Source organism: Lysinibacillus sp. SGAir0095 (assembly GCF_005491425.1).
In the GTDB taxonomy this organism is placed as follows: domain Bacteria; phylum Bacillota; class Bacilli; order Bacillales_A; family Planococcaceae; genus Ureibacillus.
The window spans coordinates 2,429,459-2,487,129 of sequence record NZ_CP028083.1; the positions used below are offsets into that span (position 1 = coordinate 2,429,459).

Below are 57,671 nucleotides of genomic sequence, written 5' to 3' on the forward strand. Positions count from 1 at the left end.
GGTTTTTCTTTTTAACAGAGGAACCAACATTTTTAGCATCCTTCAATTCAATGAAAGTAAATCCATTTTCAGTCTTTCTTTTCAACAAATACACGCTCCTATTAGATTATTTCAATTAGTTCATACATTGGCAGTAAGATACTTAGATAGGCAGCAATAATACTTAAAGCAATGATGATAAAGAAAATCGGTTGTACAATCGAGACGCCTTTTTTAATAAAAAACTGTAACTTCTCTTCAATTAACTCGCTATAAATTAGTAGTTGTCTGCCTAGATAACCACTTTTTTCTCCATGCTTAATAAACTCATCAAATTTTGCTGAAAACCACCCTAAATTATGGACAGCAGTGGAAAGTGATTCTCCGAATATTACTTGGGTCTCAATTTTCTCTGACACGTAGGCGAGAATTTTATTTAGTTGTTGGTCTTGTAAAATAGTTAATGCCTGTTGTAGTGAGAATCCAACTATTAAAAGCTCTCCCAATGTTCTGGCCAGTTGATTTGTGATATTTAGTTTATAGAAATAATTGATAATCGGAATTTTTAACATGATTGATAATTGTTTTTGAACATGTTGTTTTTTGATATAAATAATAAAAGTGGTTAAGAGGAGTATTGTAGATACTAAAATCAGACAAAAGATATCTGGAAGATGAAGGAAAATTGATGATATAAATACCGTTGCATTATTGGTTGCATCAGTTCTAGTATTTAGAATTTGTGTAATATTGGGCAAAAAGTATGTGCGAAAAGCGAGAAAGATACTCACCAGAAAAATACTCAGGAATATAGGATAACTTAGCAAGTTAATTAGTTTTTTTCTCATTTTCTCGTTAAAGTCCATTTGTTTGGAAATTGTTTGTAAGCTTTGAGCAAGCTTCCCACTTTCCTCTGAAATCTTTATAGCAACCAAAAAATGCTTGGGAATTAAAAAGCACTCCAAAATTTCTGTTGAACCTTCTCCATTCTTTAATTTTTCTAAAATTATTTTACGCCATGCTGCTGGATCGTCGACATGGTAAGGTAATAGCATATCAATCGAATCAGAGAAAGTATACCCCTCATTTAACAATGTGCTTATTCGATTTAAGAAAGAGGGAAGCTGATGCACTTTCATACTTTTGTTAGCATAGAATGAGGAGTTTTTTATATTACGAAGTCGTTGGAGCATTTCTTTTTCTCACCTCAAAAGAAGCTTTCTGACTAGCTAATCTTTCTGAATGTGGCAAAACATATTGTTCTCCTCTCATGGTTGCCGCAATCGCATCTACTAAGTTTAAATCGCTCAGAATTTCGTATATGGCTTTTCTCTCCTCTGCTTCAACTTGTACTAGACATTGGGCAACAATTCCAATCAAGGCTTGTCTAATTTCCTCGAGTGAAATATTTAAATCTAATAGACGATAAATACAATTAACTGTGTCCTTTGCATGTATTGTTGAAAGTACTAAGTGACCTGTAAGAGCTGCCTCAATGGCAATTTCAGCCGTTTCTCGATCCCTGATTTCACCAATCATAATAACATCAGGGGAATGGCGCAGAATGGCCTTTAACCCTGCTGCATATGTGACACCTGCACGTTCGTTTACTTGAATTTGCAATAAATTAGTTTGGTTACTCTCCACGGGGTCCTCAAGTGAGATAACGTGACGAGCAAGCATTTCACTTGTGTAGTTAATTAGCGAATATAAAGAGGTTGTTTTCCCCGATCCAGTCGCACCACAAAAAAGTAGTAATCCTTGGCGGCTTGAAACCAGTTGAACTAATTTTTTTGCAGAGTTTGTATTTAAGCTGATGGATGAGATTGGAAGGCGAGCGTTTTGAAGAAGTATTCGAATGACCAGACTCTCTCTTTTGAAAATTGAGGGTAATGTAGACACGCGAAATGCGTATAATTGCTTTAAAATTTCCTGCTGGAAAGAACCGCTTTGGGGTTTTCTCTTTTCACTAATATCCAGAGAAGATAAAAATTTAAAATAAGAAATAATTCTATCCCCTAATTCATTTGGTAAATTACTCGTTGGAAATAGTTTTCCATATTTTCTAAAATGGATTGAATAACTATCTTGCCCGGGAACTATATGAATATCAGATGCGCCGAAGTGAAGTGCCTTTAATAATAATTGAACACTCTTATTCTCAACTACCGATTCTATCTCCAAGGTTGCACCTCCTTTTAAGGTATACTAGCTGACCGCATTTATTAATGCCAGTATAGCTTGAGACAATTAAATAGAAAACCCTTTTAGCCAAAATAAAATTTTAGGTTCCCAAAATTCAATGAAATAAAATTTTTCGCTTTTAATACATATAAAAAACAAAACAACCGAAATATTGAAATTTGCTGTATTTGTAATATTTGATTTACAAATAATCTATCTATTCTATATTAGAAAAGTTACAATTAAACTGTAAGAAAAGTAAAAAATTAGCAGAGAGGTGATTTCATGATTCATCCTTTAAAAATAACAAGTACTTTATCAGATGAAACACGATACCAGATCTATGAGTACATGCTTCAACAAAAAAAATCCTTTACAGTGCAAGCGATTGCAGAACAATTTAGTATACATCCAAATGTAGCCAGACTCCACTTAACGAAGCTTACAGAAATTAATTTAATCTCAGCTTATTTTGTCAAATCAGGTAAAGGTGGCAGACCGGGTCGTGAATACAAAGCTTCGGAAGATGGGATAGAATTAAGCTTCCCTAAAAGAGAGGCTAGTCGTTTGATTAAATGGACAATGCAACTAATAGAACAACTCGGACCTGAAGCTATAGAGACAGCAAAAAAGATTAGTTATGGCGATGGTTATAACCAAATGAAAGAAATGATTGCAAATGAAAAAGGCTTGTCACTAAACACATTTAATGAAAAAGTAATCCTTTTAACAAATGCCTCCGCATTGATTGGATACATACCTGAAATTATCGAGACCGCTGAAGGTAAAAAAATAATCTTTTCAATTTATAATTGTCCGTTTAAAAAACAATTATCTACAGATAATGAGATTGTATGTATTTTACATGAATCGTACTTAGCTGGCCAAATCGATGTTCTTTTTCCTCAGAATGAGTTTGTTCAGGTAGAGAGTATGATTCATGATTGTGAAAATTGTAAATACGAAATAGAGATACTAAAAAACGTTCTCTAGTATTTTCTACTCTATTGTCACAAACTAAATATAAGTTGGAGTTTACATTATAGTTTCAAATCATTTATAATAAAAGATGATATTATTGTGTCGTTTGGCAAAAGGAGGGATACTTCATGAGTAACATGTATAAAGTTATGGCTTTCTGGACTGGTGTTTTTGCCGTTATGTTCTACCTTGGTGATATGTACGAGGTTTCGCTATTATTCGTTGGTAATACAATTTTATTCTTATTATTAGGCTTCTTAAACCTAACAGAACGCATGTACATGTACATTTTCGGAGCTTATTTAACAATATTCTTCGCAGGGTTTACGTACTACACTACGTTTATCCATGTACCAGGTGCAGGCCACTAATAAATGACACCAACTGTTTATTCAGTTGGTGTTTTTTATTTATAAAATTAATAAAACGATTCAAACTAAGTTGAATCGTTCAGAAGATCTCTTTTAACATTGGTTACATGTCTAGCTCTTTAGCACAGGAAAACAAAACGAACTGCTAACGTTTTCCCTTGTACCTTTTGTAGACAATCTATGCCCTCTTTTATTTGAAGTTAAAATAAACCTAAAATCCGTTTAAAAAAGGATTTGTATCCATTTCTTGCGTCGGAGTCGTATAGCTGCCATGTCCAGGGTAAATAATTGTATCCTCAGGTAACACAAGCAATTTCTCATGAATTGACTTAAGCAGCACCTCGTGAGAGCCACCTATTAAATCAGTTCTTCCAACACTACCTTGGAATAATGTATCACCTACTATAGCAAAACCATCCTCTTCAAAAATGTAGGAAATACTCCCCGGAGAATGACCTGGTGTAAAAACGGCTTTAAAACTAACATTTAGTATATCAAATGATTGTTCCTTGCGAATGATATGCTCTTCTTCAGGTCTCTTAACAATATAATCAGGAAGCTCTGCATATTTTCCAGAACCATTCTTCATTGGATCACCAAGCCAAGCAACTTCCTTTTCATGGATATACAATGGAACATTAAACAACTCTCTTAGTTCATCTACAGCGCCAATATGATCGAAATGTGCATGCGTTAAGAAAATTGCGATTGGCTTTAACTGATTCGAACGAAGCACTTTAATTATTTTTGAAGATTCTTCTCCAGGGTCGAATAGTATGCAGTCTTTTTGCTTATTACTAACTATATAACAATTTGTTTGAATAGGTCCTAAACTATACGTTTTAACATTTAACATTGGAATCACCTCTCGATTATTATACATGGATTAGAAGAAAATTACATTCTGGAGCCAAGTAACTAGATTATTTCTTCTCGACAAACGGGATAAGGTGATTTACAATAAAGAAGGAATATTGTTTATCGACATGCATGTTTACATGTCGAAAGGAGTGTCTATTTTAATGAACTTATTAATGGTTATTTTCGCTTTAGTTGCAATTTTCGCAGTAGTAAACTTCTTCCAAGCAATTAAAGAAAAGAATGTTCTTTCTTTAGTTTTCAGCTTAGCTACTGCAGCAATTTTTGGTTGGTTTGTAGTAATGACAGTATTAAATCAAGGCTACCCACCACAACTACATCACTAAGATAAAAACGAGGTATCTAATAGATGCCTCGTTTTTTCTTTCCTTCCATTCAGCCTTTACAACTACAAAAAGAAAGGGTTATCTCTTAAGATGAGATAACCCTTTGCTTTATTCTTCTACTTCCAATGCATCTTGCAGTAAATTACCAGTTGTTTCATCATAAAAACGCAATAAGTCGCCATTAATGATTTCATCGGAGTATTCTAACTCAACTAAAGAACGATCAATATAAGGCTGACACGCTTCAATATCTGTTTGTTCACCTGTGTTTCGATCGTAACATAGATCACCAGCGTAAACTAGTTCGTCTGTAACAAATCGACCATCACGGAAAATAACGAAGTCCTCATGCTCTTCTGAGAAAAGATCTGCCCCTAACTGCATGTCATTCGACGTTTCAATCCCTAATAAATGCAACAATGTAGGACGTAGGTCAATTTGACCGGAAGCTTCATCAATTACTTCCCCATCACCTGAACCAGGAACGTGGATAAATAAAGGTACAGACTGAAGTAAAGCACTATCATAAGCAGTTATTTCTTCTTTTTCTAAATACATTGCCATTGCTTTATTGTGATTTTCAGAAATTCCATAATGATCGCCATACATCACGATAATGGAATTATCATAGAGACCTGATTTTTTTAGCTCATCAAAGAGTACTCTAATCGATTCGTCTAAATAACGAACTGTTTGGAAATAACGATTTAGCGTACCTGAATTTGAATTATATTCTGGAATCATAATATCTTCTTCATCTAAAGTGAAAGGATAGTGATTTGTTAATGTAATCATTTTTGAGTAGAATGGCTGTTCCATTTCATTCATTAAGCTGACCGATTGTTCCATGAATGGGATATCTTTTAGACCCCAGTTCACTGAATTCTCATCCGTTACATCATATGATTCAATGTCATAGTACTTATCGATATTAAATGCCTCATAGATTTCATTACGATTCCAAAACGATGAATTGTTCGAATGCATTACGTTTGTATAGTAGCCGTTTTCACCTAATTTTTCAGACATCGTATTGTACGTATTGCCACCATGGGTAAAGAATACCGCTCCACGTCCTAATCCAAATAGCGAATTCTCCACGATGAACTCAGAATCGCTTGTTTTACCTAACCCTGTTTGGTGATAGAAATCATTAAAATAATAGGTATCTTTATCATTTGTTAAGGAATTTAAAAACGGAGTTACCACTTGCCCGTTCATCTCATTATTAATAACAAAGTTCTGTAATGACTCTAATTGAACAATGATTAAGTTACGTCCTTTATACTTTCCGAACATTTCCGCATTGACAGTCGCTTGGTTCGCCTGCACATAGTTATCTACTTCCACCAATTCACTGCCATCTGCTAATGCACGCTGTGCACTGGATTTCGATTGTACATAGATATCATACAAATGGTAGTTGTAAGTACCGATATTTTTCACAAGTAACTCACGGTCGAAAGCACGTGTTAAAAGCTCTGGACGCTCTGTTTCGGCCAACCCTAAATTTAAGAAGACCATAGCCATCGAAAGAACAAAATAAGCACGTCGCAATTCGATTTTCACTGGTGTGATTCCTTCAACTTTTGGAATAAATTTAACGGCAATAAGTAAGACAATTACATCTGCAAAGTAAAGAATATCAGTTAGGCTGATAATATCCGCAACTGAATTCCCTAAATCTCCGAAATTACTAGTCTGGAACAATACAGCAAATGTAATAAAATCATTATAGAATCGATAGAAACCAACGTTTGCAAATAGAACGATTGCTAAAAATATACTAACAGTAACTAAATAGCGGTTTCGAACCTTGGCTGTTTTAAAAAATAATGAAATCCCATATGCAAATAAGATAAAGCTTAATGGATTAATAATTAAAATCAACTCTTGCATTGCATTTTCAATGTCGAGCTCGAAGCTTGTATGGTACACAATCACAGTTTTAAGCCAAGTCGCAAAAATAGCTATCGCTAATATCGAATGTTTAGGCCATTTAAAAGATTTCATTCCAAAACATCCTTTCCTACAAAATTTATATATTCATGAAATACATTTCTGGTGAAATGAAATTTACAATAAATCAACAAAGGATAATAATAAACAAACTTTATCTTAATCTTTTTAACTTTATTTAGCAATACTCAGTAACGAAAAACTGTTCGACAGAATGTTACATAAAACAACGAATTTGGTGACAAATATAATAATACTCTAAGAATAATTACGTTACATTTACAAAAAGGTTTCCAAATGAAAACAGTGGAATAAAATCCACTGTTGGTTCATTTCATTTACTTATCATCTACTTAACATTTATTAACAAATATAGCTTGTTTCAAACATAAAAATTAAAATTTTCCAATATATTCAATAGTTCACAAATGAACCTCGGGACTATTGGCTATTTTTTTCTTGTTTTTCTATTCTAGACGTTTCTTGCCTTAAGATTAACATTGCGCTCTGGAAATCTCTTGGCTCTAGTACTTTGGCTTTATATAGCTCACGAATTTCGTCCTCCATCAAAAGGACATCGCCCAAACGATCTCTTGTATAAATAAAGGTTCCGTATTGTTTTAATAAGTCATAAATATCTTTCATGGATTTCATACGTCAGACTCCTTTCGATTTTTCGAACAATCGATTCTTCCTGATTCAGTAATTATTACATCTACTGGTATATCAAAGCTTTCTTTTGGCACACTTTCCCTCAATTGAATATTGAAAGCGACGGAGATCAACATTCCATCAAATTGAGTCAAATACCGATCATAATAACCTCCGCCATACCCAATTCGATACCCTTTTTTATCAAAGACGATTCCTGGCACGATTATACTATCTATATTTTCACGAGGTACAAGCTGAGTACATTCTGGCTTCGGTTCCTGTAAATCCATATATACGTTTTCGAGTTGATTAAAATTCTTTATTTCATAGAATTCCATAGAACGATCTTTCGGATTGCACTTTGGTACTACTACCTTTTTCTTAAGGTCCCAAAGTGTTCTAATAATTTCTATAGTATCAACTTCCTGCTTATTGGATATCGTGATAGCAATCGTCTTCCCTTTTATAATAGAAGGCTCTCTAAATAAATTTTCCTTTATATGTAGAGATGAAAGTCCAAACTGCTGAGCGTCCATTACTTGTAAGGAGTATCTAACTTGATTTCTTATATCCTTTTTACTCAATTCAAATCATTCCTTAAAAAGATTGGTTAATTATTATAATTAAAAAGCCAAAACCACAAGTGGTTTTGGCAATAATGCTTACTTAGTTTCACGGTGAAGAGTGTATTTCTTCTCGCGAGAGCAATATTTTTTAAGTTCAAGACGCTCTGGATTGTTACGTTTGTTCTTTTTAGAAATGTAGTTACGTTCGCCACAATCTGTGCAAGCTAAAGTAATGTTTACGCGCATTATTAACCCTCCCACTCTATATCAAGACTTGTATTACATTTGAGCATGATTTATACGACTAAATCATTATAACATAAACTGAAAAAAAATCTAGCATGATTTATTATTAACTTTTCTTATGATAAAATAACGTAAAATGCCATTCAACGGAGGAAACAAAGTGGAATTCTCAACAATTTTAATGGTCATCGGTATTTTATGTATCGTTGTATCCCTTTTCCTAAAAGATACTTCAAAAAAGTTGGAGCAAGATTTCGAAGACTTTTCCATTAGTATCTATCAAGAAACAAATTCGTTAAAAAAGCGATTGAAAATTATAGAAGAAGAGTTACTTCTAGAACCAAATTTTAATGTAAAACCAAAAACTTCAAGTAAAAAAACAATTCAAGCTTATAAACAAGCAGCACAGGCCACACAATCAAAACAAGCAAGTTCAACTAATAACTCGCAGCAAATTAACGAAATACTAGTTAGTCAAGTAATCCAACTAAATAAGCAAGGCTATCCTGTTGAAGAAATCAGTAAAATGTCTACATTATCGAAAGAGCAGATTATTTCGATATTAAACAATGGTGGCCACCGATGAAAAAATCAGCTTTACGTGCTTTTGGGCTTGCTTGCTTCATAATTGGCTTGTTACTTACTTTCTCAGAAAAAATCAGCATTCCTTTTATTTCTTCAACAGATACAAAAACGGAAGAACAGTATAACACTAAGATTTATCAATTAGAACAACAGTTAAAAGCTGCAAATGAACAAATTGCATCCCTAGAACAAAAAGATCAACCGGAGCAGTCTTCAAATGAAGTTGTATCAGAGGACAAACCTTCTAACGCAGATACGAATAAATCAGAAGAAACAGTTACCGAACCAGTGACAACATATCAGGAAGTTTTGGACACTCTTTATATATACGCTGGTTTAACTCCCGCAGAGGTAGCCCAAAAATTAAAAGACATGAAGATTATTAATAACAGTGTTGAAATGGAGTTATTTTTAGCACAGCCCGAGTACGCTACTTCCATTCAAAAGGGACAATTCGAATTAAATTCCTCCATGTCTATAGAAGAAATCGCTAATATTATTACGGGAAAATCACAATAAGAATAATTTAAGGGAAGACTTATTTACACACAAAACAGTCTTCCCTTCTACTACAATCTAAGTAATGCACAATTGACTTTATTTCCGAAAATATTCATATATATATTCTTCAAGCAATTTTGTAGCCGCACTTTTAAAATGATTACTTATATATGCTAAACCGATTTCACGTTTACAATTGGCAGCATTCACTTTCAACAGTCGAATTTTATACTGTTCTAGCCCCTTGATATATGGAATCAACGATACTCCCAAGCCACTTTCGACCAAACCAGCAATTGTATGAACCTCTTCGCCCTCAAAGGCTACATTCAATAGATAACCTTCTTGTTTATACAAATCATCAACAGATTTACGCAATGTATTTCCCTTCTTTATAGAGATAAAGGGTTCTTTAGCGAAATCTTTTAGGTTCACTTGTTCTTTAAGGGCAAGATTGTGATTTTCTGGAACAATTAAAAAGAGCTCTTCTTCCCATAGTTTCACCCAGATCAAATCCTTATGCGTATCTAATGAAGATATCAAACATAAATCAAGTTCTCCAACTTCAAGCTTATGTAAGATGGTACTTGAATTACTTTGTGTGAGTTGAACTTTTAGTTGTGGATAGTCTTTTTGGACAGCAGCCATCAGCTGTGGAATCACTTCGAGTCCAAGTGTATGCATAAACCCTATAGATACAACACCTTGACCTGGTGAAACAAGATTTAACAGGTCCTCTCTCGCCATTTCATAGTCCTTCAGCATAGACTCTGCTCGCTCTAAAAAAAATCTGCCATAACGGTTTAATTTAATGGAGCGCCCGTTTCGGTCAAATAAAGTGACCCCTAAGTTTTCTTCCAATAGTGAAATGGATTTACTTAGAGCAGGTTGTGTTATATGTAACACCTCAGCAGCACGTGACATATTTTCATATTTTGCTACAAGGACAAAATATTGAAGCGAATTAAAATCCATTTTCCGGACTCCTTATTACTAAAATTTATAAGTCAGATAAAAACAATGAATTATCATTATATACCTTACTTCATTATAATAAATTAAAGTTCAAAAAACGTTAATTTTTGAAAAAGAGGCGTATCAGCATGAATTATTTACAAAAAGGGACGAAAGAATTTATAACAGCTATTCTGGCTTTATTTACAGCGGGCTTTATTACCTTTGCTAACCTTTATATTACTCAGCCATTATTTCCACAATTTACGAAAGAGTTTGGTGTTTCCCCAGCTACAGCGAGTCTTTCTCTCTCCCTTTCTACTGGTGTATTGTCTGTTACCTTAATATTGTTTGGGTCGTTATCAGAAGCCTGGGGACGCAAAAGGCTAATGACCATATCCATTTTCGCAGCTTCATTTCTAACAGTATTACTTGCCTTTGCCCCGACCTTCGAATCCCTATTACTTTTACGCATGCTTCAAGGGTTTGTTTTTGCGGGAGTTCCTGCAATAGCAATGGCCTATTTAGGGGAAGAAATGGACCCAAAAAGTCTCGGAGTGGCAATGGGACTTTATATTAGTGGAAATTCGATTGGCGGGTTATCCGGGAGAATAATTATGGGGACCATTTCCGATCATTTCAGCTGGCAAGCCGGTATGGTTTTCACAGGATTACTAAGTTTGCTAATATGTCTCTATTTCGTTTGGGCGCTACCAGCTTCAAAGCATTTTACTCCTAGAAGGCTTGAAGTTAAAGCATTAACAAAATCATTATATTATCATCTAAAAGACCCAGGTTTACTTTGTTTGTTTGGAATTTCTTTTACATTAATGGGCGGGTTCGTCACACTTTACAATTATATTAGCTATAAGTTACTCGACTCCCCGTATAATTTAAGTAGTACAGTAGTTGGATGGATTTTTCTCGTCTATTTAGTAGGAACATTCAGTTCAACTTGGTTCGGTAGTCTTTCCGATAAATTCGGTCGCTCAAAAGTACTGCTCACCGGCATTCTCATTATGTTTACCGGTGCAATACTGACCTTACCCGTGAATCTATTTGTCAAAATTGCAGGAATGATCATCTTTACATTCGGTTTTTTTGGATCACATTCCATTGCAAGTGGCTGGGTAAGTTATCGTGCGAAAAAGGATAAAGCACAAGCATCCTCTCTTTATCTGTTTGCCTATTATTTCGGATCAAGTATTGGTGGAACAGCCGGTGGATTCTTCTGGTCAAAGTGGGGATGGAGTGGTGTCATTGCATTTATCAGTGCTTGTTTAGTTACAACTTTTACTCTAGCTGTTACACTAGTAGTAGTGAATCGAAAAGTTGAAAGACTTGAGAATCACGCACATCTGCTCAGGAAAGAAGGATTACAATGAACATTTATGACTTTGATGTAAGAGATGAAAATGGGGAACCGTATTCACTAAAAAAATTCGAAGGTAAGGTCCTACTCATTGTAAACACCGCAACAAAATGCGGATTAGCTGGCCAATTTAACGAGTTGGAGGAACTTTATAAGAAGTATCATGATCAAGGTTTTGAAATACTTGGCTTCCCTTCTGATCAATTCAAACAAGAATTAAGTACGGGAAATGAAGCAGCTGAAGCTTGTCGACTTACATATGGTGTTTCTTTCCCAATGCACGAACTCGTTAAAGTAAATGGTGAGAATGCACATCCCCTCTTCAAACATCTAACGGAAGAAACAAAAGGAATTTTAGGTAAAAATGTAAAATGGAATTTTACCAAATTTTTAGTTGATCGTGATGGTAATGTCGTAAAACGCTTTGCCCCAACAGACAAACCTTCAAAATTTGAAACAGAAATCGCAAAATATTTATAATGATAAAAGGACGCTAAATTGCGTCCTTTTTGTTTACCATAAGGGTTCGTCCTTTTTTGAAAAACTAGTAGTAAAATTGATAATGTAAAAATTGAAAAATAATCCAACAAGTATGAACGAAAAAATCATAATCTGGAAAGGTATTCCTAAAAACCCTAAACCATAATGACTAACAAGTGGTAGCCAAATAAAGACAATAGATTTCTTTTTTGAATGTTGACTCTGGTAGATATTCTCATTACATTGAATACATTTCAAACTGTAAGGTGCCCATGTCATTTTAAAAAGCTCTTTTCGTGAAAATTGATGTCTACAGTGCGGACAAGAAGCTCGATCTAATCCTCGAATTATCCATAATGAAACCAGGCAATTAAGCATCATTACAAAAAACACCGTTAAATATTTTATAATAGTTAATGATGAATAAAAAATGCCCATTCCAATTACAATGCAAATTAATCCCTGGATTATTAAATTGCGCGGTAAAGTAGTTAAGTATTTAGTCATAATTCTAGTTAAAAGAACCGCTTCCCAACGTTTTGTATTCTTAATGACTCTAAAAAACAAAAGAACCGTGACTATCTCTAGTATAATTGCACCAAGCATCCAATAATTCTTTTCAGTAAAGATAAGCTCTCTTAACCCAAACTCGTTATTTATTTGCTGATTAGAAGTTACCATTAAACCAAATGGGACATTTTGAATAGAAATTAGGAGCAAAAATGCAACTCCTACTACAAAAGAGGTTAACACCATTGGATAAATCCATTTTCCCCTTGTTGTACGTTCACCCTCCTGGGATATCACCTTTTCAATTAGCTCCGTTTTCATATCCTTACTCAGATATATACCTGAATCTATTTCACTTTTCCATGCCTCTTTAAATAGTCTCTCCATTTTCATCGACTAGCACCTCCCATTCATAATCTTGAAGCTTGTCTCTTAACTCACTTCTAGCTTTTTGTAGCCTGGATTTTATAGTTGATTGGGGAATATTTAATACTTCTGCAATTTCCTTTATTGTATGCTCAGAGTAGTAATACAAAAAAATAACTTCTCGAAGCTTTACTTTTAATGAAAGAACAGCACGCGTAATTTCTAATTTCTCTTCCTGTTCAATGATACGCTTCTCTACACTCTTCGTTTTTCCTTTTGTAAAGATTCTATCTAATACAAGGTCACCTTTGTTTTTCCAGCTCCTTAAGTAATCATAACTACGATGGATGGTGATTTTCGTTAAGTACGTTTTGAGGGATGCCTCTCCTCTAAACTGCTCTTGCTTTCTGTAATATGTAAAAATTACATCTTGGATTATTTCTTGTGCAATTCGTTCATCCTTTACATATGTATAAGCAATACGGAGTAAGTAATCACCATATTGGTCAACTACTTCTTTTATATGTTTTTGCAAGGTGTTCACTCCTCTCTATTATTTAGACGCAAGTTTCCCTCAATTGGACGAAAAAAAGCACACATATTTTTAAAATGTGTGCTCTAATCTATTTTAGATAAAATCACTTAAAACAGAATTTGCTTTTTCATCAAGCTTTACTAGCTTTTCTTCTTCGTTGGGCGATTGAGCAATCCTTTGTAATACATCCTCTAAAGCAATTTTCACGAAAAAAGGGAGCCCTGGTACAAGATAATCTAGACTCCATTCCTTCATTGCAATTTCAGAGTCGGATTCAAACAACTCGAAAATAAATGGTGTTATCTCATTTGGAAACCTAAGCAAACGAGTTGCCAATGCTGGAGTTTTCATTATCTTATTTTCTTTTACTAATTGAAATAATGCTGGAAGTTCAATTATTAGTTGTTCATCAGCAAGTTCCAGAAAATAAACTACTGTTTTTTCCACAATTCTGCCCCTTTTCTAGTCAAGTCAATTAAACCTCGATAGAATCTAGCTGTTCTAAGAAGGATTCAATGATTCTTGAACCTAACACTGTTCCGATTGACTCTGGATGAAACTGTAAGCCATATACCGGAAAGTTTTTATGTTGGATTGCCATGATTTCTCGATCATCGCGAGATTTCGCTATAACCTCTAAATCCTTTGGCAAACTATTAGGATCTATAATCAACGAGTGGTAGCGCATGACTTCAACATTACCATCCAGCGATTCAAACAAACCCTTTTTTTCATAGGCAAGCGTAGATAGTTTTCCATGCATAATGTTCGCAGCACGTAGAATTTTACCACCAAAGGCTTCTCCTATTGATTGATGGCCAAGACAAATTCCTAAAATGGGGAATTCCTTATATAATTCTCTTACAACATCTACCGTAATGCCAGCTTCTGAAGGAGTTCCTGGTCCTGGTGATAATACAATTGCTTCTGGGTTTATCTTTCTAATATCCTCTATTGTTAAGGAATCATTCCGTACTACTTCCACCGCCTTACCAAGTTCAGAAATTTGTTGATATAGGTTGTACGTAAATGAATCGTAATTATCGATTAATAATATCATCTGTGCACCTCCAGAAGAGCTTTAGCTTTATTTATCGTCTCTTCATACTCGGATTCAGGAATGGAATCATACACAATTCCTGCGCCAGCCTGTACATAAGCTCTGTCATCCTTCACAATCATTGTTCGAATCGCAAGTGCTAAATCCATATTTCCACTACATGAAATATAGCCAATTGCTCCTGCATACACGCCTCGTTTTAATTGCTCTAATTCATTAATGATTTGCATAGCCCTAATTTTAGGTGCACCAGAGACGGTTCCTGCAGGTAAACAAGAAGTTAAAACATCTAATATATGTGTATCTTCATTTAATTCACCTGTTACTTCAGAAACAATATGCATGACATGCTTATACCGCTCAATATTCATATATTTCGTTACTTGAACCGTTCCAATTTTGCTTACACGACCGAGATCATTCCGCCCTAGATCCACTAGCATACGGTGTTCTGCAATTTCTTTCTCATCATTCATAAGTAAATGTTCAAGGGCAAGGTCCTCTTCCTTCGTCTTCCCTCTTGGTTTCGTACCTGCAATCGGGTTGGTCGTGATGTTTCGATTCACCACTTTTACTAAGCTTTCTGGTGAGGTTCCTAAGATTGTATACTCGTCAAATTCGAGATAGAACATATAGGGAGATGGATTGGAAGTACGTAACTTACGATACAGAGAAAAAGGCTTACCAGAAAAATTCGTCTTAAACCTCTGTGACAGGACAACTTGAAAAATATCTCCACGTTCTATATGACTTTTTGCTTTTTCCACCATTTTAATAAATTCGTATTTCTCCATAGTAGGTTCAAATTTTACAGAGAGAGCTAATTCTTCTGTGAATGTATACCCTTGTTTGATTTCCTCTATAATGCTTTTCACACAGTCTTCCATTTCGGATTCTGTTCGTCCACTTTGAAATAAATCAATCGTTACAATTGCAACCTTTTGTGATAAATGATCAAAAACAATAAAAGTATCGTAAAAACAAACATGAATATCTGGCATTGTTAACTCATCTTTAAGTGTCTCTCCAATTTCTTCACTATAAAATGCTATATCATAGCCAAAATATCCAATCGCTCCACCAAAAAAGGAATAGGGGTATGCTTTATTTTGAATTGGAAGCATGGTACGTAACTTATCTAGTACAGCCCCCTCTTCAATCTGTGCTTCTTCTTTACCAAATTGGTATGTGTAACTTTCTTTGTTTCCTTTTAATTCTGCTATTGGATTTAACGCGATAAAAGAATAACGTCCACTCTCTTCATGTTTTGCAGACGATTCAAATAAAACCTTCCTACTGCCTGTTAAACTCTCATAAATGGAGATCGGTGTCATCATATCGCCTTGTATTTCTTTTAATACATACTCTTTCACTTCAACAGTCATCTCATCTCTTCCTTTCTGTTCTCATCTCAGCTCTTCTTTGCACTTAACGTTGTAACCACAAGTAAAATGTAGTTGAACAATATAAAAAGGCCCTTCCATCACAAAAGGACGGAAGAGCCGTGGTGCCACCTTCATTGACTAAAGATAAGTTAGTATCATTACTTTAGTCCACTTAACTGTTTTTAACGTAACATTACGCTAGTACCTACTATCTGTTCAATACTAGAAGCTAGAAAGCCCATTCGTATTATGTTATGCTCTAGCTTTCACCAACCGCTAGCTCTCTGTACCACGTCATAATACTACTCTTTTTCATCATCGCTTGAATTATTTACTTACCAATATTTTATTATAAACTTTCATTCAATTCAAACAATTTCGTAGAATTTTTTCCCTCTATGCTTAACTAACTACTTCAGTAGAACATGATCAATCATATTATTGTTGAATAAATTTACTCCCTCTATTTTGTGCAAGCCCATTGATATGGTCCAATCTCACTTATTTGATTTCCATATACTAAAGTAAAGGGAGGTGAGAAAGTGAATAAAAATAAGTATAGCTCTTTAAGTAGAGATGAAGCAAAAATAGGATCGGCACACAGAGATTGTATCGACCGTGCCTATCGAATTCCCATATTTTTAAGTACGACAACTCATTTAAATGACAGGCAACAACAGTTTTTAAATCGTCTAATTTTAGAGATTGAAAATGCTTTACTATTTCCACGCACATTACCTTTAAGTGAAAGTTATCCGGAATCTATATTAACCGATATTCGACGTTTAGTTTCATCAAGCTATGGAATGATGGCAGTAAACCTTCGTCGTTTTAAAATTCAGACAGTTGAACTTAATGAACAAACCACTCCGCCAACCAATCTACCAACTTATCCTATGTGGGAAGGATCAGTTTATTCACAAGTGGAACCTTCAATGGCTTTTCAATTTGGTCTTCCCTTATTATTAGTAAGAGAAGAAGATACTGACGCAAATAATGGCATTTGGGCAGGAGGAATTGCCCCACTCAACCTATTTATCGTTTGGCACTCTGATACTCAAACTGTTGATCAATTCTTCAGAACTCCTGAATGGAGATCAGCCTTTGCGAATTGGTGTGCACAAGTAAGAAATGCTTTTTATATACAGACAGAGCCTAAGTTCAAGTACAGATGTGACTGATAAACTACCACTTTAGCATCGAGTCGAAAATATATAAGACATTGTCAACATTTATATATTTTCGACTTTTATTATCCATATATTAAGAACAATGAATTGTTCTTTAAAACTTTCATAGCATGTAATTCTCCCTTATTTATGGTAGACCTTCTCACAAATCCCCACATCACTCGATGTTGCGATTTAATCACCGAGCTATGATAAAGACCAGCTCACCTTGCTTATCCCATCGCCAACACAGTATTCTAATCTATTTCTCTATATAAAGAAAAATGGAACTTCATAGCGATAATGAAGTTCCATTTCTTTATTGATTTAAGTCGTATCGTTGACCTTTTTTTAAGTATAGCAAATATTCTGCGATGTTCGTTGCGTGGTCGGCACAGCGTTCAATATATCGACAAATGAACGATAAATACGTAATTTGTGAGATATTTTCTGGTACAACGGAACTTAAACGCATAAGATGTGTGATAATATTTCCGTACATTTCATCAATCTGATCATCATACTCTGCTATTTCCTTCGCCTTACTCATATTCTCTTCCAGGTAGGCATCAATTACTTGGCGCAGCATCTGTGTTGTTTTATAACACATATCCTCAAGCAATTCTACTGATGTTATAAACCGCTCTTTACCAATACGCAATGATTCCTTTGCAATATTTACGGCATAATCACCCACCCGTTCCATATCAGCTGCAGCCTTTAGCAAAACAACTAAACGGCGCAAATCCTTTGCTACAGGCTGTTGACGCGTCATTACCAGAATTACTCGGTCATTGATAGCCTCTTCTAAACGATTAATAATCGCATCCTGTTCAATTACTTCTTTTGCTTTTTCAAGATCTTTTTCGATAAATGCATTAAATGAAATTTCTAAAGCCTGAATACTAAGATTACTTAGCTTTAATAAATCTGATTGAATGGCCTCAATTTCATGATCAAAACGCTCTCTAGCTGACATGAATAAACCCATCCTTTCTTCTTATCCGAAACGACCTGAAATATAATCTTCTGTACGTTGATCTTTAGGAGTAGAGAAGATTTTATCTGTATGATCAAATTCAACTACTTCCCCATTAAGGAAGAATGCCGTTCTATCAGAGATACGTGCTGCTTGTTGCATATTGTGCGTCACGATAATAATTGAATAATTATCCTTTAACTCCTGAACAAGCTCCTCGACTTTTAATGTCGAGATTGGGTCAAGAGCTGATGTAGGTTCATCCATTAAAATGACATCTGGTTCGATTGCTAAACAACGTGCGATACAAATACGTTGTTGCTGACCACCTGAAAGGCCATATGCATTTTGATTTAAACGATCCTTTACTTCATCCCAAATTGCGGCACCACGTAAAGACTTCTCTACAATTTCATCTAGGATTTTCTTATTTTTTATTCCGTGAATTCGTGGTCCATACGCGATATTGTCATAGATAGATTTTGGGAATGGATTTGGCTTTTGGAATACCATCCCTACACGCGTACGTAATTCTTCTACTTCATATGATGAATCTAAAATATTGCGCCCACGGTAATTGATTTCACCTTCTGTTTTAACAATAGGTACTAGTTCTACCATACGATTTAATGCTTTAATATATGTGGATTTACCGCAACCGGATGGTCCGATAATAGCAGTTACATCATTTTCTTTAATATCTAAATTGATATCTTTTAAAGCATGGTGATCCCCATACCAAAGGTTAAAATTTTTCGTATTGAACACTGAATTTTTATCAACCAATTGAATTGGTTCACTGACTGATTGTGACGGATTTTTTATTTTAACCGTTTCTTTATTATTTGTTTTATTCATAAGCTCTACCACTTTTACACATCCTTAATATCGTTTTTGGAACTTATTACGAATAAATATCGCAATAGAGTTCATAATCACAAGGAGAATCATTAACACAATAATACCTGCGGAAGCAACAAACTGAAATTCTTCCTGAGGACGTTTTGCCCAGTCATAAATTTGCATCGGTAATGCAGTAAATTGACTTAACAAACCATCAGGCAAGAATTGTAGTATTACTGGAATCCCTAAAACTACTAGTGGTGCTGTTTCACCCACAGCTCGTGAAAGGGCTAAAATCGTTCCAGTTAAGATACCAGGTATTGCAGCCGGTAAGACTACACGAGTAATCGTTTGCCATTTTGTTGCACCCATACCATAAGAAGCTTCACGCTGTTCTTTCGGTACTGCACGAATCGCCTCTTGAGAAGCAACAATGATAACTGGCAATATTAATAAACTCATTGTAAATCCTGCTGCGAGTAAACTTTTCCCAAGCATTAACATACGAACAAATATTGTTAATCCAAGTAATCCAAAAACAATCGACGGAACTCCAGCTAGGTTTGAGATGTTCATTTGAATAAAATCCGTAATTTTGTTTTTCTTTGCATATTCCTCTAAGTAAATCGCAGTTCCCACACCCAAAAACATAGATACAGGTGCAATAATCAGCATTAAATAAATCGAACCAATTAAGGCTGCTTTTACCCCTGCTTTTTCAGGGAAACGTGAACCAAAATTATTGAAGAAATCCAAATTCAAATATCCAGTTCCTTGTGTCACGATACGCACAAGTAATATAACCAAAGTAAGTAACGCTAATAATGTAGCTATCAAGAAAATCGTTTTCCAAATCTTGTTATATGTTAAACGCGATTTCATACGCTTCATAACAACAGTATCATTGATATATTTCATGCTAATACTCCTCCCTGAAGCGTTTAGAAATGTATTGTGCGAGTAAATTCATGATTAAAGTAAATACAAATAATGTGAACCCAACAGCATAAATAGAATAATAAATTGTTGTACCGTATCCTGCATCACCAGAAGAAACTTGAACGATATAAGCCGTCATCGTTTGAATCGAACCTGTTACGTTAAAATCAAAGGTTGGTGTAGCTCCTCCAGCAAGCGATACGATCATTGTTTCTCCAATAGCACGAGAAACAGCTAATACAACTGAAGCAATTATTCCAGATAATGCAGCTGGTAATACAACTTTTAGTGAAACTTCTAATTTCGTGGCACCTAAGGCCAAAGCACCTTCTCTAATCGAATTTGGCACCGAGCTCATCGCATCTTCTGATAATGATGCGATCATTGGCAAGATCATTATCCCAACAACAATCCCCGGACTAAGTGCATTGAATATTTTCAGCGACGGTATCAATTCTTGAAGTACAGGTGTGACGAATGTTAAAGCGAAAAAGCCATAAACAATTGTCGGTACACCAGCTAATACTTCCAAGATTGGTTTGATTGTACGACGCGTTTTGTCTGATGCGTATTCACTTAAATAAATTGCAGCAGCAATCCCTAGAGGTACCGCTACACATGCTGCGATCACCGATACTTTTAATGTCCCTAGTACTAAAGGTAATATCCCATATAATGGTTCACTACCTGAGAATGGCAGCCACTCTTTACCGAATAAGTAGTCGGTAATTGATACCCTCTGAAAAAATTCAAACGTTTCGAAAATAAGTGTAAAAACGATTCCAATTGTAGTAAGTACTGAAATAAGTGCAGTGATTAACAAGATAATAGGCATTAATCTTTCAATAAACTTTTTACCTTTTTTGTTGCGGGAATTCGCAATCAATTCTTGAACTGAATGCTCTCTCCCTAAGCCTTGAGAAGCCATAATACAAACTCCCTTTCTATACGTGAGAAAAATGTGTGAGATGCCCTGCTTAGTGGCGTGGCTCCCACACATCTTATTTACTTTGTAATTCTAATTATTTTAAACCTTCAAGTGTTTTTAAACCTTCATCATACTTCTCTTGTGGTAATGTTACATAACCAACAGCTTCTGCCATTTCACCAGCATTTTCTAGTGAGAATTTCATGAAGTCATAGAATGCTTCATTTTCTTGTAATGCAGTGTTTTTTGCATAAACGAATAGCGGACGAGATAGTGGAGTGTATTCTCCAGTTTCGATTGTTTCATTATTTGGTTCAACACCGTCGATTTTTACTGCAGTTAATTTATCTTGGTTTTCTAAGTAATAAGCATAACCGAAGAATCCGATTGCGTTTTTATCGCCAGCTACACCCTGTACTAATACATTATCATCTTCAGATAATGTTGCAGCTTTTGCTAAATCAGCACCTTCTAAAATTACTTCATCAAAGTAATCATAAGTACCAGAGTCAGTACCTGGTGAGTAGAATACGATTTCTTCTGCTGGCCAAGATGGGTCGATATCAGACCATTTTTTAGTTGTGCCATCTTCAATCCAAAGTTGTTTTAATTGATCTACTGTTAAATCTGTAGCCCAATCATTTTCTGGGTTAATAACTACAGTTAAACCATCATAAGCAATTTGGAATTCTGTATAATCAATACCAGCTGCTTCTAATTCAGCTGCTTCTTCTTCTTTGATTGGACGGGATGCGTTAGAGAAGTCAGTTTCTCCAGCGATAAATTTCTCAAAACCACCACCTGTACCTGATACACCAGCAGAAACTTGTACATCTGGTTGAACCCCAGCATATTCTTCAATAAGTCCTTCTGTAATTGGTGCAACAGTTGACGAACCATCACCTGATACTGTACCTGTTAATTGAGCATCACTAGATTCTGCTGAATCAGTAGTTTCGCTACCAGTTGTAGCTTCTTCTGTTGTATCTGCTTCCTCTGAGCCACATGCTCCTAATGCCAAGCTAGCGCCTAGTGCGGCTGTCATTGTTAAGTACTTCCACTTTTTCATCTCTTATTTCCTCCATCAAATTCATAGTAAGTTTGTCTTACAGGTATTACTATAAAGCTAGTTTGTTGATGCCATATAAACGCTTTGTAAAGAAATTGTAAATGGGTATCGAAATTTGTAAATTCACACATACTTTTTTAATAGTATTGGACAAGTTCAATACTTAGCGAATTGACTTTACTTCGAAGGGTGCATAACTTACTTCTATAAAATTCATTAAAACAAAAACAATCCCTTAGAATGTTACTTCCTAAGGGATTGTCTATCATTTATTCATTTACTGTTTCTTCTTCCGTATCTTCATCTATCTTTTCACCATTTGGAGCTGGTAAGATTTCTTGTTTTACGGAGCTTGATGTGCGGCCTTCTTCGGCATATTTCTTTTTCAACTCAAAATACACATCTACAATCTCTCTAGCTGTTTGGCTCGCATGAGGTAACGAAATATTGTAGTTCGTTGTTGCCCAAGGGAAGATAACTGCATAGGCAACTTCAGGGTTTTCATAGGGTGCAAAACCAACATGGGCAATATTAATCGTCTCTGTTGCCCATTTTTCTCGTAAAGGACCATAGTAAACTACCTCGGCCGTACCTGTTTTCCCAGCCGCTGTATATGGAGCGTCTCCAAAATATGAACGAGCCGATCCTTTAGCACCAACATAAACCTTTCTTAACCCTTCTTTTACATTATCAATTTCATAAGTCGAATTAGAAATTCGGTTCAAGATTTTTGGTGTTACTTCTTGCACAACTGGTCCCAGTACTTCTCCATCCTCAGAAGGTTCACGTACTTCTTTTAACATACGAGGCTGAATACGATAACCGCCATTTGCAATGGTAGAAATGTATTGCACCATTTGTAATGGTGTATACGTATCAAATTGCCCGATTGCAAGGTTTAAAATTTTTCCGTTATCCGTTAACTCACCAGCGAATCCAGCAAATTCGTTTGGCAAATCAATGCCTGTATCCACCCCAAGTCCAAATTGAGCATAACCATTACGCATTGTTTGAAGGGTACCTTCTTTGATTCTAAATGGCATATTATAGCTATAACTTGAACCTGCAATTCGAATGGCTGTTTGGAACATATAGGAGTTTGAAGAACGCTCTAGTGCAGTTTGATCGTTTAAAGCAATACGACCACTACGGTTAAAGATCGAACTCTTCACATTCGTTCCAGCAAGCTTAATAGGCTGGTCAATCATTGTCTCTCCAGGTTTGATAGCACCCTCTGAGTACCCCATTAATAAAGTGGCTGCTTTTACAGTAGACCCTACTTCATAAGCAGTTGTAAAAGAACCATATGAATAATCTACAATATAACGTTTCCCGGTTTCTTTATCTGTTTCAAGTTTTTTCCCAACAATTGATAACAATTCACCCGTATTTGGATCCATCATCACAAAGAATGCTCTATCAAGCAATTGTGATTGACTCATTGATTTTAGTTCCAATAGTTTTTCTTCTACAATACGTTCTGCTTCAGCTTGGAGTTCAATATCTATTGTTGTAACTAAATCACTTCCTGGTTCTCCTTCATACGTTGTAACAGTATCAATTACTTGCCCTTGTTTATTGGTAATATTTTTCACAACAGATTTTTGGCCCTGAAGAAGTTCTTCGTAGCTCGCTTCGAAATAACTTTCTCCGACACGGTCATTCCGGGAATAGTCTCTTGCTAAATAATAGTTTAGCATTGACTTTGGGATCCCTTTGCTTGGTATTGTCGTTCTCCCAAGAATTGCTAGTGAAGAAAGTTTTACACGTTTCCAGTCAGTTGTCGTATTCACTCCAGGTAGATCAGACAACCTTTCTGATACGCGAGCAAATTCTTCGTCTGTCACATTCTCACTTTTAATAATTTGTGGGGATAAATTATATCCGGAAGACATTTCTCGATAAATAGCTAAAACTTCTAAATCAAAAGGTGTGAGCTGAGCTAGATCTTCCTCCGTAATACGCTCGCGGACTAATTTGTCAATTTCCGCCTGGACTTCTTTTTCTTCAAGCTCTTCATTTTCATTTAATTTTTGCTCTTCTTCATCTGTTACTTTCTCATACGCAATGTCTTTATTTTTCATGATCCAGAAATCTTGTTTATCACGCAGAGTTATTCGATCAATCGGCTGTTCCATTAACATGGCTAATTGCTCTGCAATTTCCAGCATTTCTGTTGTTTTAGTCGTTTGCATTTTCGTATATGTAATGGCATTTTCAGGTTCATTATCTACCAATATTCTACCGTAGCGATCATAAATTCTTCCTCGAGGTACACTCGTATTTACCGCAACCTCCTCAGTTCTTTCGAGAGCTCTTACATAATCTTCACCTTTTACAATTTGTAAATATCCAAGTCTAAAAATAAGCATGGAAAATAATAGGAAGATAGAAAAGAAAAGGACGTTCATACGAAATGACAAACTAGCACGGTATTTTGCTTTCACACTAGATGCACGTTGAGCTTTTATTTTTTTTCGCAATTGAAATGACTCCCCCTTTCTTAATATTGACTTTACAAGGATAAAAACATACATTTTAGTATAGCATTTGACAGGATGATTAAAAAGGATAGAAGGTCTCAATCTTCATGTTTTGTGACGGAAAAAATAGAAAATGGTTCCTTATTTTTAAGACTTATTACAATTGACAAGTAAAAAGGATGGAAAACTTCCATCCTTCAGAGAGTAGACAAGTCGGCGATCGACTTTGTCTACTCGTATTTTTAGATAATTCCTGAAAAGTAGCATTCATCCAGACTGTCTTGAAAACGCTTGACAGCCAAGGCACGCAGCCGAGCGAAGACGCGAATAGAAGTCCGCTTCATGAGCGGACGAGCGAGACAAGTAACGCAGGATGAAAGCGTTTGTCAACAGTCTGAAGGATGGAAATCTTCCATCCTCCTAAGGCTATTGTTGTCTTCTCTCCATTACATTAATCCCTACCCCCATTAGTACAACTGACATGAATAGTAATACTCCAAAGGGTAGAAGTAAATCATCTATCGGGCTATTATAGATTGTCACACCATTTAATAACTCCAATCCATAAGTAATCGGTGAAATATAAGAAAGTGCCAATATTACTTCCGAAGTTACCACTTCCAGAGGCCAATAAGCACCACCTAGCATTGCAAATGGAACAGCAATCACCGAAATAATGGCGTTGAATTTTCCTGGCGTATTTGCAATTGATGCGATAAAAATAATTAAGGAGACGATACAAAGTAAATATGGAATCATCAGGAGAACACTTTTATAAAAGCCTCCATAAAAATCAACACCCACCACAAAATGAAAAATAGATAGCACGAGTACTACTTGTAAATAGCCTATTAAGAAACTATATAGGATATTAGCAATATAAATTTCAGTTTTTCCAATAGCAGACACTGTGAGACGGTTCCATATATGATTTTTTCTTTCGAGTATAATGGGATAAACGCCATTTGCAACCGTATAAATTACCATAAATAAACTAAATCCAAACAGACTATGAAGCCTTGAATCCCAAATAAATGCCCCATCATTGGAAAAGCTTGAATAGTTGATATGAAAACTCGGGTGAGCAGCCGCTTCTTCTATAATATGTCCTACATTTTCTTGTTCATTAATGGGCGTTGCACTAATTATGGCTTCCTTTTGCTTAAGTTTACTATAAATAGTTGTCAGCTCATGATTGATAAGTGGTGCATCTTTAAAGTCCGGTGAAATAACTAGTTCAAAACCATCCTCCATTAAATGCACCGCTACTTCATATTCCCCATCCTCTACAAGTGTAATTGCTTCGTCTGATTTATATAAAGTAAATGCAGTTTCGGGTATGTTATGAAGCTCATTCATATAAGTGCTTGTTTGCTGTTCATTTAGTTCTGAAAAAACTGCTATCTGAAGTTTAGATTGCGAGCCTTGCCCTAAGACATATGCAAATGCACAAATAATCACGGTAATAATTATAAAACTAGCTGGTTGGCGTATTAACAATTTAAATTTTGTTTTTATTATATCAATCATGCAATACCACCTCTTTTCGGAAACAGAAGAAAAGCAAAAAATATAAACAAAATACTGAAGATCGATAAAATCGTAATATTTGGCAGTATATCAATTAAACTACCATTTTGTGCTACCGTTAGATACGCATCTAAAGCAGCCCCATTTGGTGTTAACATGCCTACTTTAGCCAAAAATGGTGATAAGGTACTGATATTAAAGTAACTCCCTCCAAAAAATGCTAAAATCGCGACTATTGTTGTTGAGAATAAATTCGATGCTCCTGCAGAATTCGAACGATAGTTAATGGATGATAGAAGTGCAGCAATAGCTCCGACGACAAGTGAAAAAACAATAGTGACGAATAAATAGAGCCCCCATCCTGCAAAACTTATCTTAAATACAATATAGGAAAATAAAAATATAACCACGGATTGCAGAAAAGTAAATATAATAGAAGAAACAATAATACTTGTTAAATAGATACTGGGATGAATTCGAGCAATGAGAATTCGATCAAATATATGCGTATACTTCTCTAGGAACGATTGACTAGCCAGTGTGCCAGCAACAAATAAAAGAAACATTACCATCATACTAAATGTATAATAGACACTAGAGGATACTTCTTCTAAAGAATCGACTGAACGGACTGTTGAACGTATTTCATGAGAAGGGAGTGTATTGTCATCTATTATAAAATTATTTTTTCTTAATTCTGAGAAGAGCGTGTATTGTTGCTGATAAAAATCTAATATATGTTTAACAATCGTTGACGTGATTTGTTCACTTTCATTTAAATAAACATTAAAGATTGGCTCTTCTTTACCAAATAAACTGGCGTCCAAATAATCTTTTGTAAAGTTAGCCGGTATTTCTAAAATAACATCATACTCCCCGTTTTTCTTCGCCTCGGCAAAGCTTTCCTCTTTTAATTGTGTAACATGGATTAACTCTTGCATCTCTTTACTTAATGTAAGTTCTTCCAGCAATAATGAAACTGGTAACGCGTTCTCCATATATTCAATTGCTTGTTGATCTAATTGAAAGTTCGGCGGTAGATCTTTTATTACTTTATGAAACTCCTCTTTTTCATCTTCAACTTGGACAACGGCGAGCTCGATAGTCGTCCCCACCGAATCCCCTTCCATTAGAGACCCTAAAGCAAAGCTTAGAATACATATTAGAACAATGGGCATTACAAATAAGGTTACAAGCTCAGAAGGACTACGTAATAATATCTTTATTTGCTTTTTTAGAAGTGCTGTAAACATGATTACCCTCCCACCTAATTTCGCAATGCTCTGCCTGTTAAATGTAAAAACACATCTTCAAGCGTCGGTTCTTCAACTTGAAAACTTTTTAAAATGACATTATTTTTTTCACAAAGCGTAAGCAAAATCGGTAAAAAGTTCATCCCTTTGGCAACGGTAAACGTAACCTCTGCTTCTTTTGCATTTATATTCGATAACATTGGCTGAATTATTAAATCATTCACAAAACCTTTAGAATGTCTCTCAAGCTTCACATGCACGGTATTTTCTGAGGCGAGTACTGATTTTATTTCTTCCTTGGTACCAGATGCAATGATACTTCCTTTATCCATGATGTATATACGGTCACATAAATAATCGACTTCTTCCATGTAATGACTTGTATAAATGATTGCGACATTTGATTGTTCATTTAATTTTTTTACTGTTTTTAAAATATGGTTTCTTGATTGTGGATCAATTCCGACAGTCGGTTCATCCATAATTAAATATTTTGGCTCATGAAGCATCGCTACTCCGATATTTAGACGTCTTTTCATTCCACCTGAATAGTGTTTTACCAACTTTTTCGGTTCATCCTGTAAGCCAATTTGTTCAAGAACAATATCAATGCGTTCTGCTAATAGTCTTTTGGGCATCTTTTGAATACTACCAAAAAACTCAAGGTTTTCTTTTGCTGTTAATTCGCCATAAAGTGCAATTTCCTGTGGAACGACTCCCAATTTGTTTCGAAGCTGCGAAGGATTTTTAATGATGCTACTTTGATTAAGCAACACATCTCCTTCAGTGGGAGAAATTAATGTAGATAGCATCGCAATGGTTGTTGACTTACCTGCACCATTGGGTCCTAGTAACCCAACAATTTCTCCTTCTTCAATATAAAAATTCACTTGATCCACTGCTGTTACCTTTTTAAATTTTTTTGATAAATTAACCACTTCAATCATGTTCTAGCCACCCTTCCTATGTATACTTTAACAATTTTCAAAGGCGCTTCTAAGTAGCTTACGTCACTTCTCCATATGACTTGAGTCATTTTTCTTGGAAAATATAGGCATTACCATACTTTTAAAAATAAAAAAAGCGGTGTATAAAACCCGCTAGACTAAACCATTTTTCACTGCGTAAATGGCCAATTGTGTCCGATCACGCAAATCAAGTTCCTGTAAGATATGGGTGATATGATTTTTTACTGTTCCTACAGATAAAAATAAACGATTTGCTATCTCTTTATTTGATTTTCCTTCTCCCACTAATTGAACAATCGATAATTCTCGTTCGGTCAATGGAATTTGTACTTCTTTGCTTTTTGGTCCTTGATTCTGTTGCAGTAGCTTTGGCATAAGTTTAGCAGCAATATCTTCCTGCAAAACTAGGCCACCATTTAAAACACTATAAATTGAAGAAAGTAACTTTTCAGGTTCTGAAGATTTAAGCAGAAAACCATTCGCTCCGTCTTTTAACGTTTGGTATGCATATTCTTCATCTTCAAATGTAGTAAGAATAATTACTTTTAAATCTGGGTATTGAGTTTTAATGTGTTTTGTAGCTTCAATCCCATTCATCTCTGGCATACGGACATCCATCAGTACAAGGTCAATATTAATTTTTTTAAGTTGGCTTAGTGCTTCAAGTCCGTTACTTGCTTCTGCTCTAACTTGGAATGTGTCATCTTGTTCCAAAATCATTTTCAACCCATTGCGCACGATTGATTGGTCCTCAACCAAAAGTATTCGAATCGTCAAAAACTATCTCTCCTTCCTAACTAGTCTCTAGTAAATTATCAATCCGTTAATTGGAATAGAGCCTGTTAGTATAAATTGTTGTTCCGTTCTTAAAACTTTTAATTCTCCACCAATTTCCTTCAGCCTTTCCTCCATGTTAGTTAATCCAAATCCTTGAACTACTGGTCTATCTGACAGTAATTTGTTTGTCACTTCAAAATGCAAATTATGTAATGAATTTATGCCCAGAATGACTTCCACTTCTTTTGAGTGACTATGTTTCATCGCATTCGTTAAACTTTCTTGTAAAACTCTGTATAGGACAATGCTTTCGGTATTTGAAATCGGCAAAGAAAGCACGCCATTTTTAAGGGTAAAATGAATATGTAAACGACTTTCCATCTCAAGTTTTCGAATTAGTTGAATAACTGATTGAATGCCGGTTGTTTCTGCAGATTTTAATTGCCTTACCGCATAACGAGTCTCCTCCAGACTTTCTCTTGCCAGATCCTTTGCCACTTCTAGACTATCCGTCTTATTTTGAATCGAGATGATTTCAAGTTGCATAAGTAAAGAAGTCATTTTATGGCCGACCGAATCATGGAAATCTCTAGCTATTTTTGTTCGTTCTTCTGCTCGCACAAGTAGTTCTTGTTCGACCGATTTTCTTTTTAGCAGTCTATATTCCATTATCAATTGCTCATAGATTGCTCCTTTTGAAAGAGAATTTTCCACATATAGAAAAAGTAAATAAGAAACAACAAAAATAGTTGCCATCAATAGAAGAACGTAAATTTGTATATTGTGAAATATACCGAAGAAAATACAGGCCGCAATTGAAAAAGCATAGAAGAAGTAATACTGTTTTCCTTTTAATTGAAAGGTTGCCTCTACTACAAAAAATCCGATCAATGGCAACCAGTACAAATGAGAGCTAGTTGTGAAGTTGCTCAGTATAATTAAAAAAAGTATCATAATATAGTTAATTAACGGTTTATGAATGATAGGCATTAAAAAATAGAAGAAGAGTATTCCTGTTACTAAAAATAATGTACTTGTAATGGCTACTCCTTCATGTATTGTATGTATAAATAACGTCCCATAAATTAACACGCTACAAATTAATCGACATATAAATAACTTCAATACCCCCACCCTACCCCCATAGAAAATAATTACATACTTTCCTTTTATTATAACTCTCGTTTAGAGTTTTTTATAAGTTAGAAATAAAATAAAATTCCCTTTATCTCACACTTACCATGGTTTATTAAGCATTGCCTAATAGAAAAAAGGAAGCATTCAACTTAAGCTCCCTCTCATAAAAATCTATTTACTATATTTTTTTAGCATCTCTCCAACAGCCTGATAATCATCAAATTTTATAGCGACTTTTTGATAAGGCTTCTTGATCCCCATTACCAATGTTGCTTCTTTTGGTCTCTTTAGCTTTAAGATGACATTTGGGAACACTTCCTCAAAGTCCTTTGCAACAAAATCGATTGTGTCCTTCGATAATTTCTGCTTTAATAACTCTTTATCTGTAATTACTTCTTCAATTTCATCCCAACGTATTTCCATTCGTTTCGATAATCCAAGTGAAATATAGAGTTTATTTTCATCTACGTAAACTGGACTTAATCGCACTGCTTGAATGTCTGCCAATAGAAAAATAACTGAATAGACATTTAGGAATAGTAATACTAAGGAAAGAATTGTCGATTTATCATGTAGCCACCAATGAATGCCTAAGGTTTCAATTACAATTGCATGGATTAACATTATTTGCAAAGCAATATAGCTTGATTTTTTGTGTAAAGTTAAAGTTTGTTCAGATTCATTTATTTTTTTTCTCCAGCTCATCAAAGCGTAGTAGAACATTAACATTTCCGAACATACGATATGAATTATTGGGTGTTTTTTCACATAATGATCAACAGCAGCTGGAAAAGCAAAAATGGTTGGTAATGTGCTTTCTTTCGTTGCTTTCATAATTTTTGGTAAATACATAAATAAAGTCACAATAAGAATAAATTCTAATAACACTAAACCTGCTTCTACTGCAAAACCAACCCATGTAATGCCTACATAGGGATGAAGAAAGTTCATGGGTATTACAAATCTTGCAATAATAAGTCCGGTTGCCATTAGAAATAGTAACTGTTTGAAGCTTTTTTGCTTTTTATATGATAAAAACAATAGAGGTGCAACAATAACCAAATCAATCAATGACCCGATTACTACCCCATTACTTGCCCCTACTAATACGCTATTTCCTAATTGCGTATGATATAAAACTATGTTACTTCCAAGAACCAAAAATAGTAGTAATAACCAAACATTTTGCCACCTTCTCTGTAAAACGGCCATTTCTTCCCCTCCAATACTATATTGAAGCTACTTTATTTAATTATAGAAAAGGACTGTCGGATATACAATTTACAAAATTTTGAATTTTATACATAAAAAAAACTTGAACCCACTAGAAATGCAGGATCAAGTGTCAATGAATTATCCCCAAACTTCCTCGGCAATTTGCTTAATTAGTGTGAGTTTTTGCCACTGGTTTTCTTCTTCTAGAATGTTGCCATCTTCTGTGGAAGAGAATCCACATTGCGGACTTAAGCAAAGTTGATCTAACGAAACGTATTTAGCAGCTTGAAGGATGCGGGCTTTAATCTCATCTTTGTCCTCTAATTCACCAAATTTTGATGTGACTAACCCTAATACAACCTTAAGGTCTTTACGCTTCACATACTGAAGTGGTTCAAAGCTTCCAGAACGTTCATCATCAAATTCCAAGAATAATCCATCTACATTTAATCCACCGAAAATTACCTCAGCAGCAAAATTATAGCCACCGCTTGAATGGAATGTAGATTTATAATTTCCACGGCATATATGCATTGTAATTGTCATATCACTAGGTTTATTTTTGATGGACTCATTAATTACATATTGGAGTGTATCCATGAATTGTTGCGGATTTTTTCCTTCTTCCATTAATTTTGCGCGTGTTTCTTCAGAAAATAAGCTAGCCCAAGAAGTATCATCCAGCTGTAAATAACGGCAGCCTGCATCATAGAATGCTTGGATTGCTTTTTGATAAGCTAAAATTGTATCTTCAATGAGTTCTTGATCATCAGGATAGATATCTAAATTACGATCCGCTCGAGCATGTAACATGTTTGGACTTGGAATCGTAAATTTCACAGTTGAAGTGCCTGCGTGTTCTTTAATAAATTTAAAATGATCTATGAACGGATGATTCCCAAAATCAATTTTACCTACTACTCGAACCCCTTCTTTACGTGTCTCTAAGTTATGGAAATTTAACCCTTGCTCTTTTTCATAATAGTCCATTCCTTCAAGGCCACCTAGGAAATCAAAGTGCCACCAGCTACGACGAAATTCGCCATCCGTAATTGCCAAGACACCAAGTTCTTTTTGTTTTTCGATTAAACGGATAATTGCTTGATCTTCCACTTTTTTTAATTCATCATATGGTATCTCATTATTTTGGAATTTTGAACGCGCTATCTTTAACTCTTTTGGTCTTAAAAAGCTTCCTACATGATCATAACGAAATGGTGCGATTAATTGTGTCATTTTTTACTCCTTTTCATTAAAAGCAATGCAAATGGCCAAATGATTTATAAAAATAATATAACTTGTTTGTCCAATTCTTTTAGCTTAAATTATTATATCTTAATATAACATAAAAGTGTCAGATAAGACTAAGTATTCCGATAATAATTATTGGTCATTTATTACATATATCTCTCATTTCGATAAGGTAAATAGATTAGTTCTGATTATTTCAATACTATTTTTCTCTAATAAATAAAATAGCTAACATTGTTGTGTACAATGCCAGCTATTTATAGAGATTAATCTTTCGGCTTGGTTTGTTTCTCTTTTTCAGTTTCTGTTTCCGTTTCAGACTCATTTTCGTTTAGATCTGAATACCTTGCAATCGTATTAATGCGTTCTAACATCGGGGGATGTGTATAACGGAATATTTTAACAAGAAATGGTGGATTTACTTCACTTAGCCCTGCTTTCGCAAGATTTTGGAATGTGCTTACTGCAGCCTCTGCATTTCCAGTAAGCTCCATTGCGTATTCATCTGCCCTTGTCTCTTGAACCCTTGAAATATAATTAGATAGCGGGTTGGAAAGAAACAGTAAAAAGGAAACTAATACGAAAAACAAGGGAAGCGAACGAATATCACTTATTTTCTCAATTTTCAACACATTACCAAACCTCGAAATAATCCACGGCATTATTCTTGCGATTAACCATAATCCCACCAAAATAGATACTAGATAGGAAGCAATTCCAATATAAATATGCTTTTCAACATAATGACCCATTTCATGAGCCATAATAAAAAGAATTTCTTCATCTGTTAAACTATTTAGTGTTGTATCCCATAAAACAATTCTAGAATTATCCCCTATCCCTGTAACATATGCATTTAACGCATTTGTTTTTTCAGACATATCCACTTCAAAAACATGCTCGGATGGGATGTTGGCTTGATCTGCCAAGCTTAAGATTTTCTCTTCCAGTTCTTTGTCTTTAAGTGGATAAAACTCGTTATATAGCGGATCAATGACAACAGGCTGGATATACATCATAAAAATTGCAAATGGTATGGTTAGTAACCAGGCATAAAACCACCATTTTTTTGCACTCTTTTGAATTAACCAGTAAAGGACTAATACAACTAGTAAAGTCGTACCGAAATTTACCCAAAAATCGATAACGAAATCCCTCATCCATGAAGAAAATTCCTGGGTAGAGATGCCATAATCTTTGCTTAATGTATAGCGATAGTAATCAATAGGGTAAAAGATAATTGTTGTAAACAAATATAAAAGGAATAAATAAGCGCCATTTTTTATTAACTTCCACTTTGTATCTACCCATTTTTCAAATGCTCTCGACAATCCCGTAAACAAAATTAAGAAATAAACAAGCCACTCAAATGGTGTAATGATAAAGAAAAGGAAATTTCGAATTTTAGAAAAATCATCACTTAGTAACAGCTCTCGTTCCGTCATGAAGGTTTCCGGGTCCGCAACTGTCCCCTTTAAAGTTGCTGGGACACCTCCTGAAGCTCCATGAAATATGTAAAAATACATCCCAATAGCGTAGACTACGTACAGTATAATCGCAGCTATGCTCCACTTCTTCGACAAACTTTCCACCTCAATTCTTCTTCTTACTTTAGTGTAAGAAAAAATGGACAAGATAGAACCAATTTTTTAATCTTTTTATGAACCCTTTCGATTATGACATTTAATGGTTTGAAAATACAAATATAAAATAAGCTTTACCAGTCAAAAGTAAAGGCGGCTGTCCTGTTAAATTGACAACCGCCTTTTTATCTATAGTATTGATACTTTTAAAAATTAACTATAACAGGATCTGCCCGTTTTGAATTCATGAGTTTAATTTGAGTAGGGCTAACTTTTAGAATAACCATTGTTGGATCATCTGGGCCAGTAAACCAACCTTTTAAGACTTTATTCCAAACTTTTTCACGCATTGAGTGATCTGATGAAATTTCAACTTTACCTTCGATTTCTAAAAACTCGTCTCCTAATCCCTTACCATCGTACCCAATGAGAATATGAGTGTATGGATTCTTAGATAATTCCTCTACTTTATGTGTATTACCTTTAGTTACTGTATATAATGTGAAATTATCATTAAAAAATGTCATATAACGAGAATGGGGTTTGTCTCCTTCGATGGTTGCCATTGTTCCTACCATATTATCTTCCAAAATTTTTGCTGCAATTTTCTCTGGTGTGTTAGACATTTCTCTTCGCTCCCTTTAATATCTCTCAAGTAGTATGTGAAATGACGAAGAATCTATCCCACTCATTTTAAGAGGGTCTCCATGTTTGTAAGAATTTTGAAGTTCGTTTTCGGCCTATTTCAATTAGAGTTTCCTTCGTATCTTCATCCAAGTCAAATTGTGTTGCACTATACTTTTCTACAGGAATGAAAACAATATTACGTTCGTGCCTCCTTGAAATATAACGTTCATCATGTGCATTCTTCATAGTTGAAAAAAGTGCCTCAAATAAATTTAATCCATTATTTATTTTTTGCTGAGGCATATCCTCTCGTGGGTTACTTAACTTCAATCCAAGTGTAGGACGTTGTTTATTGCCATTTTCGAAAATCCAAAATGGAAAATTACTGAGAATGCCCCCATCCACAAATAGACATTCACCTTTACTATTGTTTAATTTTATTGGTTCAAAGAAAAATGGTATTCCGCAGCTCATACGAAGTGCTTTGGCTACAGAAAAAGTACGCCAATCAATGCCATAGGAAGCTAAATCATCCGGAATGACAATCATTCTTCCATTTGTTAGATCAGACGCTACCAGCTTTAATGAACCTTGTGGTAAATCATTAAACGTTAAAATACCTTTAGCCGCTAATTTTTTATAAAACCATTTTTCTAATGCTTTCCCTTTATAAAGTCCCATTCGAAAATATAAATTCAACCACCTTAGGAAGGGAAGATTACGCGTAGCCTTTGGAGGATCAAGAAGTGATTTTAAATGTAGTTCATCAAAAATATTTTCAATTTCTTTCGACGTATATCCAGCAGCAATAAAGCATGCCATAATCGCGCCCGCACTCGTTCCTGCAACACGTTTAAAGCGATAATTTTTTTCTTCCAAAACTTGCATTGCCCCTATATATGCAAATCCCTTTATTCCACCACCCGAGAACACCCCATCAATTAGCATGTACACTCCCCTTTACTTGTTCTCGTTACACTTTAAGAAAAAAGGAGAGATTTTAGAACTTATGTCGAGAAAAACTTCGACATAGAATATATATTACGAATGCAAAAGACATATAGAGCAAAAAAGGCAATGCACTGCGCCTTCACTTTTGCGGATATCCTTGAAAGTTACCGCCATATTTTTATCCATAAAAAAAGTATTTGGCATCAAACTGAGTTGTTTTGAAACCAAATACTTGCATTATTATAGATTTAATCTTGATGGGTTATGTTTATTATCCGGCTTATCTTTATTTTCATTTTGATTGTGTTTTTTTGCTTCATCATTTTGTCCAATTACATCAAAATCATCAGGACTTAAATCATATCCATGTCCATACTCTTCACGATCTAAAGAATTCTTTTTATTTTTGCTCAACTTCTTCACCTCCACAAAGCATAATTTGACCCTTTTTGTTAGGAATTATGCTTTAAACAAATGAAAAAGCATGAAGCAGTGAACTTCATGCAAATTGAATCAATGATTATGATGATGCTGTTCAGTTTCTTCTCCATCAGTTGACACAGCCATTAAATCCATATAAGTTGTAACACTTAAGAATAAAATAACACAAGCAAAACTAAATTTTACCTTTGACGGAATACCTCTGAAGAAATGTTGGTAGCTTTGTCTATTCCAAAGTCCTGCTGACAATACACAACTAAGCAAATATAAAATAGTAAAAAAAACAATACTAAATAGCTGATTGTTAGTTGTCATGATACTAAGCATTGCTCCCATCATTGCACCCATAATAAGTGCACTCAAACATTCTAGGATAATCTTTATTGAGAGCTGATGGGTCATAATACTTACTAATAAAAAACTAATCAACAATGCAATAACAGTAGCAAATACTATATCAGAAATCCAAATTCCAACCAGGATGCCAACTAATGTACTTTTCGTCATTGTCACAAACATTGCTAAGCAACTCGATAGATGATCATCCTTTAATTGTTTTCTGAAAACCGTACCTAGAACAAAAGTAAGTAATACTATACTAATAGAACTCACTATTGCAACCAATGATTCACTCCATTCATTATGCAATATGTGCACAATTAAGCTGTAACGAAATTCAATAATAATGTCATGTCTAATTTATTCTAATCCGAATTTATTTATGCTTATTAACTGCAAGGCCACTTTTCTAAAACAAAAAGACGCTGCCTCACTAAAGCTTTGTGAGACAACGCCTTGATTTTAATTTGTCTGAATTTTACAAGTGCTTATTTTGCAGCTTGGTATTTAGATTCTACAACGTCCCAGTTTACTACATTCCAGAATGCAGAGATGTAGTCCGGACGACGATTTTGGTAGTTTAAGTAGTAAGCATGTTCCCAAACGTCTAAGCCTAGGATAGGAGTTTTACCTTCCATTACAGGAGAGTCTTGGTTTGGTGTAGAAGTGATTGCGATTTCGCCACCATCAACTACTAACCAAGCCCATCCTGAACCGAAACGGCCAGCAGCAGCTGTAGCAAACTCTTGTTTGAAAGCGTCAAAGCTACCAAATTTAGCTTCGATAGCAGATGCTAATTCACCAGTTGGAGCTGTTGCACCACCTGGAGCTAAGATTTCCCAGAATAATGTATGGTTAGCATGTCCACCACCATGGTTACGTACAGCTGTTTGTTTGTCAGCTGGAAGAGCATCGATGTTTGAGATAAGGTCTAAAAGATCTTTACCTGCAAATTCTGTTCCTTCAACTGCAGCGTTTAAGCTTGTTACATAAGTGTTGTGATGTTTAGTATGGTGGATTTCCATAGTTTTCGCATCAATGTTTGGTTCTAACGCATCATAAGCATAAGTTAATTGTGGTAATTCATAAGCCATTTTGTATTTCCTCCCTCAATTTAAAAGTAATCTCGATTACTTTTCTAGGTTATCAAAATTATTGTCACGATTCAATCAATAAACACTCAAGTTTTACAATTCAGCCTTTTGACGGAAAGACTGGTTTTATTTACCTTTTAAAGTTACTTCTTAGATCGCAATGATAAAAATAATAATCATAATTATTTGAATTGCACCTTTTGTAACGACAGATGTTAAAAACCCTACCAAAGATCCTACCCCAGCCTTTAAAGCTTGTTTATAGTCTGTTTTAGTCACAATAAGCTCTCCAACAACAGCACCTATAAATGGTCCAACTAAAATACCCACTACAGGGATTATAAATGGTCCTACTAGTAAACCGATTGTACTCCCCCACATACCTGCTTTTGTGCCACCAAATTTTTTTACCCCGATTAAGTTAGCTAATGAATCTGCAACAAATAAAAGGATGATAAATAAAATTTCGATGGTCCAGAATAACCACCCTAAATCGGCAAATGAATAAAACAAACCATATACGATAAAGCCTAGTACAATAAAGAGTACGGAAGGAATGATTGGGTATATCAGACCTATAAATGCAATGACAAAACACGTGATTATTAGCACCCATGCAATTATATCCAAAAAAACAACTCCTATTCTTTAATATTAAAATATACGAGAGGCCATCTTCAAAAGTTTCAAATGTAGCTATATTTTTGATTCTATTAAATTTATTGCTTCAGAACTTTATAGAACAATAAAATTCATGTTAAACTCTCTGTTGGAGGAGAAAAAATGGTTAAACACTCACAAATTTTTATTGATAGTCTAATTCATCCAAAAAAATTAGCAGCTTATAGATTATTAACTATTGGAAAAACGATTCAATATGTATTTCTATTAATCGCTGTAGTCACAATCTATTCATTTGTTCAATTTTTAACTGGTGTTTCAGAGACTTCATACAACATTCAAGGATTAACAGAATATGTGAAGGATATACAATGGCTACTATATCCTTTTGCCTTTGTACTATTAACACTTACTTCCACAATCCTCATTTATATTAGAATTAGTATCTATGCTTTTGTTGGACTAGTTCTATTAAAAATGATGAACCGTCGAGGAGAATATCGACATATGTGGCGTACTGCTGCACTAGCAATTACATGGCCAACACTGTTAACTGTTCTATTTTCAATACTAAAAATGGCTAGTATTGTCTCTAGTATACTTGGCATACTGATAACGATCATTATATTAATCTTAGCTTCAACAAAATATCCAAAATTACCAAAAAAATAATAGTCATGAATCCTCCTTCTCTTCATATAGTGAGAGAAAGGAGGGATTTTTATGAGATTTCTTATTTTTACAGTTGTGTTTTTCATTATAGCAGCTGTGATTAAAATAGATTTAACTGAAGGTACTGTTCCACTGGCGGCATTCGACAAAGAACAAGTAAATCAAGCATGTGAGCAACAAATAGCCATTAAAACCCTTTCTGTAGTGACTACCGCTGGCGATACTGTTCAAAGTTTACTAGCAGCTTATCCATCAGAGGTTGAAATATCATTCCCAGAAAAAATGGCGCAATTCTACAAATTGAATCCACATTTACAAAAACAGTCCATGGTAACCGGAGAACTTATCAAAATACCAATCTATGATAAAATAGAAAATAATTGCAGATAATTAAAAAGTAACGTTTCTTCCTTGTCCATCTTTCACTACACTGATAAAATAATAGAAGTGTGGTACGCGAAAAGTTAAGATACGTACCTCAAAAAGGAGAGAATCTTCATGAGTGAACTCATTCACCGTTCAAAAACACGTCCTGTACGTGTAGGTAATTTAACGATTGGTGGTAGTAATGAACTATTCATCCAAAGTATGTGTACAACAAAAACACATGACGTGGAAGCAACAGTTGCAGAAATTCTACGTTTAGAAGAAGCGGGTTGTCAGATTGTACGTGTAGCTGTTCCAGATGAGCGTGCTGCCAATGCGATTGCTGATATAAAAAAACGTATTCATATTCCGTTAGTAGCGGATATTCATTTTGATTATAAGTTGGCTCTTAAGGCGATTGAAAATGGAATTGATAAAGTACGTATCAACCCTGGTAATATTGGTCGTCGCGAGAAAGTTGAAGCTGTAGTGAATGCAGCAAAAGCAAAAGGTATTCCAATCCGTATTGGTGTAAACGCTGGCTCATTAGAGAGACATATATTGGAAAAGTACGGATACCCTACAGCTGATGGTATGGTTGAATCGGCATTACATCATATTAAAATTTTGGAAGACTTGGATTTCCACGATATTATCGTTTCGATGAAAGCTTCTGATGTAAACCTTGCTATTGAAGCCTATGAAAAAGCAGCAAAAGCTTTCGACTACCCATTACACTTAGGGATTACAGAATCGGGTACTTTATTTGCTGGTACTGTTAAATCAGCGGCTGGTCTTGGAGCGATTCTATCAAAAGGTATTGGGAATACATTGCGTATTTCTTTATCGGCTGATCCAGTTGAAGAGATTAAGGTTGCACGTGAATTACTAAAATCCTTTGGCCTAGCTTCTAATATGGCTACGCTAATCTCTTGCCCTACTTGTGGTCGAATTGAAATCGATCTTATCTCAATTGCAAATGAGGTAGAAGAATACATTTCTAAGCTAAAGGTTCCTTTAAAAGTAGCTGTACTTGGCTGTGCAGTAAATGGTCCTGGCGAAGCACGTGAGGCAGATATCGGAATTGCTGGGGCACGCGGAGAAGGATTGTTATTTATGAAAGGAAAAACAGTTCGTAAAGTGCCTGAAGCAACAATGGTGGAAGAACTGAAAAAAGAAATCGATAAATTAGCAGCTGAAATGGCTGAAGAACGAGACAAGAAGGAAGCTCAAGTGTAAGCTGAGGCTGGGAGGTTTTATATGACGTCCAAGCAAAGACCGCGTTTTGGTATTGATATTGATGGAACCGTGACTACACCAGATACACTCATTCCCCATATCAATGAACGCTATAAAACAAACATCGTTTTAGATGATGTCATTGAATATGATTTTTTAAGTGCTTTTCCTCACCCCGTTGACCGCAATGAATTTGCAAAATGGTTTAAGGAAAATGAAGCCTTTATGTATTCTGTAAGTAGCCTTGCACAGGATGCACAATCCATTTTAGAAAAATGGCAGCATTCGTATGAACTTATTTATATCTCTGCACGTGATACAAGTGTATTTGATATTACTCATAAATGGTTTGAGGAAAATAAGGTCCCCTTCCATCGTATCGAGTTAATTGGAAGCCACAATAAGCTTTCTGTGGCAAAAAAGCACAAAGTAGACGTCTTCTTTGAGGACAAACACGATAATGCAGTGATGCTAGCAGAAGAATTAAACATCCCAGTATTACTATTTGATACACCATATAATCGTAAATCGATTCCAACAAATGTGGTACGAATTAATAACTGGAATGAAGCAAATCATTGGATCTTAAAACACTTCTAGTAAAGCAGGCAACATGTAAACTTACTGTTGCCTGTTCTTATATTTCTAAAATACCCCTCTCCCACCTTTCAACAAAGGTTTCAAAATGAATACCATAGCGATTATAAATATCATGATACACAAAATAGACCCCTAATTTCTCTAACATAATATCATCAATTTTCATCCATACTTCCCTTCCCATTTTTTTGGACAATATAATCTTCACACTAAAATTTTTCTCTTTAATTGTGAACAATCTCACATTTGAAATATTGAATATTCGATAAAATAGGCTGTAGTAAAAAATGTTGATAGGACGTTAAAGATTTATTTGAAACTATTTTACGTAAATTGTGGTAGGAATATGAACAATTAGATTATTTACATAAATTTACCCACTTTTGTTACTAGAAAACTTGACTTATCAACAAGTTTTTACCCTACTTGTCTAAATTACAATGAAAAAGGTAGAGGAGATGTTTACCCAATTTATTTAACCTGCAAAACAAGTTTTTATTCAAAAAAATCACTTTTTAAAGATAATTGAAATGATAAAGATTTAAAATAACAATATATGCAATTTTTGAAACTATTTGAAAATAACACTGCTATATTCTTCATCAATTTGTTATACTTTTTTTAAACAAACAATTGTATCGGGGGAACAAGCATGTATAATACGAAAATGCCCCTCACAAAGGATGAGTTATTTCCATTTCTTTGTAATATTAGTGAGCAATTTCATATTGGTATCGCCATCATAAACTTAGAAAAAAATGATTTTCCTTTTGTCTATGTAAACCAGGCATTTACTACATTAACTGGTTACTCACAAAATGAATTAATCGGAAAGAATTTTGACTCATTGACAGGAATAAAAACAAATTTAGAGCAAAATGGGGATCTGCTTTATCATTTAGAAAAGAAAAACCCCTTTGAAAAAAATATTATCCATTACCAAAAAGACGGGACTGCCTTTTGGAATCACGTGACCTGCCAGCCCATAAAAGATCGTGACGGCATATCCACTTACGCATTAATACATTGCAAAGAAATAACAGAGCAAATGTTAAGTAAAATGCTTTCGAAGCTAGAGCACGAGGTATATATTGAGTTAGAGGAAAATGGTGATTTAGGATCCATTTTACAATTGATAACAGAAAAAGTTGAAAAATACTACTTGCGGGATATTTTCTGTGCCATCCATGTCGTAAATCAACAAAAGAAATTAAGTCCAATCGCTAGTGGTTCCCTACCTCTTTCGCTGATTAAAGCCATGAATCATCTTGAAATCGGTGGTTCAACTACTGGATATAATGAGAGTGTCATATATATTAATGACTTGTCTATTAAAAATTACCAATCAAACAAGATGATAAAGAAATATAATTTATCATCTTGCTGGTCAAAACCAATCTTTACAAAAGAAAAAGCATTACTTGGCTATTTCTCAATATACATAAAAGGAGAAATGCAGTTAAGACAGGTAGATATTGATTTCCTAAAAAAACTTTCTCCGATTGTCGCACTCTCAATGAAATATGTAAAACAAAGACAGGAACTTAAAAAATTAGCATTTTTTGATATGAGCACAGGTATTCCAAATTATAATAACTTTTACACTAGTTTAGGCATGTGGGTTAAAGATCAGATAAAGGGCTCTCTTCTGCTTATTCAACCAAATGAATATTCTAGTATAGTTGATTTATATGGACGAAAATTTGGAGATGAATTAATTGGTCAAGTCGTAAATCGTCTCCTTTCCACAAAAGATTTAAATGAAGAGATTATTTACGGAAGATTTTCAACGACCACCTTTATTATCGCTGTAAAACAATCGAATGGAGAAACTTTAAAGCATTTTATAAACCAAATATTACAAATAACAGCTGTCCCATTTACAATTGCCAATAGAGAAATCTTTATCACATTAAGAATGGGTGTATCTCATTTTAATGACTTATTAACAATAGATGAAAGTATCCGTCGGGCGGATACAGCTTTAACAAAATCACGTCTACAAAATACAGCTGTATCCTATTTTGAAATGGGAACAGATAAAATGATTCAAAGAGAGCTCAACATTTTAAATCAGTTGCAATTTGGCATAAAAAATGAGGAATTTACAGTTCACTTACAGCCAAAAATCAATTTAAATACTGATGAGATTGAAGGATTTGAAGCATTAGCAAGATGGTTTTCACCTGTCTTAGGCAATGTATCTCCTGCGGAATTTATTCCAATAGCTGAAAAAAGCGGAAAGATAAATGAAGTTGATATATTAATTTTAAGGAAAGTGCTCAAGTTCCAAAATCTACGTCTCACAGAAGGCTTGCAAATTTATCCTATCGCTGTCAATATTTCACCAGTTCATTTTTATAGTGAAACCTTTGTGAATGATTTCCTTACCTTAGTTGAGGAATATCAAATACCGCCTGATTATATAAAAATAGAAGTAACAGAGAGTGTTGAATTATTTGATTTTGTTAAAGCTAAACAAATCCTGTTGGAACTAAAAAAATTGGGCTATGAGAGCTCCATTGATGATTTTGGAGTAGGTTTTTCAAGTTTAAGTTATTTACAGCAGCTACCTTTTTCTGAAATAAAAATCGACCGCAGTTTTATTAACGATATCAGTAATAGTGATATGTATGCAGTTGTACAAACAATTGTTCAGCTCGCTGAAAAATTAAGAATGCATGTAGTAGCTGAGGGAATTGAAACACTCGAGCAATATACAATACTACAGAAAATTGGGTGTAAATCCGGACAAGGATTTTACTTCCATAAACCAATGCCACTTGAAGAAGCACAAAAGCTACTTGATTCTATTAAATAAACGTCTTAACGCCTACACAGAGTTTCTGTATAGGCGTTTTAATATTAATGGTTCTATAATATTTGTTGGGGTTTTACTACAATTTGAAATAAAAAAAAGCACGTAATCACCGATTTCGATATACTTGAATTGTCGAGAAACAAGCAATGAAAGGTGATACGTGCATTATGAATTTTAACAGAAATATCCCAGGATTAAAAGGTGTAACTGTTCATAAGATTGAAGAGATCGGGGAGCGTATCGCTCTTTACGTTTCAATTCCGAAGAAAGAACATCAGTGTCCAGACTGTAATAAAATGACCTCTAAAATACATGATTATCGAATTCAAAAAATTAAACATTTAAAATGGTTTGAACGATTAACCATCCTTTTCTATAAACGTCGACGTTATGTATGTGAGTGCGGAAAACGCTTCTCGGAAAAATCTCCTTTCGTGGATAAGTATCAACGTTACTCAAAAGAATGGAATCAAGTTGTTGGAATCCGTTCAGTAAAGGCAAAGACATTTAAAGAAGCAGCAGAAGTCCTTGGAACATCCAGTTCGACGGTAATTCGTCGCTTTAAAAAGGTGGTAAAAGAGCAGCTAAATGAAGGGGTCCATTTACCAAAATGTATTGCGATTGATGAATATAAAGGAGATACAGATGCGGGGACCTATCAACTAATCATTGCCAACGCTGAAACGCACGAACCAATTGATATTTTACCGAATCGTAGAAAAGAAACGATTAAGGATTATCTAATGACATATGGATCAGATGTAGAAGTCGTCGTAATGGATATGAATCCAAGCTTTAAAGCAGCTGTTAAAAAAGCCTTAAATCGTCCTATCATTATTGCCGATCGATTCCATTATTGTCGTTATATTTATTGGGCTCTAGACGAGGTGCGTCGTAAAGTGCAGAAGGATTGGCATCCATACGATCGAAAAAAGTGCAAAAAAATGCGTCATGTCTTATATAAACGCTTTGATAAGTTAACGGAAAAGAATCGATGGTATTTAAATCGCTACACGGGAATGTCAAAGGAATTAAAGCAAGCATATGAACTAAAAGAAGCCTATTGTAAATGGTTTGATTGGGCAAAAACGACGAATGATATTGCAGAAGTGAAGAATAGATTAGAAGCTTATTACCGTAAGGTAGAAGAAGCAAATATCCCAGCATTTATAAAAGCCATTCAAACCTTTAAGAATTGGCAAGTAGAGATCTTAAATAGTTTTAGTTTTGGCTATTCAAATGGTTTTTTAGAAGGAATTAATAATAAATCGAAGGTAATGAAACGTAATGCTTATGGTTTTAGGAGCTTTAAGCATTTTAAAGCAAAGATTTTATTGAATGATTTATATAAAGAATTCGGTGTTCATTTAGGTTAATAGGGTGACGTGCAAAAACACATCACCCCAACATTTGACATAGAACCATATTAATTAACTGTATCTGCTAAATTGCCAGCTATAAATGTTACCAAATCCTTTAAATTTTGTGGCGTAACACCATGACCATCTGGATAGGTTTTATACGTCACTTGTACACCAATCTCTTCAAAATAGTTTTTACTATTTTCGCCCCATTGAATCGGGAAGTCATAATCATATTCACCATGGGAAATAAAAATTTCCGTCTTATCTAACGGGGCTTTTTTATATTCATTTATTACGAATTCTGGTAAATAACCACTTAATGCCACTGTCCCCTTAATAAGATTTCCTAATGTTAAAGTGAGTGTTTCTACAATAGCAGCGCCTTGATTAAATCCAATCAAAAAGATCTTCTGGATATTCAACTGGTATTCTTCAATGGCTTCTAAAATAAAGCTTTGACTGAAGGTAATTACTTTATCAAATACTTCCCTAGTTGGTTTGCCCTCTTCCTCAAATGTGTAAAAAGCAAATCCTGGAGAGTGCTTGATCGGTCCTCTCAAACTAAAGATATGACATTGACCTTTAAATTCTTCAACTAATTGCAATAAATCCTCTTCATTACTTCCTAGGCCATGAAATAAAAAGATAGCTCCTTCAAGTTCATTACTAGTATTTGATGGTGAAATATGCTTAAACGTATAGGGTGATTTCATGTTCTTTAATTCCTTTCTAAATTTAGAGCTTTGAATAACTTGTATTGTATCAAAGTTTAATAATAATGTTTACCATTGTAGCTGCTTTTGTAGAAAGTATTTTCCCATTACATGCATTATAAATTCGCATTTAGAGCAAAATAGGCGAAACAAATGCTTAGTTTTTCCTTAAAACATAGAATTCCTACCAAAAAAATAAACATTTAACTCCACTATTTGCTATGAATCTGATATACTACTTTTCGAGGTGAAATTTTATGACAATAATAACAATAATTAATGTCGCCGTATTAATTGCACTAATGGCATTCTTACGCTTCTTAAATAAAAAGCATGTTAAGTTTTCCAACCGTGTTTTTGCAGGACTAGGCTTAGGTATTCTATTAGGCCTAGCTCTACAGTTAATTTTTGGTGCTACTTCAGAAGTAGTAACAAATACTGTTCCTTGGTATAACATTATTGGGACAGGCTATGTAAAGCTTCTTCAAATGATTGCAATGCCACTTGTATTCATATCAATTTTAGCAGCCTTTACAAAAATGAAGCTTGGCAATAATTTAGGGAAAATTGCTGGACTTATTTTACTTATACTAATCGGTACGACTGCAATATCTGCTGGTGTCGGTATACTTTCCGCCACAATATTTGACCTTGATGCCACTCAGTTAGTACAGGGTGATGCAGAGATCGAACGTGGTGTTTCTCTAGAAGAAAAAACAGCAGAGGTTAAATCTCTACCGGAGCAAATAATTGAACTGTTCCCAGCGAACCCATTCTTGGACTTGACTGGTGCTCGTTCAACATCAACCATTGCGGTTGTCATATTTGCAGCCTTTTTAGGTTTTTCTTATTTACGAATTGTTCGTAAGGATGAAGAAACTTCCAAAACGATTAACAAGGCAATTGATGCAATCTATTCGTTAGTTATGGGCGTCGTGACAATCGTGTTAAGATTAACTCCGTACGGAATCTTAGCTATTATGGCACGAACTGTAGCAACAAGTGATTTTGGAGCAATCTATAATTTAGGGAAATTCGTAATCGCTTCTTATGTAGCGTTAATTATCGTATTCCTGATTCACTTAATCATTATTTCTCTAACAGGTTTGAGCCCTATCATGTATGTTAAAAAAGCAAGTGAAACCTTACTATTTGCATTTACATCAAGATCTAGTGCTGGAACTTTGCCATTAAATCTAAAAACACAGGAAGAACGTCTAGGTGTACCAGATGGTATTGCCAATTTCGCAGGCTCCTTTGGACTTTCAATTGGTCAGAATGGATGTGCCGGTGTTTATCCCGCGATGCTAGCGATAATGATTGCACCAACAGTTGGTATTAATCCCCTCAATATTAGCTTTATTGCAACGGTTATCGTGATTGTTGCAATCAGTTCATTTGGTGTAGCTGGTGTTGGTGGTGGTGCAACATTTGCTGCCATAATCGTTTTATCTGCACTTGATTTACCAGTAGCACTTGCAGGGGTATTAATTTCAGTTGAACCATTAATTGATATGGGGCGTACTGCATTAAATGTAAGTGGTTCTATGACTGCTGGTGTTACGACGGCAAGAATTATGGGTGACCTGGATAAAGACATCTTCAATAATACAACAATAAAAGAACTAGGTGAATCGTAATATCCCCTCCTTCTAATTTTTAAATTAGAAGGAGTTTTTTTATGCCTCTGTACACAAAAAATGGTATCTGTAAATCCTTTTTCTGTTATCTTTTACTTATTTTATCGACAATCTATGCTATTCAATTGTCAATTTTAGATAATTTACTTAAACTAGAAATAATCTATATACATAATTTGTAATACTATTTAAAGGGGTGTTTAGTGATGTATGAGATGATCGTAATAGATAAAAGTATTTTATTCATTGAGCAGCATCATGTTGACACTTTTAAAAAAATGGCTACTAAACTCAACAACTATTCTTCTCTTGTAAAAGAAGGCGGACTAAGCAAATCGGATGGTTGGATTATGGCCTTTAATATTTGGCTGTTCATATTGCCAGATGATGACTTAATTATTAAAACGGACGAGGCTTCATTGTATTATACAGCCAATGTTCTTATTCATAATGCCATCAAAGACGACACACATTTCCAAAATCTAAAACATAGAAAAGATTCAACCCCTGAGCTGTTCTATCTATCCTCATTGGCTTTAGCAACAGGCTTAAATGAATGGATTTTATTTGTGATGGAAAAGTACCAATTAAAAAATAAAGCCACTCGGCTAGAATATCAAAACTACTTTGATGCACTAAATGGCTCAACCGAGGAAATTCAGACTTTTCTTGAGGATCAAGCGCAGTTTGTAAAAGCAGCTGTACAAGAATTGCGTGAATGTTCTTTTTCCCAGATGATAAAAAAATGCTGTGATGAAGCCTATTTTTTATATATGGATCAATTTGAACAAACTCTTCCTTAGGATAAAATCAATGAAACATGACAAATTAAAGCCCAGTAGTCTACTTTCACAAGTTGCGCTACTGGGCTTTAAGATGCTCTGTTTAAAATAATTGAATCGTTTTGGCTAACAAATAACAATTTGTTCATAGCAAGTAGTAACCTGCTTTTTAAACTCGTTTATATTTTCTTTCTGTACACCTACAATTACAGAGGTAGCTGGTCCACTAGATTTATGCAAATCTAGTGAGCATTCAAATTTATGACCAGGGAATATCCCTTCAAGCTCCGCTAGAATGCCTTTAGATCCAACCGGCCAGATTTGATTTGCAATCTTTAGTCGGAATAATTTATTAATCTCACCCAGTTTTGCAATATGTTGTGATTCATGAATTACCTCCTGACCTACTAGAGGCTTTCCAACTACAAACCAATGAAGATTTTCCTTTGTCATTTCAAATTGAAGCTTTCCGATTATCATTAAACTAATACCTGATTGTAAAGAATCAAAATTCGATTCACTAGAACCGTTAATTGCAGGCATTGCTAGATCAATTTCATCAAATGCTATTTGAATCCCCTTTTCATAATCTGCCCAAGCCTGATTTCCCGTAAGGTTTGATAAAATGATGTTGGTAGGCACTGCACCTGCACACCATTGCTCTAATATGGCAACACGGGCAGTATAGTAAGCAGTTAATTCATTGGAAGCGTGAACGAAATCTAATTCCTTCTCACCGATACAGCCAGAATTATCAATCGTTACAACCGTTGTATCGTCGATTTTAATTGCATTTCTCATGGATTCGAAACTTTCCTTTCTCTAAATACTTTCTCCATCAAAGGAAGTGTAATCCCAGTAATTATCGCATTAATAACTGTGGCAATAACTAAGGATGGTACTGCGCCTATGAAAAATGCTGGAGAAATTAAAAAATAGAATGGAAAAGCAGCTAGAACACCATTGCCAATTATTAAAAAAATCCATTTTAATATATTAAACCCTTTTTTATGTAAAACATTAAAAACGTAAGTGACGATCATCATTTCAAATGCAATTAGCAAATGAAATGGGCCTGATGGAAAGCCAGATGTTAAGGCGGTAGCTAAGTGACCTAATGCACCTGCAATTCCGGAAAGAAGTGGGGGTAAAAAAGCGACACTAATAAAGGCAGGAGCAGAATCTAAAGCTGCTGTTGTCATAAATCCCGGTACCTTTATAAAACTGCCTATCACACAAATTGCAGCAACTAATGCTGTTAAAATCATTAACCTTAATGTTGATGTTGATGATGATCCCATGTTACAATCCCTCACCCTTTAAAATTTGTGGTATACCATACCAAATACGAATGACATCTTCACTTTCATTAAAGAGCTTTTGATATAAGCGACCGCAAGCATCACGTAACTTTCTTTCTTCCTTCAATATGGGTACAACGCCTCTACCAATATCCGTACAAACACAAATTACTTTTGCCTGCTTGTCCAACTCAATAAGCTCCTTAATAATTTCTTGAGCGATCACGTCTTCCTCTAAATGAACTTTTTGCAGAATTATTTTTTCAAAGCTTCCTATGACCACGATATCCTCTTTTAAGAGCAATTTTTTCTTTGGTATTTCACCTTCAAAGAAATATAGCTTCCCTGCTAACCGATTCAATAATTTCTCTTTTATATACTTTCTTTTGCCATTATAGGCTCCACCGATAACAACCTGCATCGTTTCCCCTCCTTTACACTTGAAAAATCAGCCCACTGTAGTGTATAGATGGTTCTATGAGATGGCATAATCTGTTGAAAAGATCCTTTAGAAGGACCGTATTTTGCTAATAGAACTCGAATTACACCACCATGTACAACAAAAGTGTATTCATTATTTTGGGAGATAATATTTTGAAAACAAGAAATTACTCTTTGTTCAAATTCTTGATAACACTCACCATTAGGAGGAGTAATTCTTTGAGGCTCATCAATCCATTGACGATATATGGATAACTGTTTAAGTTCCTCATATGTCTTCATCTCAAAGTCTCCAAAATTTATCTCTTTTAAATTTTCGTATGATAAATAGGTTGCCTTTTGGAAATATAGTTGTGCTGTTTCTTTGCACCTCTTTAAGTTACTCCCATAAACAACTGGCGTATTAATTGGTACATCAAATTCATGTTCCTTAGTAGTAATGGATTCATCTGTCCAACCAATATATTTTCTTTTTAGATTGGCATCCGTTTTTTCATGTCTTATTAAATGAACAATAACATGCCCCATAAGAACACCTCAATCCCTTCGTAAAGTGCACCAATCAAATCTCCGGTCATTCCTCCAAAATTTTTTATCGTCCACTTTCGAAATATAAATACGAACAGGAGCATACCGATAGCTAAAATGAATCCAAACATTCCAATAAAAGAAAATGTAAGTATACTAAATGAGAGAAGATAAATAAGGAGTGTTATCCAAATCCATTTCGGAGTTACTTGGGCTTTAAAATAGACTGCCAGCCCTTTTTCTTTTACTGTATTTGTAGTAATAAAGTATACCTGTAACGCTAATCGACTTAAAAAAGGAACAGCTATGAAATAGAAAATAATATTTGGTGAATCTTTATGTAATAGTTCAAAAACAAAACCTATTTTTAATAGCAGCAATACGACTAAATTAATTGCCCCAAATGCTCCAACACGTGGATCCTCCAAAATTTCAAGGCGCTTCTCTTGATTTTGATAAGAGAAATAGGCATCTCCCGTATCAATCCAACCATCTAGATGTAACCCACCTGTCATAATAATTCCTGCTACGACAACTAATATAGCGAACAACAGATCAGAAATAAGGAGATAATCTTCATTCAAAATATAAAGAATACTTATCGTACTCCCCATTAAAAGCCCCAAAACAGGCAACATAGAATACATTGCAGTTACTGTTTTTTTATTCATCGGTAGTTCCATCCGAATCGGTAAAGAGGAGAAAAACTGAAAAGTTAAAAGGAAACCAATAAAGGTATTTTTCACAACGGGCACCGTCCTATTTCCAACGTATATTCTTACTATAATCCATTTCGTAAGCTTCGTCACTGTGGTGAACAATCCATTGATGTAATTCTCCCAGCAAATAACGATAATAATTCACCTCTGTAAAGGAAGAATTGGGCTCATCTAATAGTTCATTGGATACTAGTAAAATAATACCGCCATCCTTAGTCCAATCGATAAGTTGTTTTTTTAATGCCCCAAGGTACTTTTCAATTTCAAGTATTCTGGAATTTCGTTCAAGTTGTTCTGTTTTATAAAGGATATTATTTAGCCAAGTTGTTATACAATCCCAAAGTATTACAGATTTCTCTGCAGAGATGGCTACATCAAACTGTAATCCATCTAGAATTTCCAGTGTATCCCACTTAATAGCTGACTTTTCGCGATCTAGCTGATGTCGTTTGATTCGACTAGCCATCTCTTCATCAAAAGCAACACCGGAAGCAATATAAAACAAGTTGGTCCGCTCAAATTGGTGATATAGCTCTTTAGCATAACATTCAGCAAATGCACTTTTTCCGCTCCGAACACCACCTGAAATAAAAATCATTTTACTCATGAGACTCTCCTCCAAAATTTAATAATAAGCTAAAGTAATTATTAGAGATAAAATCGAAAAGAGCAAACTCTAATTAAGAATTTGCTCTCCTACTTTTTAGTTAAAAATTTCTGGATAGATTGTTGATGCAATTAGTTCGATGGCTTCACCAATTCGTGGACCTGGACGATCTAGGATATCGGCATTTAATACATAAACTTCTTCATTTTGAACCGCCGTAATATTTGACCATCCTTCACGAGCTAAAATTTCTCCTTTTGGATCTTCACTGTAATTTACAGTTGTAATAATTGCTTCTGGATTACGGGTAATTAAATCCTCTTCTGAAACTGCAAACCAACTTTGCTGATCAGCATATATGTTTTCAACGCCAGCCGCTTCAATAAGCTCTTGTTGGAAAGTACCAGAGCCGACAGACCAAATATCTGGAGATGGTGAGATTTCAAAGTATACTTTTTCCTTTTCATCCAATGAAGCCGTTTTTTCTTGAACCGCCGCAATTTGCTCTTCGATTCCTGAAACGATTTCATCAGCTTTTTCTTCAACATTTAAAACTTCAGCTATTTGCTCGATATCACCATAAACATCATCAATTGTTGCGGCAGTTTGAATAACAAAAACCTTCAATCCAGCATTTTCTAATTGTTCAATATGCGTTTCTTCCCCAACTGTATAGGCAAAAACAACATCAGGTTGCATTTCAATTACTCTCTCAGTATTGATAGTCATTGAATCAGAAATTCGTTCTATTTCAAGCGCTTCTTCAGGGTATGTATCAAATTCTGTTGCACCGATAATTTGCTCCCCTACTCCAAGCTCAAATAAAATCTCTGTATTGCTCGGTTGTAATGAGACAATTTTTTCTGGTACTTCCTCAAAAGTCACTTCCACACCGCGGTCATCAACGACTGTATAAGGACCTGATTCTTCAGCTGCCCCAGCGTTTTTGTTTGCTTCTGTATCATCGCTTTTAGCTGGTTCTTCAGAATTACAACCAACTAATAATAATGAGATTGCTAATGGTGCCATCCACTTTTTCTCTAAAAATTTCATCGAATTTCCTCTTTTCGTTTTTTCTTTATTGGATAGGATTTGCTCACAAATGGAATCTCATCTACACCCTGTCTGGAGTTTGTGTAAACGGCCATTACAAAAAATACATTTGCAAGAAGAGCTAAATAATCAAACAATATTTCTGGTACTTCGCGTTCTTCACTTACTTTATGGAGTGCACGATATGATTTTTTTGCTTCACTTCGACAGACATGAAGTAAGGCACCCGCTTCACTGCCTTGAGGCAATAAAAACTGCTTGATTACATCCCCAACTTGGGCAACATAATAATCATATCGGTCACTCAAGACTTGTAAATCAGCCTCCGAAATCGCTAATTTTCCACGTATAGAGCCGTTAAGATGATAAACATTAGGCTGAATAACTTCTAAGTCCTCATAAACAACTCGACAAGCTTCATCTCCACGTAAAACTGGTAAAACAGCTCCAATTCGTGTAGTAAGAGAATCTGTGCGAATCTCATAATCGACTAAACTCCCTTGCTCACGCATAAATGGATAACAACTAAATCGCATATCTTTTCGAATATATACCCCCCCTATCCAATTACATTTAGTGAATAACCCATTCAAACAACAAGAGAAATTATAAAAGCCATCCACAAGAATGGATGGCAAAAAATTACAGAATAAGATTGCATAAAAATATTCACTAAATTAAGCCGTACATTCTCTTAAATTCCGAAGAGGGTATTTACGATCAGAAAAAGATAGGTCTCCTGGCTTGTGCATAGCATTTCAAAGAGCCTTCCCATCTAGATAGACAGTGGCAAAAATCTTGAAACTAACACATACAGTTGCGGATACAGCTTCGGCTTTTTACCGAATTCCCTATTAAGCGTTCATACGCATCTCTTTCTTTGCAAACAGTATTCACTTAACAGCAATATAACATATTTTTCAAAATAATAGTATTTAAATTTTTCAGTAGAATTTAGTAATAGATTATAATGCTTAACTACAACCTAAGCATTTTCCATAGATTTCGAATTTGTGCGCCTCAATCGTATATCCCGGAAGTTTTTCGTTCAGCATCTCCATTGGACAAATCGAGATTTCTTTAACGTTCCCACATTCCATACAAATAAAGTGATGATGATGGTGATCAGATTCGCATTGCATACGGAAATTTCTTTCACCACTTAACTCAGTTTCTTCTAATATACCAAGATCAACAAAAGTAGCTAAATTGCGATAAATCGTATCGAAGCTCATTCCAGGAAAGTCCTTCTTCAATACAGATAAGAGATCCTTTGCAGTTAAATATTTATCAGTCTCTTCGAACATATTCAATATTAGTTCTCGTTTATCCGTTTTTTTATAGCCGTTTTCTTTTAATATTTCCCATGCTTTAGTTAGGTTCATTTAACTGCTCCCCTTTCTTTTGCATTTGTTTTAAGTATAATTTTTTTAACAAGGATGACAATCAATAAAATTAATATAGAGGTTACAACAATTGTACCACCTGGTGCCAGATTTAAGTAGTAAGCGCTTGCTAATCCGATGATAACAGCGGCTTCACCAAAGAGGATTGAATAAATAATTGTTTGTTTAAATCCTTTGGCAATCCGCATACTGGCTGCAACAGGTAGTGTAATTAATGATGAAACTAAAAGAATTCCAACAATTCGCATGCTTGCAGCTATCACTAAAGCAACTACCAGCATAAATAAGAAATGAATCCATTTTGCAGGCAGTCCACTAGCATTTGCATATTCTTCATCAAAAGCAAGGACAAACATTTCTTTGAAAAATAAGAATATAAATAAGATAACTACAATAGCAATACTCACTACAACCCATAAGTCCTGTCTTGATACTGCCGAAACCGAACCAAATAAATAGCTCATTAAGTCTGTATTAAAGCCACTTGCAAGAGATACAAAAATCGCAGTTAGACCAATACCTGCAGACATAATAATCGGAATAGCGAGCTCTTCATAGTGTTTATATAGTCTGCGCAATCGCTCTATTAGAATCGAGCCACTAACTGCTGCAACAATCCCTAAATATATCGGATTTAAAAGCACTAACGCCGAGAAGCTTTGACTTAAGTATAAACTCCCCGCAATCCCCGCCAGCGTTACGTGGGATAGTGCGTCTGCGATTAATGACATTCGTCTTACTACAATAAAAACACCTAATAATGGTGCTATAACGCCAATAATTAGCCCCGAGATAAAGGCATTTTGTAAAAATTCATAGTTTAAAATTGCTTCAATCATTTTGCCTTCTCCTCATTAATGAATCTTTCTCACTGAATGTCCATACCAATTGTCTAATTGAGTTTGTGAAATTGTATCAAACTCCTTTTTAAACCCATGGAAATGAATTGTTTGATTTAAGCAGGCAACATGACTGATTCGATTAGATACCGTATCAACATCATGAGTAACTAAAATAATTGTCTTATTTTGTTCCTCGTTCAGCTTTGCTAGCATATCATAGAAGGATTGAACATTTTCGTGATCAATTCCTACAGTTGGCTCATCCAATATTAATACTTTCGGGTCGGAAATAAGAGCTCTCGCAATAAATACTCTTTGTTGTTGACCACCTGAAAGCTGACCAATATTACGAGAACGGAATTGCTCCATACCTACTGAATTTAATGCTTCTATTACTTTATCATTTGCGTCTTTCGGCATTTTTTTTAATAGACCCACTTTTTTTGTTAGACCACTTTTAACGACTTCCTCAACAGTTGCAGGAAAACCAGAATTAAATGCATTGGATTTTTGGGAAACATATCCAATCCATTCTCTATTATGGAAAGTTTCATTAGATTGACCAAAAAGCTCAACTTGCCCTGTCATTGGTTTTAATAAGCCTAGCAATAGCTTTAGTAATGTCGATTTACCTGACCCATTGGGACCAAGAATAGCAAGGAAATCACCTTCGTCTACTTTTAAGGAGATATTTTTTAAAACTTGCGTATATTCATATTGAAAAGACACGTTTTTCATTTCAATTAATGTTTGACTCATTTTTTCTCTTCTTTCTAATTCATAATCATTACGATTTACAGATTGTAAGTATAGTTGATTCCTATACAAAAGTAAAGTATGTTTGCTTAGTTTTTTGGTAATAATCGAAGATTTGTTGCAATGATTTATTGAAAGGATGTTGTCGTTTTGAAACAGGTTGAATTTATTGAACAATTTTTATCTAAATCAGATAAAGAAATCGTTAAGTTTTCAAAAGAATACGGCATTGATTTAACCCTGGAAGAAGTTCAGCGGTTAAGACCGCTATCGGAGCGTGCCTCCATTACCTGGTTATTTACCGGAATACCAAACTCTTTCCTAAAAGAAGTCGAGTCTATTATAGGGAAAAAGAAACTTAAAAAGCTTTTAAAATATTTAGACAGCCATTAAAAATTTTTCAAAAAAGAGGCTTCTTTGAAAAGAAACCTCTTTTTAATATTCTATTATTATTTTCTTCACTACTTCATCGATAGCTCTCAATCTTATTGATGTCTGGTTTTGTGTCATAATGGCAAAAGCAAAAGTTCGTCCACTATTTGCTTTTACATAGCCAGCCAATGTATAAACGCCTGATATATGGCCCGTTTTTGCAATAACTCGATTTTTGTATTGTTCTTCATTAAATCGATTTTTTAAGGACCCTCCGATAATTCGATCCGTTTGACCTCCAATAGGTAAACTTGAGTGAAGAATATTATAGGAAGGGATCTCGCCTATTTTTGTTAACAAAAGTGAGAGTTCATTTGCTGATACTTTGTTCGCATGAGACATTCCTGAGCCATCCTCAAAACTCCAGTTTTCCATATTTAAACCGATTGATATCCCATATTCCCTTAATGCATTAAGTCCTTCAATTGTATCACCTTTTCCATTAAACTCTCTTCCCATTGTTTTAACGAAGATATCTGCCATACTATTGTTGCTCAGCTTTAAAAACGGATACATTAAGGATTTTAATGGTAAGGAATGTTTTGTATAAATAGATTTAGCGTCTTTCGGTACATTACCCCGATCTATTTTCGTATGATTTGAAAACGCTAGTCCACTCTCCTCAAAGCTTTCTTTGATAGCTTCCAGTGTATTGATGGTAGGGTCATTTAAAGTTACCCAGTCCTTAAAGTTGGTACTATAGGGGATATTCCCAGTAATAGTAATTTCATTTGTACCATTTTGCCGTAAAATTTCAATAGTATTTTTCTGCTCTTTTCCTACTGTTAACGCCTGATTATTTATTATCATACCACTCGTACCTGGTTCTGCACTTAAAGAAGGTCGTTCACCAACTTTTGCTGCATTTACGTGAATAATAATTGTGCCCGCATCGTAATCATTATCCGGAGACATCGTTAAAGCAGAGGTTCTGGCTGCAAAATAATAACTTTCATCTTCCACTGAAATTCCCGGAGTTAGTTCGTCACCCATAAATAAAGAATCGTCTCCATAGATATTTCCATTAATTTGTACGATTCCATAATGCTTTAAAACACTTGCCATGAAAGTGAAATCCTTCTTTTGTAATGTAGGATCTCCTCCACCTTGAATATAGATATCACCGTTAAGAACCTTTCTTTTTACTTTACCATCAATATAGAGCTTGGTTTGAAAGCGATAATCAGGCCCGAGCATTTCTAGTGATGCAGAAGCTGTTAATAGTTTTAAAGTAGAAGCCGGCTTCATCGCCGCATCTCCGTTTTTCATGTAGAGCAATTCACCACTCTCTATTTCACG

Annotated in this window: 65 protein-coding genes, 1 riboswitch and 1 other annotated feature (2 of these 67 running past the window's edge); of the genes, 17 read left to right on the forward strand and 48 right to left on the reverse strand. The window is 34.8% G+C overall.

The features are described 5' to 3' along the window. The 3 genes in view from comGC to comGA are tightly spaced (at most 13 nt apart) and all read right to left on the reverse strand, a layout consistent with a single transcriptional unit that may run on beyond the window. On the reverse strand, positions 1-88 hold the beginning of the coding sequence (gene comGC / locus C1N55_RS11945) for a competence type IV pilus major pilin ComGC (RefSeq protein ID WP_370452521.1). The gene continues 329 nt to the left of window position 1, outside the view; only the first 88 of its 417 coding nucleotides appear in the window; the start codon lies at positions 86-88; the stop codon falls past the left edge of the window. A 13-nt stretch (positions 89-101) separates the two neighbouring features. Next, positions 102-1,172, reverse strand: coding sequence for a competence type IV pilus assembly protein ComGB (comGB, locus tag C1N55_RS11950; RefSeq protein WP_137729041.1), 1,071 nt, complete (start codon positions 1,170-1,172; stop codon positions 102-104). Further along, a complete protein-coding gene (comGA, locus tag C1N55_RS11955; protein ID WP_137729042.1) occupies positions 1,153-2,163 on the reverse strand; it encodes a competence type IV pilus ATPase ComGA in 1,011 nt (336 codons plus the stop codon). Before comGA ends, comGB begins: the two co-directional genes overlap by 20 nt. Before the next feature lie 285 nt (positions 2,164-2,448). Between comGA and C1N55_RS11960 the strand changes: the two genes are divergently transcribed. Further along, the gene (locus C1N55_RS11960; protein ID WP_137729043.1) at positions 2,449-3,156 is read left to right on the forward strand and encodes a helix-turn-helix transcriptional regulator; all 708 of its coding nucleotides are present in this window, start codon (positions 2,449-2,451) and stop codon (positions 3,154-3,156) included. A gap of 116 nt (positions 3,157-3,272) precedes the next feature. Further along, a complete protein-coding gene (locus tag C1N55_RS11965; protein ID WP_036201966.1) occupies positions 3,273-3,515 on the forward strand; it encodes a DUF2626 family protein in 243 nt (80 codons plus the stop codon). Between the two features lie 211 nt (positions 3,516-3,726). On the opposite strand, the gene C1N55_RS11970 is transcribed toward C1N55_RS11965, so the two are convergent. After that, the gene (locus tag C1N55_RS11970; RefSeq protein ID WP_137729044.1) at positions 3,727-4,371 is read right to left on the reverse strand and encodes an MBL fold metallo-hydrolase; all 645 of its coding nucleotides are present in this window, start codon (positions 4,369-4,371) and stop codon (positions 3,727-3,729) included. A gap of 166 nt (positions 4,372-4,537) precedes the next feature. Here C1N55_RS11970 and C1N55_RS11975 point away from each other — a divergent pair, with 166 nt between their 5' ends. Further along, entirely contained in the window at positions 4,538-4,720 is a 183-nt protein-coding gene (locus tag C1N55_RS11975; protein ID WP_137730633.1) for a DUF2759 domain-containing protein, read from the forward strand. A 108-nt stretch (positions 4,721-4,828) separates the two neighbouring features. On the opposite strand, the gene C1N55_RS11980 is transcribed toward C1N55_RS11975, so the two are convergent. The 4 genes from C1N55_RS11980 to rpmG all read right to left on the reverse strand — a co-directional run bounded on the left by C1N55_RS11980 (position 4,829) and on the right by rpmG (position 8,145). Then, positions 4,829-6,733, reverse strand: a complete 1,905-nt coding sequence (locus tag C1N55_RS11980; RefSeq protein WP_137729045.1) for an LTA synthase family protein — start codon at positions 6,731-6,733, stop codon at positions 4,829-4,831. A 387-nt stretch (positions 6,734-7,120) separates the two neighbouring features. Further along, positions 7,121-7,333, reverse strand: a complete 213-nt coding sequence (locus tag C1N55_RS11985; protein ID WP_137729046.1) for a YqgQ family protein — start codon at positions 7,331-7,333, stop codon at positions 7,121-7,123. After that, positions 7,330-7,917: a 5-formyltetrahydrofolate cyclo-ligase gene (locus C1N55_RS11990; protein ID WP_137729047.1), complete on the reverse strand. Its 588-nt coding sequence runs from the start codon at positions 7,915-7,917 to the stop codon at positions 7,330-7,332. Before C1N55_RS11990 ends, C1N55_RS11985 begins: the two co-directional genes overlap by 4 nt. A gap of 78 nt (positions 7,918-7,995) precedes the next feature. Continuing rightward, positions 7,996-8,145 (reverse strand): 50S ribosomal protein L33, encoded by a 150-nt coding sequence (gene rpmG / locus C1N55_RS11995; RefSeq protein WP_008408521.1) that lies wholly within the window; start codon positions 8,143-8,145, stop codon positions 7,996-7,998. Between the two features lie 160 nt (positions 8,146-8,305). Between rpmG and C1N55_RS12000 the strand changes: the two genes are divergently transcribed. Together C1N55_RS12000 and C1N55_RS12005 are read left to right on the forward strand one after the other, a co-directional pair. Further along, positions 8,306-8,731, forward strand: a complete 426-nt coding sequence (locus C1N55_RS12000) for a hypothetical protein (protein ID WP_137729048.1) — start codon at positions 8,306-8,308, stop codon at positions 8,729-8,731. Next, positions 8,728-9,249: an endolytic transglycosylase MltG gene (locus C1N55_RS12005; protein WP_137729049.1), complete on the forward strand. Its 522-nt coding sequence runs from the start codon at positions 8,728-8,730 to the stop codon at positions 9,247-9,249. Before C1N55_RS12000 ends, C1N55_RS12005 begins: the two co-directional genes overlap by 4 nt. Before the next feature lie 78 nt (positions 9,250-9,327). Here C1N55_RS12005 and C1N55_RS12010 read toward each other — a convergent pair whose 3' ends face one another. Then, positions 9,328-10,206: a LysR substrate-binding domain-containing protein gene (locus C1N55_RS12010; RefSeq protein WP_137729050.1), complete on the reverse strand. Its 879-nt coding sequence runs from the start codon at positions 10,204-10,206 to the stop codon at positions 9,328-9,330. A gap of 128 nt (positions 10,207-10,334) precedes the next feature. On the opposite strand from C1N55_RS12010, the gene C1N55_RS12015 reads away from it, so the two are divergent. After that, entirely contained in the window at positions 10,335-11,570 is a 1,236-nt protein-coding gene (locus tag C1N55_RS12015; protein WP_137729051.1) for an MFS transporter, read from the forward strand. Then, positions 11,567-12,037 (forward strand): glutathione peroxidase, encoded by a 471-nt coding sequence (locus C1N55_RS12020; protein ID WP_137729052.1) that lies wholly within the window; start codon positions 11,567-11,569, stop codon positions 12,035-12,037. The genes C1N55_RS12015 and C1N55_RS12020 overlap by 4 nt, the downstream gene beginning before the upstream one ends. A gap of 33 nt (positions 12,038-12,070) precedes the next feature. On the opposite strand, the gene C1N55_RS12025 is transcribed toward C1N55_RS12020, so the two are convergent. The 5 genes from C1N55_RS12025 to trpE form a co-directional block, all read right to left on the reverse strand. Continuing rightward, a complete protein-coding gene (locus C1N55_RS12025) occupies positions 12,071-12,940 on the reverse strand; it encodes a hypothetical protein (RefSeq protein ID WP_137729053.1) in 870 nt (289 codons plus the stop codon). Beyond that, positions 12,918-13,448: a sigma-70 family RNA polymerase sigma factor gene (locus tag C1N55_RS12030; RefSeq protein WP_240758285.1), complete on the reverse strand. Its 531-nt coding sequence runs from the start codon at positions 13,446-13,448 to the stop codon at positions 12,918-12,920. The genes C1N55_RS12025 and C1N55_RS12030 overlap by 23 nt, the downstream gene beginning before the upstream one ends. Before the next feature lie 93 nt (positions 13,449-13,541). Then, entirely contained in the window at positions 13,542-13,895 is a 354-nt protein-coding gene (locus C1N55_RS12035; protein WP_168193848.1) for a DUF5071 domain-containing protein, read from the reverse strand. Positions 13,896-13,923: 28 nt separating this feature from the next. Beyond that, positions 13,924-14,508 (reverse strand): aminodeoxychorismate/anthranilate synthase component II, encoded by a 585-nt coding sequence (locus tag C1N55_RS12040; protein ID WP_137729055.1) that lies wholly within the window; start codon positions 14,506-14,508, stop codon positions 13,924-13,926. Further along, on the reverse strand, positions 14,505-15,893 hold the full coding sequence (gene trpE, locus C1N55_RS12045) for an anthranilate synthase component I (protein ID WP_137729056.1): 1,389 nt from the start codon (positions 15,891-15,893) through the stop codon (positions 14,505-14,507). The genes C1N55_RS12040 and trpE overlap by 4 nt, the downstream gene beginning before the upstream one ends. Positions 15,894-15,994: 101 nt before the next feature. Next, positions 15,995-16,221, reverse strand: a binding site (T-box leader). 214 nt (positions 16,222-16,435) lie between these two features. On the opposite strand from trpE, the gene C1N55_RS12050 reads away from it, so the two are divergent. After that, a complete protein-coding gene (locus tag C1N55_RS12050) occupies positions 16,436-17,074 on the forward strand; it encodes a hypothetical protein (protein WP_137729057.1) in 639 nt (212 codons plus the stop codon). A 307-nt stretch (positions 17,075-17,381) separates the two neighbouring features. Here C1N55_RS12050 and phoU read toward each other — a convergent pair whose 3' ends face one another. The 20 genes from phoU to C1N55_RS12145 all read right to left on the reverse strand — a co-directional run bounded on the left by phoU (position 17,382) and on the right by C1N55_RS12145 (position 38,099). Continuing rightward, positions 17,382-18,041 (reverse strand): phosphate signaling complex protein PhoU, encoded by a 660-nt coding sequence (gene phoU, locus C1N55_RS12055; RefSeq protein WP_137729058.1) that lies wholly within the window; start codon positions 18,039-18,041, stop codon positions 17,382-17,384. Positions 18,042-18,062: 21 nt separating this feature from the next. Continuing rightward, positions 18,063-18,899 carry a phosphate ABC transporter ATP-binding protein PstB gene (pstB, locus tag C1N55_RS12060; protein WP_137729059.1) on the reverse strand — a complete coding sequence of 279 codons (837 nt, stop codon included), beginning with the start codon at positions 18,897-18,899 and terminating at the stop codon, positions 18,063-18,065. A 24-nt stretch (positions 18,900-18,923) separates the two neighbouring features. Next, positions 18,924-19,802 carry a phosphate ABC transporter permease PstA gene (pstA, locus tag C1N55_RS12065; RefSeq protein WP_137729060.1) on the reverse strand — a complete coding sequence of 293 codons (879 nt, stop codon included), beginning with the start codon at positions 19,800-19,802 and terminating at the stop codon, positions 18,924-18,926. Between the two features lies 1 nt (position 19,803). Further along, positions 19,804-20,751 (reverse strand): phosphate ABC transporter permease subunit PstC, encoded by a 948-nt coding sequence (pstC, locus tag C1N55_RS12070; RefSeq protein ID WP_137729061.1) that lies wholly within the window; start codon positions 20,749-20,751, stop codon positions 19,804-19,806. Positions 20,752-20,845: 94 nt separating this feature from the next. Next, entirely contained in the window at positions 20,846-21,820 is a 975-nt protein-coding gene (locus C1N55_RS12075; protein WP_137729062.1) for a PstS family phosphate ABC transporter substrate-binding protein, read from the reverse strand. 269 nt (positions 21,821-22,089) lie between these two features. Next, positions 22,090-24,303, reverse strand: coding sequence for a peptidoglycan D,D-transpeptidase FtsI family protein (locus C1N55_RS12080; protein ID WP_370452522.1), 2,214 nt, complete (start codon positions 24,301-24,303; stop codon positions 22,090-22,092). Positions 24,304-24,729: 426 nt separating this feature from the next. After that, positions 24,730-25,833, reverse strand: coding sequence for an ABC transporter permease (locus C1N55_RS12085; RefSeq protein ID WP_137729064.1), 1,104 nt, complete (start codon positions 25,831-25,833; stop codon positions 24,730-24,732). Then, positions 25,830-27,086 (reverse strand): ABC transporter permease, encoded by a 1,257-nt coding sequence (locus C1N55_RS12090; RefSeq protein WP_137729065.1) that lies wholly within the window; start codon positions 27,084-27,086, stop codon positions 25,830-25,832. Before C1N55_RS12090 ends, C1N55_RS12085 begins: the two co-directional genes overlap by 4 nt. Positions 27,087-27,100: 14 nt before the next feature. Further along, a complete protein-coding gene (locus C1N55_RS12095) occupies positions 27,101-28,033 on the reverse strand; it encodes an ABC transporter ATP-binding protein (RefSeq protein ID WP_137729066.1) in 933 nt (310 codons plus the stop codon). Between the two features lie 153 nt (positions 28,034-28,186). Further along, entirely contained in the window at positions 28,187-28,831 is a 645-nt protein-coding gene (locus C1N55_RS12100) for a response regulator (protein WP_255502409.1), read from the reverse strand. A gap of 27 nt (positions 28,832-28,858) precedes the next feature. Continuing rightward, the gene (locus C1N55_RS12105; protein ID WP_137729067.1) at positions 28,859-29,956 is read right to left on the reverse strand and encodes a sensor histidine kinase; all 1,098 of its coding nucleotides are present in this window, start codon (positions 29,954-29,956) and stop codon (positions 28,859-28,861) included. A gap of 183 nt (positions 29,957-30,139) precedes the next feature. After that, positions 30,140-31,180: a beta-carotene 15,15'-monooxygenase gene (locus C1N55_RS12110; protein WP_137729068.1), complete on the reverse strand. Its 1,041-nt coding sequence runs from the start codon at positions 31,178-31,180 to the stop codon at positions 30,140-30,142. Positions 31,181-31,321: 141 nt separating this feature from the next. Beyond that, complete coding sequence (locus C1N55_RS12115; RefSeq protein WP_205758468.1) at positions 31,322-32,419, reverse strand: 5-methyltetrahydropteroyltriglutamate--homocysteine S-methyltransferase; 1,098 nt, start codon at positions 32,417-32,419, stop codon at positions 31,322-31,324. Between the two features lie 281 nt (positions 32,420-32,700). Next, positions 32,701-34,017, reverse strand: a complete 1,317-nt coding sequence (locus C1N55_RS12120; RefSeq protein ID WP_137729069.1) for a M48 family metallopeptidase — start codon at positions 34,015-34,017, stop codon at positions 32,701-32,703. Positions 34,018-34,223: 206 nt separating this feature from the next. Beyond that, positions 34,224-34,643: a pyridoxamine 5'-phosphate oxidase family protein gene (locus C1N55_RS12125; protein WP_137729070.1), complete on the reverse strand. Its 420-nt coding sequence runs from the start codon at positions 34,641-34,643 to the stop codon at positions 34,224-34,226. A gap of 67 nt (positions 34,644-34,710) precedes the next feature. Further along, the gene (locus tag C1N55_RS12130) at positions 34,711-35,592 is read right to left on the reverse strand and encodes a patatin-like phospholipase family protein (RefSeq protein WP_137729071.1); all 882 of its coding nucleotides are present in this window, start codon (positions 35,590-35,592) and stop codon (positions 34,711-34,713) included. 243 nt (positions 35,593-35,835) lie between these two features. After that, positions 35,836-36,018, reverse strand: coding sequence for a hypothetical protein (locus C1N55_RS20560; RefSeq protein ID WP_370452620.1), 183 nt, complete (start codon positions 36,016-36,018; stop codon positions 35,836-35,838). Positions 36,019-36,108: 90 nt separating this feature from the next. Then, positions 36,109-36,660 carry a hypothetical protein gene (locus C1N55_RS12135; RefSeq protein WP_137729072.1) on the reverse strand — a complete coding sequence of 184 codons (552 nt, stop codon included), beginning with the start codon at positions 36,658-36,660 and terminating at the stop codon, positions 36,109-36,111. 203 nt (positions 36,661-36,863) lie between these two features. Further along, positions 36,864-37,469, reverse strand: a complete 606-nt coding sequence (locus C1N55_RS12140) for a superoxide dismutase (protein WP_137729073.1) — start codon at positions 37,467-37,469, stop codon at positions 36,864-36,866. A 150-nt stretch (positions 37,470-37,619) separates the two neighbouring features. After that, the gene (locus tag C1N55_RS12145) at positions 37,620-38,099 is read right to left on the reverse strand and encodes a DUF456 domain-containing protein (RefSeq protein WP_137729074.1); all 480 of its coding nucleotides are present in this window, start codon (positions 38,097-38,099) and stop codon (positions 37,620-37,622) included. Between the two features lie 153 nt (positions 38,100-38,252). On the opposite strand from C1N55_RS12145, the gene C1N55_RS12150 reads away from it, so the two are divergent. The 4 genes from C1N55_RS12150 (at position 38,253) to C1N55_RS12165 (ending at position 40,967) form a co-directional block, all read left to right on the forward strand. Continuing rightward, positions 38,253-38,762, forward strand: coding sequence for a DUF1189 family protein (locus C1N55_RS12150; RefSeq protein ID WP_137729075.1), 510 nt, complete (start codon positions 38,253-38,255; stop codon positions 38,760-38,762). A gap of 51 nt (positions 38,763-38,813) precedes the next feature. Beyond that, the gene (locus C1N55_RS12155; protein ID WP_137729076.1) at positions 38,814-39,152 is read left to right on the forward strand and encodes a hypothetical protein; all 339 of its coding nucleotides are present in this window, start codon (positions 38,814-38,816) and stop codon (positions 39,150-39,152) included. Between the two features lie 108 nt (positions 39,153-39,260). Further along, a complete protein-coding gene (gene ispG, locus C1N55_RS12160) occupies positions 39,261-40,367 on the forward strand; it encodes a flavodoxin-dependent (E)-4-hydroxy-3-methylbut-2-enyl-diphosphate synthase (protein WP_137729077.1) in 1,107 nt (368 codons plus the stop codon). A gap of 21 nt (positions 40,368-40,388) precedes the next feature. Next, complete coding sequence (locus tag C1N55_RS12165) at positions 40,389-40,967, forward strand: 5' nucleotidase, NT5C type (protein ID WP_137729078.1); 579 nt, start codon at positions 40,389-40,391, stop codon at positions 40,965-40,967. 37 nt (positions 40,968-41,004) lie between these two features. Here C1N55_RS12165 and C1N55_RS20895 read toward each other — a convergent pair whose 3' ends face one another. Continuing rightward, complete coding sequence (locus C1N55_RS20895) at positions 41,005-41,133, reverse strand: hypothetical protein (RefSeq protein ID WP_255502410.1); 129 nt, start codon at positions 41,131-41,133, stop codon at positions 41,005-41,007. Positions 41,134-41,619: 486 nt separating this feature from the next. Between C1N55_RS20895 and C1N55_RS12170 the strand changes: the two genes are divergently transcribed. Then, a complete protein-coding gene (locus tag C1N55_RS12170; protein WP_137729079.1) occupies positions 41,620-43,788 on the forward strand; it encodes a putative bifunctional diguanylate cyclase/phosphodiesterase in 2,169 nt (722 codons plus the stop codon). A 167-nt stretch (positions 43,789-43,955) separates the two neighbouring features. Beyond that, on the forward strand, positions 43,956-45,164 hold the full coding sequence (locus tag C1N55_RS12175) for an ISL3 family transposase (RefSeq protein ID WP_137727947.1): 1,209 nt from the start codon (positions 43,956-43,958) through the stop codon (positions 45,162-45,164). 50 nt (positions 45,165-45,214) lie between these two features. On the opposite strand, the gene C1N55_RS12180 is transcribed toward C1N55_RS12175, so the two are convergent. Further along, entirely contained in the window at positions 45,215-45,865 is a 651-nt protein-coding gene (locus tag C1N55_RS12180) for an alpha/beta hydrolase (protein ID WP_137729080.1), read from the reverse strand. A 257-nt stretch (positions 45,866-46,122) separates the two neighbouring features. Here C1N55_RS12180 and C1N55_RS12185 point away from each other — a divergent pair, with 257 nt between their 5' ends. Next, positions 46,123-47,505 carry an L-cystine transporter gene (locus C1N55_RS12185; protein WP_137729081.1) on the forward strand — a complete coding sequence of 461 codons (1,383 nt, stop codon included), beginning with the start codon at positions 46,123-46,125 and terminating at the stop codon, positions 47,503-47,505. 206 nt (positions 47,506-47,711) lie between these two features. After that, on the forward strand, positions 47,712-48,308 hold the full coding sequence (locus tag C1N55_RS12190; RefSeq protein ID WP_137729082.1) for a hypothetical protein: 597 nt from the start codon (positions 47,712-47,714) through the stop codon (positions 48,306-48,308). Between the two features lie 105 nt (positions 48,309-48,413). On the opposite strand, the gene C1N55_RS12195 is transcribed toward C1N55_RS12190, so the two are convergent. The 11 genes from C1N55_RS12195 to C1N55_RS12245 all read right to left on the reverse strand — a co-directional run bounded on the left by C1N55_RS12195 (position 48,414) and on the right by C1N55_RS12245 (position 55,943). Beyond that, positions 48,414-49,088: a hypothetical protein gene (locus C1N55_RS12195; protein WP_137729083.1), complete on the reverse strand. Its 675-nt coding sequence runs from the start codon at positions 49,086-49,088 to the stop codon at positions 48,414-48,416. After that, on the reverse strand, positions 49,085-49,588 hold the full coding sequence (locus C1N55_RS12200) for an ECF transporter S component family protein (protein ID WP_137729084.1): 504 nt from the start codon (positions 49,586-49,588) through the stop codon (positions 49,085-49,087). Before C1N55_RS12200 ends, C1N55_RS12195 begins: the two co-directional genes overlap by 4 nt. Before the next feature lies 1 nt (position 49,589). Continuing rightward, entirely contained in the window at positions 49,590-50,009 is a 420-nt protein-coding gene (locus C1N55_RS12205; protein WP_137729085.1) for a bifunctional adenosylcobinamide kinase/adenosylcobinamide-phosphate guanylyltransferase, read from the reverse strand. Beyond that, positions 49,961-50,557, reverse strand: a complete 597-nt coding sequence (locus C1N55_RS12210; RefSeq protein WP_137729086.1) for a histidine phosphatase family protein — start codon at positions 50,555-50,557, stop codon at positions 49,961-49,963. Before C1N55_RS12210 ends, C1N55_RS12205 begins: the two co-directional genes overlap by 49 nt. Further along, positions 50,533-51,228 carry an adenosylcobinamide-GDP ribazoletransferase gene (locus tag C1N55_RS12215; RefSeq protein WP_240758286.1) on the reverse strand — a complete coding sequence of 232 codons (696 nt, stop codon included), beginning with the start codon at positions 51,226-51,228 and terminating at the stop codon, positions 50,533-50,535. The genes C1N55_RS12210 and C1N55_RS12215 overlap by 25 nt, the downstream gene beginning before the upstream one ends. 88 nt (positions 51,229-51,316) lie before the next feature. Continuing rightward, positions 51,317-51,883, reverse strand: a complete 567-nt coding sequence (locus C1N55_RS12220) for a bifunctional adenosylcobinamide kinase/adenosylcobinamide-phosphate guanylyltransferase (protein ID WP_240758287.1) — start codon at positions 51,881-51,883, stop codon at positions 51,317-51,319. A gap of 96 nt (positions 51,884-51,979) precedes the next feature. Next, positions 51,980-52,936, reverse strand: coding sequence for an ABC transporter substrate-binding protein (locus tag C1N55_RS12225; RefSeq protein WP_137729088.1), 957 nt, complete (start codon positions 52,934-52,936; stop codon positions 51,980-51,982). Further along, the gene (locus tag C1N55_RS12230) at positions 52,933-53,484 is read right to left on the reverse strand and encodes a hypothetical protein (RefSeq protein WP_137730638.1); all 552 of its coding nucleotides are present in this window, start codon (positions 53,482-53,484) and stop codon (positions 52,933-52,935) included. Before C1N55_RS12230 ends, C1N55_RS12225 begins: the two co-directional genes overlap by 4 nt. A 163-nt stretch (positions 53,485-53,647) precedes the next feature. Next, positions 53,648-53,827: riboswitch (cobalamin riboswitch) on the reverse strand. Between the two features lie 83 nt (positions 53,828-53,910). Then, positions 53,911-54,321: a Fur family transcriptional regulator gene (locus C1N55_RS12235; protein ID WP_137729089.1), complete on the reverse strand. Its 411-nt coding sequence runs from the start codon at positions 54,319-54,321 to the stop codon at positions 53,911-53,913. Continuing rightward, positions 54,318-55,181 carry a metal ABC transporter permease gene (locus C1N55_RS12240; protein WP_137729090.1) on the reverse strand — a complete coding sequence of 288 codons (864 nt, stop codon included), beginning with the start codon at positions 55,179-55,181 and terminating at the stop codon, positions 54,318-54,320. The genes C1N55_RS12235 and C1N55_RS12240 overlap by 4 nt, the downstream gene beginning before the upstream one ends. A 15-nt stretch (positions 55,182-55,196) precedes the next feature. Next, entirely contained in the window at positions 55,197-55,943 is a 747-nt protein-coding gene (locus tag C1N55_RS12245) for a metal ABC transporter ATP-binding protein (protein ID WP_137729091.1), read from the reverse strand. A 147-nt stretch (positions 55,944-56,090) separates the two neighbouring features. Here C1N55_RS12245 and C1N55_RS12250 point away from each other — a divergent pair, with 147 nt between their 5' ends. Next, the gene (locus C1N55_RS12250) at positions 56,091-56,333 is read left to right on the forward strand and encodes an endonuclease IV (protein ID WP_137729092.1); all 243 of its coding nucleotides are present in this window, start codon (positions 56,091-56,093) and stop codon (positions 56,331-56,333) included. A 42-nt stretch (positions 56,334-56,375) separates the two neighbouring features. Here C1N55_RS12250 and dacB read toward each other — a convergent pair whose 3' ends face one another. Further along, on the reverse strand, positions 56,376-57,671 hold the 3' portion of the coding sequence (gene dacB / locus C1N55_RS12255; RefSeq protein WP_137729093.1) for a D-alanyl-D-alanine carboxypeptidase/D-alanyl-D-alanine endopeptidase. It continues 135 nt past the right edge of the window; 1,296 of the gene's 1,431 nt are visible here — the last part of the coding sequence; its start codon lies off the right edge, out of view; the stop codon is at positions 56,376-56,378.

Bases quoted from the DNA above. Each gene is read 5' to 3' on its own strand.
- comGB (WP_137729041.1), bottom strand. From the start codon at position 1,172: ATGCTCCAACGACTTCGTAATATAAAAAACTCCTCATTCTATGCTAAC.
- C1N55_RS11960 (WP_137729043.1), top strand. From the start codon at position 2,449: ATGATTCATCCTTTAAAAATAACAAGTACTTTATCAGATGAAACACGA.
- C1N55_RS11965 (WP_036201966.1), top strand. From the start codon at position 3,273: ATGAGTAACATGTATAAAGTTATGGCTTTCTGGACTGGTGTTTTTGCC.
- C1N55_RS11970 (WP_137729044.1), bottom strand. From the start codon at position 4,371: ATGTTAAATGTTAAAACGTATAGTTTAGGACCTATTCAAACAAATTGT.
- C1N55_RS11975 (WP_137730633.1), top strand. From the start codon at position 4,538: ATGAACTTATTAATGGTTATTTTCGCTTTAGTTGCAATTTTCGCAGTA.
- C1N55_RS11980 (WP_137729045.1), bottom strand. From the start codon at position 6,733: ATGAAATCTTTTAAATGGCCTAAACATTCGATATTAGCGATAGCTATT.
- C1N55_RS11985 (WP_137729046.1), bottom strand. From the start codon at position 7,333: ATGAAATCCATGAAAGATATTTATGACTTATTAAAACAATACGGAACC.
- rpmG (WP_008408521.1), bottom strand. From the start codon at position 8,145: ATGCGCGTAAACATTACTTTAGCTTGCACAGATTGTGGCGAACGTAAC.
- C1N55_RS12005 (WP_137729049.1), top strand. From the start codon at position 8,728: ATGAAAAAATCAGCTTTACGTGCTTTTGGGCTTGCTTGCTTCATAATT.
- C1N55_RS12010 (WP_137729050.1), bottom strand. From the start codon at position 10,206: ATGGATTTTAATTCGCTTCAATATTTTGTCCTTGTAGCAAAATATGAA.
- C1N55_RS12015 (WP_137729051.1), top strand. From the start codon at position 10,335: ATGAATTATTTACAAAAAGGGACGAAAGAATTTATAACAGCTATTCTG.
- C1N55_RS12020 (WP_137729052.1), top strand. From the start codon at position 11,567: ATGAACATTTATGACTTTGATGTAAGAGATGAAAATGGGGAACCGTAT.
- C1N55_RS12025 (WP_137729053.1), bottom strand. From the start codon at position 12,940: ATGAAAATGGAGAGACTATTTAAAGAGGCATGGAAAAGTGAAATAGAT.
- C1N55_RS12040 (WP_137729055.1), bottom strand. From the start codon at position 14,508: ATGATATTATTAATCGATAATTACGATTCATTTACGTACAACCTATAT.
- trpE (WP_137729056.1), bottom strand. From the start codon at position 15,893: ATGACTGTTGAAGTGAAAGAGTATGTATTAAAAGAAATACAAGGCGAT.
- phoU (WP_137729058.1), bottom strand. From the start codon at position 18,041: ATGTCAGCTAGAGAGCGTTTTGATCATGAAATTGAGGCCATTCAATCA.
- pstB (WP_137729059.1), bottom strand. From the start codon at position 18,899: ATGAATAAAACAAATAATAAAGAAACGGTTAAAATAAAAAATCCGTCA.
- pstA (WP_137729060.1), bottom strand. From the start codon at position 19,802: ATGAAATATATCAATGATACTGTTGTTATGAAGCGTATGAAATCGCGT.
- pstC (WP_137729061.1), bottom strand. From the start codon at position 20,751: ATGGCTTCTCAAGGCTTAGGGAGAGAGCATTCAGTTCAAGAATTGATT.
- C1N55_RS12075 (WP_137729062.1), bottom strand. From the start codon at position 21,820: ATGAAAAAGTGGAAGTACTTAACAATGACAGCCGCACTAGGCGCTAGC.
- C1N55_RS12085 (WP_137729064.1), bottom strand. From the start codon at position 25,833: ATGATTGATATAATAAAAACAAAATTTAAATTGTTAATACGCCAACCA.
- C1N55_RS12090 (WP_137729065.1), bottom strand. From the start codon at position 27,086: ATGTTTACAGCACTTCTAAAAAAGCAAATAAAGATATTATTACGTAGT.
- C1N55_RS12095 (WP_137729066.1), bottom strand. From the start codon at position 28,033: ATGATTGAAGTGGTTAATTTATCAAAAAAATTTAAAAAGGTAACAGCA.
- C1N55_RS12110 (WP_137729068.1), bottom strand. From the start codon at position 31,180: ATGGCCGTTTTACAGAGAAGGTGGCAAAATGTTTGGTTATTACTACTA.
- C1N55_RS12115 (WP_205758468.1), bottom strand. From the start codon at position 32,419: ATGACACAATTAATCGCACCATTTCGTTATGATCATGTAGGAAGCTTT.
- C1N55_RS12125 (WP_137729070.1), bottom strand. From the start codon at position 34,643: ATGTCTAACACACCAGAGAAAATTGCAGCAAAAATTTTGGAAGATAAT.
- C1N55_RS12130 (WP_137729071.1), bottom strand. From the start codon at position 35,592: ATGCTAATTGATGGGGTGTTCTCGGGTGGTGGAATAAAGGGATTTGCA.
- C1N55_RS12140 (WP_137729073.1), bottom strand. From the start codon at position 37,469: ATGGCTTATGAATTACCACAATTAACTTATGCTTATGATGCGTTAGAA.
- C1N55_RS12150 (WP_137729075.1), top strand. From the start codon at position 38,253: ATGGTTAAACACTCACAAATTTTTATTGATAGTCTAATTCATCCAAAA.
- C1N55_RS12155 (WP_137729076.1), top strand. From the start codon at position 38,814: ATGAGATTTCTTATTTTTACAGTTGTGTTTTTCATTATAGCAGCTGTG.
- ispG (WP_137729077.1), top strand. From the start codon at position 39,261: ATGAGTGAACTCATTCACCGTTCAAAAACACGTCCTGTACGTGTAGGT.
- C1N55_RS12165 (WP_137729078.1), top strand. From the start codon at position 40,389: ATGACGTCCAAGCAAAGACCGCGTTTTGGTATTGATATTGATGGAACC.
- C1N55_RS20895 (WP_255502410.1), bottom strand. From the start codon at position 41,133: ATGAAAATTGATGATATTATGTTAGAGAAATTAGGGGTCTATTTTGTG.
- C1N55_RS12170 (WP_137729079.1), top strand. From the start codon at position 41,620: ATGTATAATACGAAAATGCCCCTCACAAAGGATGAGTTATTTCCATTT.
- C1N55_RS12175 (WP_137727947.1), top strand. From the start codon at position 43,956: ATGAATTTTAACAGAAATATCCCAGGATTAAAAGGTGTAACTGTTCAT.
- C1N55_RS12180 (WP_137729080.1), bottom strand. From the start codon at position 45,865: ATGAAATCACCCTATACGTTTAAGCATATTTCACCATCAAATACTAGT.
- C1N55_RS12185 (WP_137729081.1), top strand. From the start codon at position 46,123: ATGACAATAATAACAATAATTAATGTCGCCGTATTAATTGCACTAATG.
- C1N55_RS12190 (WP_137729082.1), top strand. From the start codon at position 47,712: ATGTATGAGATGATCGTAATAGATAAAAGTATTTTATTCATTGAGCAG.
- C1N55_RS12195 (WP_137729083.1), bottom strand. From the start codon at position 49,088: ATGAGAAATGCAATTAAAATCGACGATACAACGGTTGTAACGATTGAT.
- C1N55_RS12200 (WP_137729084.1), bottom strand. From the start codon at position 49,588: ATGGGATCATCATCAACATCAACATTAAGGTTAATGATTTTAACAGCA.
- C1N55_RS12205 (WP_137729085.1), bottom strand. From the start codon at position 50,009: ATGCAGGTTGTTATCGGTGGAGCCTATAATGGCAAAAGAAAGTATATA.
- C1N55_RS12210 (WP_137729086.1), bottom strand. From the start codon at position 50,557: ATGGGGCATGTTATTGTTCATTTAATAAGACATGAAAAAACGGATGCC.
- C1N55_RS12215 (WP_240758286.1), bottom strand. From the start codon at position 51,228: ATGAATAAAAAAACAGTAACTGCAATGTATTCTATGTTGCCTGTTTTG.
- C1N55_RS12220 (WP_240758287.1), bottom strand. From the start codon at position 51,883: ATGAGTAAAATGATTTTTATTTCAGGTGGTGTTCGGAGCGGAAAAAGT.
- C1N55_RS12225 (WP_137729088.1), bottom strand. From the start codon at position 52,936: ATGAAATTTTTAGAGAAAAAGTGGATGGCACCATTAGCAATCTCATTA.
- C1N55_RS12235 (WP_137729089.1), bottom strand. From the start codon at position 54,321: ATGAACCTAACTAAAGCATGGGAAATATTAAAAGAAAACGGCTATAAA.
- C1N55_RS12240 (WP_137729090.1), bottom strand. From the start codon at position 55,181: ATGATTGAAGCAATTTTAAACTATGAATTTTTACAAAATGCCTTTATC.
- C1N55_RS12245 (WP_137729091.1), bottom strand. From the start codon at position 55,943: ATGAGTCAAACATTAATTGAAATGAAAAACGTGTCTTTTCAATATGAA.